Here is a 56,339-nt window from a genome sequence, read left to right on the forward strand (position 1 = left end):
GTGGGTGGGGTTTTCCAGGGGGCAGACCGTCGTGATCCAAACAGGTCTTGCTCTGTCCATATTGCGCAGCCATCTGGTAGGTGGTGGTACAACTGGGATGGTGGTCCTCGGTTTGGCAACTGGTCGACCAACAGGGAGGAGCGTCGGTTCGACTCTTGGCACACGTTCCGAGTTTAATTTTTAGTAACCAGCCGCCCTCGTTGGGCGGTTGGTCTTTTGGTATATCTGATTCATCATAGTCGACCTGGTTTGAATCGTACATGGCAATGGAAATCAAATCAGGATGGCATTGGTTGTGCAGCTTTAGGTCGGTGCGTGCGGCCGATTTATTGTTGTGGATGTTTTCTGGTGCTGCTAGTGTTGCCGTGGCCTGGCTTATGGCGAATTTTTTCTGGTGGTTTGCCTTCTTCTTTATGGGGGTCGGGCAATCATTGGCGCCGAGCGCTTTGCCCTCTCTGGTCGAGGAGGTTGCCCGGATTCAACGCAATCGATTGTTTGGTACTGCCGAATCCTCGATGCCGGGAACCCCAGGTGCCCCGACTGTCGTTGTGGTGCAAGCTGAGTGGTCGGTGTTGGGTACCTACGTTCGGCCAGGCGGGATGGGTTTTGCCGTGCTTTCGTCGGCTGGTGATCCAGAGTCCAAAGTAGTACGGGTTGGAGATAAATTGCCTACTGGTCATCAGGTGCTGGAGGTGGCGCCAGACGCTGTGACTTTGACCTTGAATGGCCAAAAAAGCGTGATCTCCTTGAGAGCGGAATCCGGGGAACGCAAGGACTCCCAGGCTGTTGTCCCTGATCTCAGCAACGGGGGCGATGCCCCAGTCATATCGACCAAAGGTCTTCCATGAATGTTTGCAAGCTTTTGGTGGCTTGTGGTTTTTCGCTGTGCGTATTCGCGGCAAACGCCAATGAAGATCCCGTCACGCTCAATCTCGCCAACGCTGACATCGCGGGCGTTTTGAAGCTGGCTTCCGAGATAACCGGCAAGACGTTTGTCATTGACTCCAAGGTCAAAGGCAATCTGAACATGGTGTCTGCGGCGCCCATGCCTCGGTCCCTGGTGTACCCGACACTGATTGCAGCATTGAGACTGCAGGGCTTTGCAGCAGTGGATGACGGCAAGGTGGTGCGAATCCTTCCTGAGGCAGACGCCCGGCAGCAGTCGGTGGGACTGGGGGTGAACGGCAGCCCTGGCGATGTCATCACCACTCGGATGTTTCAGTTGCGGTACGAGGCTGCTCAGGCGGTCGGTGCGGCGATCAAGCCGTTGCTGCACAGCGCCGCTACCGTGGTCGCCTCTGCTGCAAACAACACGCTGGTGGTGACCGATTACGCGCAGAACCTGAAGCGACTGGAGGTGGTGCTGGGAGCCATCGACGTGCCGGGCATGGGACTTCCGGTGATGGTGCCCCTGAGCTACGCCACAGCCACCGATCTCGCGCCCATCATTCAGAACCTGATGGCAGACGGGCCGGTCCAGCAAGCAGCAAACGCCGGATCAACTGCGACCAGTGGTGCTTCGGCTGGCAGTCCGGTTGCCCTGACGGGCGACGGGTTTGCCGTGTACGCAGAGCCGCACAGCAACAGTCTGTTGATCCGCAGCAGCTCGCCCGGCAAGCTCCTGCGGGCGCAGCAGCTCATCAAGCAGGTCGACCGTCCCGAGGCTGGGGGCAACATCGAGGTGATCTACCTGCGGAACGCGGTGGCCAGTGAAGTGGCCCAAATGTTGCGCGCCATCCTCTCGGCCGACCCGTCCACTGCGAAGGCCGCGGGTTCTCCGTCCGCAGAAGGGGGAAGCAGCTCGTCGCTCAACCCCAACCGACAGTCTGGCCTGGTGGCCGGTGGTGGTTCGAACAACAGTGCTCAGTCGGCCACGGGCAGCGCCGCCGGGGCTGGTGGCGGCTGGCAAACGGCGGGCGGATTGGTGCAGGGAAGTTACGTGCAGGCAGACGTGGCCAACAACGCCATCCTGATCAGTGCGCCGAACATCGTGATCGAGCGGCTGCGCAAGGTCATCAAGCAGATGGACCTGCGCCGCACGCAGGTTTATGTGGAGGCCCTGATTGCCGAGGTGAGCAGCGACACTGCCGCTCAGTTCGGCTTCCAGTGGCAGGCACTGGGCGGTCTGGACAAAGGGGTCGACGGCACCCGCGTGGTGGGCGGCACCAATTTCGTCGGAGCGAACACTGGCATCCTGGGCATGAGCAAGAACCCCCTGGGAAGCGGGGCGGGCCTGAGTCTGGGAGTTGCCAACGGCACCATCACGCTGCCCAACGGGGACATCATCACCAATCTGCTGGCACTCGCCACATTTCTGGAGACCACCAACAGCGGCAACATCCTGTCCACACCCAACCTGATGACGCTGGACAACCAGGAGGCCCAGATCATGATCGGGCAGGACGTCCCGATCGTGACCGGCAGTTATTCGTCGACCGCCTCGACGGCCACGGCCACCCCCTTCCAGACCTTCGAACGGCGCAAGGTGGGGTTGTCCCTGCGCATCCTGCCCCAGGTGTCAGAGGGTGGCATGGTTCGAATGAAGATCGTTCAGGAAGCCTCTTCCGTGGTGCCCAGTTCACTCAGCAGCGCCTCGGGTCCTGTCATCAACACCCGCACCATTGAGACGGCGGTGCAGGTGCAGGACGGGGGCCTCATTGTGCTGGGCGGCCTGTTGCAGGACAGTCTGAGCGACGTGGAAAACAAGGTGCCTGGTTTGGGCGATATTCCGTTGCTCGGCGGGCTGTTCCGCCACACCAGCAAGGCGCGCACCAAGACCAATCTGCTGGTGTTCATCCGCCCCAAGACCTTGCGCTCGGCCGACGCTGACACCGCACTGTCCATGGATCGGTATGCCTACATCCGGGGCCTGCAGAAGGAGACCAACGAAGCGATCAAGCAGGAAGCCGGCCCCCTGCTGAGCCCGATGGGCCTGAAAACCAGCACCTCGCTCAGCATGGTGCCCGCGCAGGCGGCACCGACGCCAGAGCCCACCGCGCCAATGTCTGCGCCAAGGTAGCCCATGGTGGCTCTGAAAACATTGGCCCCGGGCCGGATTCCCTACCTGTTTGCCCGTCGCCACGGCGTGCTGTTGCATGCCGCCGCCGGCGATCCGGTGTTGTGGGTGTGCCAGGCCACGCCGGTGGCGGCGTTGGCCGAGGTGCGCCGCGCCGTGGGGGCGCAGGTGCCCATCAAGGTGGTGCCCGACGACGAGTTCTCGCAGGCGCTCACCACGATCTATTCGGACGGCTCGGACAGCGCCGCGTCCATCGTGGACACCGCCGGCCAGGAGGTGGATCTGGACCAGCTGGTCAACGACCTGCCGCCGGTGGAAGACCTGCTGGCCAGTGACGGCGATGCGCCGGTGATCCGGTTGATCAACGCGCTGATTGCCCAGGCCGTGCGCGAGGGGGCGTCGGACATCCACATCGAGCCCGAAGAAAGCCGCACCGTGGTGCGCATGCGCCGCGACGGCGAGCTGGTGGAGGTGCTGGCGCCGCACCGGGCGCTGCACGCGGCCATGTCCTCACGCATCAAGATCCTGGCGCAACTGGACATTGCCGAAAAGCGCCTGCCGCAGGACGGGCGCATCGCCATCCGGCTGGCGGGCAAGACGGTGGACGTGCGCGTGTCCACGGTGCCCACCTCGCATGGCGAGCGTGTGGTGATGCGCCTGCTGGACAAAGACCCCAAGCGCATGGACCTGGCGGTGCTGGGGATGGCGCCGGACACGCTGGCCAGCTTTGACGCCGCCATCCACGCACCGCACGGCATCGTGCTGGTGACAGGTCCTACGGGCTCAGGCAAGACCACCACGCTCTATGGCGCGCTGATGCGCATGAACTCCCGCAACCGCAACATCATGACGGTGGAAGATCCGGTGGAGTACGACCTGGCGGGCGTTGGCCAGGTGCAGATCCACTCGCGCATCGACATGACCTTTGCCCGCGCCTTGCGCGCGCTGCTGCGGCAGGACCCGGACGTGGTGATGATCGGCGAGATCCGCGACCTGGAAACCGCACAGATCGCCATCCAGGCCAGCCTGACCGGCCACCTGGTGCTGGCCACCGTGCACACCAACGACTCGGTCAGCGCCATCACCCGCCTGGTGGACATGGGGGTGGAGCCGTTTCTGCTGGCGTCCAGCCTGATCGGGGTGCTGGCCCAGCGTCTGGTGCGACAGCTGTGTCCGCACTGCAAGGAACCCGACCCGGTGTATGCGGACGATGCCGACACGCAGGGCCGCCCCTTCCGGCCACGCGGCTGCTCGGCATGCCGCGGCACCGGCTACGCGGGTCGGTTGGGCATTTACGAGTGGCTGTCCGTGGACGACCGGCTGCGCCGGCTGGTGCACGACGGCGCGGGCGAGCACGTGCTGCGCGACACCGCACGCGAGCACAGTGGCCTGCGCCTGTTGCAGGAAGACGGCCAGCGCTGGGTGCGCTCGGGCGTGACCTCGGTGGACGAGTTGATGCGCGTGGCGGGCGACCGTTGAAGTCCTTCCGCTACCAGGCCATCGACGCTACCGGTGCCCGGGTGGAAGGCAGCCAGGAGGCCGACAGCGCCGCCCAGTTGCGCACCAGCCTGCGCGACAAGGGCTTGCTGCCGGTGTCGGTGGACGAGGCCAGCGCCCACGCCCCCGGGGCGGGCGGGCGCCGCAGCCGCATCCCGCCCAGGGCCTTGTTTCTGCTGACGCAGCAGTGGGCCTCGCTGCTGCGCGCGGGCCTGAATGTGGACGCCTCGCTGGTCACGCTGGCCGGCCAGGTGGACAAGCCCGCGCACGGACTCATCATCAACGCGGTGCGCAACGAGGTCCGCGCCGGCCACAGCCTGGCCAGCGCCCTGGCCATGCACCCGCGCAGCTTTCCGCCGCTGTACATCGCCCTCATCAAGGCAGGCGAAACGGCGGGCGAGCTCAGCGAGGTCATGTCGCGCCTGGCCGACTACCTGGCCGAGAGCCAGTCGCTGCGCAGCAAGACGCTGGAGGCCATGATCTATCCGCTGGTCATGCTGGTGGTGGCCCTGGCGGTGGTGGGCGTGCTGCTGGCCTATGTGGTGCCCCAGGTGGTGACGGTGTTCGAGAACCAGCGCCAGACGCTGCCGCTGCTCACCCGCGCCCTGCTGGCCGTGAGCGGCGCCGTGCGCGAAGGCGGGGGCTACGCCCTGGGTGTGGCGCTGCTGGGTGGCCTGTGGTGGCGCAACGCCATGCAGAAATACGGCTTTCGCCGGGCGGTGGACGTGCGGCTGCTGCGCTTTCCCGTGGTGGGCAAGCTGCTGCGCTCCGCCGACACCGCGCGGTTCGCCAGCACCTTGGCCATTCTGGTGCGCAGCGGCGTGCCGCTGCTGTTGGCGCTGGAAGCTGGCAAGGGTCTGCTGGAGCGCCTGCCGCTCAAGGAGATCGTGGCCCACGCGCTTCAAGAAGTGAACGCTGGCAAGAGCCTGAGCCGCTCCCTCAAACACAAGGATGGTTTCCCGCCCTTGCTGATCAACCTCATCGCCAGCGGCGAACAAAGCGGCCAACTGGCCGAGATGCTGGCGCAAGCCGCGCGGCTGGAACAGCTGTCGCTGGAGCACGACGTGGCCATCCTGATCCGGTTGCTGGAGCCGCTGATGATCCTGGTCATGGGCGGCATGGTGCTGATGATTGTGCTGGCCATCCTGCAACCCATCTTCAACATCAACCAGGTGCTGATGTGAAGCGCCCCCTGCGTCGCTTCGCGCCTTCCCCCTCTCTCGCTTCGCGGGAGGGGGACGCCATCTGCGGCCCGGCTAAGCCGGTTCCGCGATGGCACTGGGCTGTCCCGTCCATGAACCAGCGAGGTTTCACGCTGATCGAACTCCTGGTGGTGATGGTCATCCTGGGGGTGATGCTGGCCATGGCGATGCCCGACACCCGCAGCGCGGCGGCGGTGCAGCGGCAGGTGTCCACGGAGAAGTTCGTGGCCACCCTGGAAGCCGCCATGTTCGCCAGCGTGATCGGCGGCCAGCACCTGCGCCTGGTGTCTGACGGGCGCCGCTACCACTTTGAGAAGCGCCACGCCGATGGCACTTGGCTGCGCCCCCACGACGCCGCCGCGCTGCGGGCGGGTCAACTGGCCGACGATGTCCGCATCGAGCAGACCTGGCTGGACAACAAAGCACTGCAGCCGCCGCTGCGCATCGAGTTCATCGGCGCCACGCCGCCGCTGCTGCGCATTCGGTTGCGCGACGGGCAGCGGCTGGTCCGGCTCGACACCACCGCTTCCGGTGGCGTCGTTCAAACGGTGGAGCCCGGGGGCTGATGCGACACCAAAGCTTGAACCGTGCCGGGTCACGTCGTGGCAACCAAGGCGTGCGGGGCATCAGCCTGCTGGAGGTGCTGGTCGCCTTGTTGGTGCTCAGCATCGGCCTCATCGCGGCCGTGCGGTCCACGGGCCTGACGGCGGCCAATGCGCTGCGCCTGCGCACGCAAATGTGCGCCGACTGGGTGGGGCAGAACCGGCTCGAAATGCACCACGCCCGCGCCGACTGGCTGGAGGCGGGCATGCAGCCCGCGCAGACCGAACGCCAGTGCGGGCAGGATTTCGTCGTCTCGGAAGAGGTGAGCGACACCCCCAGCCCGCTGGCCCGCAAGGTGGACGTGCATGTGTCCCTGAAAGACGATCCGACGGCGAAGGTGGTGGTGCAGGGCTATCTGACCCGCAGGGTTCGCCAACCCTGGGAGGCGCCCCTTTGAACGCGCCTCGCCACACCCGCGGCATGACGCTGCTGGAAGTCATGGTCGCCATGGCCTTGCTGGCCGTGCTGGGCGTCATGGCCAGCAAAGGCCTGACGCAGGTCATCCGGGCCCGTGACGTGGTGTACGACGAACAGGCGCGCTGGCGCAGCATCGCCATGGCCTGGGCGCGGGTGGGCGAAGACGTCACCACCGGCGCGGACGGCCTGCCCACAGACGTGGCCGAGGTCCGCTGGCAGGGTCAGGGGGCCACGGTCCAGTGGGCCATCTGGGGGGCGGCGGGCAGCGTGCTGCCCGTCCAGTACAGCGTGCGCAACGACACCCTGCTGCGCACGCAGGGGGCCGATCTGTCCCGCCCGCGCGAGACCTTGCCCGGCACCGATCGGGCGGCCGTCAACGCACCGGACCTGGAGACGCCGCTGCTCGACGGCGTGCGGGCCATGAGCCTGTCGTTCCTGGACGGCCAGGGCACATGGCACGACCGCTGGCCGCAAGAAGGCGTGGCCTATGCCCGGCCGCATGCCTTGCGCGTGGCCCTGGCGCTGGACGACGGGCGCGATGTCACACGGATCTTCGCCCTGCCATGAGCCGTCGCATCCAGGCCCCCAACCGCCATCAGCGAGGCGTTGCCCTGCTGATGGCCCTGCTGATCGTGGCCGTGGTCACCGTGCTGGCGTCGGCCATCCTCTGGCGTGTCGATATCTGGGTCACGCAAGTGAACGTATTGCGCGACGCGCGCCAGTCGCACCGGCTGGTGATGGGCGGCGTGGATTGGGCGCGCTCGGTGCTTTACGAGCGGCAGCGCCAACGTGTCGGCAAAGACTACCTGGGCGAAGCCTGGGCCACGCGGGTGCCGCCCATCCCGGTGGCAGGCGGTGAAATCAGCGGCCAGATGTTTGACGAACAGGCCAAGTTCAACATGGCCTGGCTGTTGGCGGGCGACCCCTACGCCTGGGGGCAGTACGAGCGCCTGCTGCGGGCGCTGGAGCTGTCCCCCGCTCTGGCCGGTTCTTTGAGATCGGCGCTGTCGGGCAAGGTGAACGAACGCGTGCGCTACATGGGCTTGGCCAGCCTGGAAGGCATTCTCGGCTACACCCCGGAAGTGATCGAAAAACTGGACAAATACATCACGCTGTTGCCCAGGACCGATTCCAAGCTGAACGTGAACACCGCGCCGCTTGAATTGATTTACGCCTTCGTGCCGGGCCTGAGTTTCGAGCAGGCCAAAGCCATCGTTGATCGGCGTGCCGCGAAGCCCTTTGATTTCACCCCCGACTTCTACACCCTGCTCAGTGGTGAGGTCAGGGACACATTCCGCACCGACGCCATTTCGGTGCGCAGCGATTTTTTCAAGGTGGAAGTGCACACTACCTTTGAGCAGGGGCGGGCGTCCGCGGTCGCCCTGTTGAGACGAAAACCCGGGGCCTGGCCCGATGTTGTTTGGATGAAGCGCCCATGAGTCGAACTCTGTATCTCCATACCGATACGGGCTGGCCGCACCAGCACCTGGACTGCCCCTGGAGCCTGGTCGAGGGCCCGCACCTCGTCAGCTCTGGGCGCGACGTGCCCAAGCGGTGGCCCCAGGCCACCGAGCACGTCACCATCCTCTCCCCGGAGCAACTGGTCTACCACTCGGTGAAACTGCCGCCCGGGGTGAACTGGAAAGACGCCAACGCGGTGGCCATGGCGCTGGAAGACCGGTTGGTGGACGACCTGGGCCGCTTGGTCGTGATTCCTCTGCGTCAGCAGGGCGATGGCGTGGTCTGCTGCACTGTGCAGCGCCTGCGGCTGGAGCAATTGCTGGCCAGCATGCAGGAGCTGGGCCGGCCCTTGACGCGCGTGGAGTCGCTGGCGGAAAAACTCTCCGCCGCTCCGGACGCGTGGCGGATTTTCCAGAACGACGACGGCCCGCTGTGGTTGCACGATGGCATCGCGGCGCTGGAGCTGGACACGCCCGCCGTCGGTGAACTCCCCGTGGCGCTGGTCTTGCGCCGGGCGCAGGCGCTTGATCAGTCTCCGGCACGGGTGGTGTTGCACGGCGTGACCCCCACGCTGTTCGAGGGGCTGGAGGCAGAGTGGGGCATTCCCGTGCAGCGCGCGGCGGCGCTGGACTGGCGCAGTACCTTGGCGCAGCCCAGCCCCAACCTGCTGGTGGGCGACTGGATGCCGCGGCGCCAGCTCATGTCCGAACCTGCCTTCAAGAAGGCGCTGCTCGTGATCGCGGCCTGCGGGTTCCTCCTGGCGCTGATGGGCGTGGCCAGCCTGGGCAAGGCGTGGTGGTCCATCCACCAGGTCAAGGCCGAGCAACTGGCGTTCTGGCAGGAGGTGAGCGGCAGCGCCGACGACACCGACCAACCCGCCCGCCAGCTGCAACGGCTGTGGCAGGCCGCGCGCGCGCGCGTGGGCGAATCGCAACCGAACGAGTTGGTGCCGGTGCTGGCTGCACTGTCGCAGCAACTTCCTCAGGCCCAGCTGACGAGCCTGGACTACGAGCAAGGCCGCCTGATCGTGGTCTGGAGCGGCACCGCCCAGGATGCCCGCGCGCTGGAAGCCGGCATGCAGCAGCGTGGCTACACGGCGGTCACGCAATCGAGCAACAACGGCGTCGTCACCACGGCGCTGGTGGCTGAGGAACAACCATGAACCTCCACGCTCACATCTGTTCGCTGCCCCCCGAGTGGGCGCATCCCTCCCTTGAGGCGGCTTGGCGGGAGGTCTGGCCATGAAGCAATTTCAATCCTGGTGGAAAGGCCTGTCCCGGCGGGACCAGCGCCTGTTGGCGGTCTGGTTGGCCGGCATGGCCGTGGCGGCGCTGGTCTGGTGCGGGTCTGCGCTGGTGGCGGCCCAGGAACGGGCCCAGGCCCAGCTGGCGGCCGAACGGCAAGTGCTGGGCCGCATGCATGTTCAGGCCGAAGAGCTGCAGCGGCTCAAGCAGCTTCCCCGGGCGGGTGGCAACGTCAAAGGGGTGTACATGATCGAGGTATCCGATTCCCTGTCCAAGCATGGCTTGCCCACTCAAATCATCCAGTCGCTGGACACTGCGGATCAGGTCGGTCTGCAAGGCCTGGTGCCCTTCGACCATTGGGTGGAGTGGGTCGCAGCGGTGCAGAAAGACATGCGTCTGGTGGTGCAAAAAGCCAAGGTCACCCGGGCTGATCTGCCGGGCATGGTCGAGATCCAGGCCACGCTGGAACAGGAAAAGGACTGAACGGTGAAGCGCAGCCATCAAATCATCCTCACCGGCCTGCTGACCCTGGTGTTCATCGTGTGGCAGGCCCCGGCCAGCCTCATCGGCGCGGTGTTGCGGCAGGCCAGCCACGACGCATGGGACCTGGCTGACGCCGAAGGCACACTGTGGAACGGGCGCGGGGTGGTCACCGGCCGGCGCGACAAAGACCCGCGCCAGGTCTCCCTGCCCCCGCTGGGCTGGAAATTCGGTGGTTTTCAGAACGGCGGCCTGCTGTTCCAGATGCAGGCCCATGGGCAGCCGGTGGGCGATGTGCAGATCGGCTGGAACGGGTGGAAAGCCCAACTTCGTGGACTGACCGTGGAGGCCAGGGACCTCACGCCGCTGTTGCCCGGTATCTTGAACAAAGGCGAATGGCAAGGCCTGTTGAGCTTCCAGCAGATTTCAGCGCAGGGCGACCGGCATGCCATGCGGATATCCCAGATCGATATGGAATGGCTCAACGCCGCCACCAGCCTGATGCCCCAAGGGGCGCTGGGCTCCTTCGCGCTGAAGGGCCACAGCGAGGCGGCCGGGGTGAGTTTCTCGATCACCAGCCAGGACGGCCCGCTGACGCTCGCCGGCCAGGGCAGCCACTCGGCACAACAGGGGTTTCAATTCACCGGCGAGCTGACCGACAAAGCCGGGCTGGCCAGCCAGTTCCCGGGTTTTCTTGGCGACTACCTGCAACCCACCGGAGCGCCCAACCACTACACCCTGCGCATTTCCCAACTGAATCTTTGAACGAGGACTTTTCACATGCCACGCATCCGCAAAAACAGCGGCTTCACGCTGATCGAAATTCTGGTCGTCATCACCATCCTGGGCATTCTTGGCGCGCTGGTGATTCCCAAGATCATGGACCGCCCCAACGATGCGCGGGTGGCGGCCAGCAAGCAGCAGGTGGCCGACATCGTGCAGGCCCTGAACCTGTACAAGCTCGATTCCGGGGCTTACCCCAGCTCTGGCCAGGGCTTGGTGGCTCTGGCCCAAAAGCCCAGCAGCGGCAAGATCCCGAGCAACTGGCGCCCCTACATGGACAAGATCCCCAAGGACGCCTGGGGCAACGAACTGCAGTACCGCGCCCCGGGCCTGCACGGCGACATCGACGTGTTCAGCCTGGGAGCCGACGGCGAAGCCGGGGGCGAGGGTTACAACGCGGACATCGGCAACTGGATGAATTGACCGGCCTCGCGCCACGGCGAGGCCCGGCGCTCAGCACTCCACGATGTTGACCGCCAGCCCGCCGCGTGAGGTTTCCTTGTATTTGGTCTTCATGTCGGCGCCGGTCTCACGCATGGTCTTGATGACCTTGTCCAGGCTGACGTGGTGCACGCCGTCGCCGCGCATCGCCATGCGGGCGGCGTTGATGGCCTTGACCGAGGCGATGGCGTTGCGCTCGATGCAAGGAATCTGCACCAGGCCGCCCACCGGATCGCAGGTCAGGCCCAGGTGGTGTTCCATGCCAATCTCGGCCGCGTTCTCGACCTGTTCGGGCGTGCCGCCCAGCACCGCGCACAGGGCACCCGCCGCCATGGAGCAGGCCACGCCCACCTCGCCCTGGCAGCCCACCTCGGCACCGCTGATGCTGGCGTTCTCCTTGTAGAGGATGCCGATGGCCGCGGCGGTGAGCAGGAAGTCGACCACGCCCTCGTCGGTGGAACTGGGCACGAAGCGCCGGTAGTAGTGCAGCACGGCGGGCACGATGCCGGCCGCGCCGTTGGTGGGCGCTGTGACCACGCGGCCACCGGCGGCGTTTTCTTCGTTCACCGCCAGCGCGTAGAGGTTGACCCAGTCGAGCACGGCCAGCGGGTCGGTCAGGGCCTTTTCGGGGTGTTGTGTGAGGTCGCGGTAGAGCTGCGGTGCGCGTCGGCGGACCTTGAAGCCACCGGGCAGCACGCCGTCGGTGCGGCAGCCGCGCTCCACGCAGGCCTGCATCGCCACCCAGATGCGCAGCAGCCCGTCGCGCACCTCGTCGTCGCTGCGCCAGTGGCGCTCGTTGGCGCGCATCACGCCGGCGATGGACAGGCCTTGTTCGCGACACCGCACCAGCAGCTCGTCGCCGGAGCAAAACGGGATGGGCAACTGGGTCGCGTCGGGCGCGATCACCTTCTGCTTGCTGCCGTCGGCGGCCACTTCGTCGGTGACGATGAAGCCGCCACCCACCGAGTAGTAGGTGCGCTCGGTGAGCAGCGTGCCGGCGGCGTCCCAGGCGCTCAGGCGCATGCCGTTGGCGTGGAAGGGCAGGGTCTGGTTGCGGAAGAAGGAGAGGTCTTCGCGGTCGTTCCAGGCCACGGTGTGCTGCTCCAGCAAGCGGATGCTTCCAGATGAGCGGATGCCATCGATGGTCGATTCCACCGACTCGATCGGCACCGACTCGGGCTCGTGCCCGCACAGACCGAGCAGCACGGCCTTGTCGCTGCCATGGCCCTTGCCGGTGGCGCCCAGCGAACCGTACAGCCCGCAGTGCACGCGCGCCACCTGCGTGAGCAGGCCGTGGGTCTGCAAACCGGCAACGAACAGCCGCGCAGCCCGCATGGGCCCCACAGTGTGCGAGCTGCTGGGGCCGATGCCGATCTTGAACAGATCAAAAGCCGAAATGGCCATGGTGTCTCCTTGTATTGGTTGTAGGGGCCGGTATCTGTCTTTCATGGCGCCGGAGCGCCACCCGCAACACCTGAAGCGGTGCAGCCCAGGGCACCGCCGGGCCGGCTTTGCCGGACGGCCAGTGCCGCCCCCTTGAGGGGGTGACGCGAAGCGGCGCGGGGGTGCTTCACTTCAAGCCGTGGCGGATCGCAGCACAGCGCGCGGCGCCAGTCCCGCTTGCCACTGTGACACGTGCCCGGTCAGCTGGTGCGCCGTGATGGCAGAGAGCGTCCAGCCCAGGTGGCCGTGGCCGGTGTTGTAGAACACGTTGGGCCGGCGGCCAGCACCCACGCGCGGCAGCATGCTGGGCATCATGGGCCGCAGGCCGGCCCAGGGCTCCACGCGGCGCGTGCTCACGCCCGGGAAGCACTGGTTCACCCAGTCCACCAGCGGGCGGATGCGGTCGGCGCGGATGTCGAGGTTCATGCCGTTGAACTCGGCTGTGCCGGCCACGCGGAAGCGGTCGGCGCCCAGGCGGCTGGTGACGAGCTTGGTTTCGTCGTCGAGCAGGCTGACCTGCGGTGCGGCGGCCTGGCTCTGCTCGTCGTTGAGCATCACGGTGATGGAGTAGCCCTTGACCGGGTAGACGTTGAGGCGGTCGCCCAGCTGCGCGCCCAAGGCGCGGCTGTGCACGCCGGCGCAAACGACGACCGCGTCGCCGCTCACCACTTCGCCGCTGGAGAGCGTCACTTGCGCAGACGCGCCATCGCTCTGCACGCGCGTCACGGTGTGGCCGGTCAGCAGCTTCACGCCCAGGCGCTCGCAGGCGAGAGACAGGCCGTGGGTGAACTTGTGGATGTCGCCGGTGCTGTCGCTCTCGGTGTAGTAGCCGCCAAAGTACTCGCCGGCCAGCGTGGGTTCGATGGCGCGCATCTCGTCGGGCGTGACGGCGCGGCGCGGCAGGCCGCCTTCGGCCAGCAGCTTGGACACTTCACCCGCGTGCTCGAAGCCGGCGCGGTCGCGGTAGATGTGCAGGATGCCTTGTTGTTTCAGGTCGAAATCGATGTGTTCCCGCTCGGCCCAGCCGAACAGGTGCTCGCGCGCGGCAATCGCCAGGCGCGCGGTGGCGATGGTGTTGTCGCGGTACTTGGGGATGGACGCCACGAACTCGGCGAACCAGCTGAGCTTGTGCCATGAGGGCTTGGGGTTCACCAGCAGCGGCGCGTCGGCCTTGAGCATCCACTTCAGGCCCTTGATGAGGGTGGACGGGTGGGTCCAGGTTTCGGCGTTGGAGGCCGAGAGTTGTCCGCCGTTGGCATGGCTGGTTTCCATGCCCGCGTAGCGGTGTTTTTCGATCAGGGTGACGCGGTGACCCTGACGGGCGAGGGCGTAAGCGCTGGTGACGCCGGTGATGCCGCCGCCGATGACGATGAGGTGTTGCTGTGCCATGGGAATCTCTTGGAAAGCCGTCAAACAATGAAGGGCACGACCCGCACACCGTGTGCGGGCCATGACCCCCTCTGTTTGTGACCTGAGAGATTCACCCACCGTGGTGGCGGGCTTGCTCCTGCGGTGGGCCGGGACGACGAATCCCGGCCACTCTTCAGAGTTGTGCGCCGTGATGGGCGCGGTGCGTCGATCGGTCCTTTTGCCTGAGAGTTTCCGGGGCGGTTGCTCCTTCGGCGCCGGTTCCCGTTGCAGGGCCGGTCTCTCCCGATCAACGGAAGAAGGCGCTTATTGTGCCTGCAGACCGATGGATTTGACGATGGCGCGGAACTGTTGTGTGCCGTCGGTATAGGCCTTGTCGGCTTCGGCGAGCGTCTGTGGTTTGGGCAGCAGCTGGCTGTTGGCTTCGAGCGCGGCGTGCACGGCCGGATCGCCCAGCGTGCCGGTGATGGCCTTGTGCAACGCGGTGACCACTGGCTCCGGGGTGTCCTTCTTCACGAAGTAACCGGTCCAGATCTTGAAGGTGAAGTCCTTGAGCTGCTTGCTTTCGCTGACGGCGGGGTACTGCTTCACGCTCTCCAGCCGCTCGCTGTTGAGCATGGCCAGCACCTTGACGCGGCCCGTCTTGTGCATCTCGTCGTACTTCTTGCCGTAGGGCGCGAGGAAGAAATCGACCTGGCCGGCCATCAGGTCCTGCTCGGCGGGGGCTGCGCCCTTGTAGGACACATGGATCATCGGAATGCCGGTGACCTTGGACAGGTGCTCGCCGAGCAGGTGGTAGAACGAACCCGGGCCGACGCTGGCAAAGGTCAGCGGCTTGCCGTCCTTGGCGGCCTTGCGGGCGTGGTCCACGAATTCGTCCACGGAGTTGACCGGCAGGTCTTTCTTGGCCAGGAAGGCGATCTGCGCGGTGGCGATCATCTGCACCAGGCGGAAGTCTTCGCTCTTGAACTTGATCGATGAAATCGCCAGCGGTGCCAGGATCAGTTCATTGGGCGAACCCTGGAACACGGTGTAGCCGTCCGAGGGACCGTTGAGCACCTTCTGCGCTGCGATGGAGCCGCTGGCGCCGCCCAGGTTTTCGATCACCACCGGCTGGCCGAGCTGCTTGCCCAGGGTGATGTTGACCGAGCGCGCGATCACGTCCGACAGGCCGCCGGCCGGGTAGGGGACCATCAGCGTCACCGGTTTGGCGGGGAAGGTCTGGGCGATGGCCGTGCCGGTCAGTCCGAGGGTGGCCAGTGCGGCGCCGGCGATGAGCATCTGGATGCGGATGCGTGCGTTCATGGTGTTGTCTCCTGTCGTGGTTCTCAAGGGGTGGGGGAAAGCAGGTCCTGCACCAGCGCGATCCAGTAGGTCGCGCCGGGGGCGATGTTGAGGTCGTTGAAGTCGTAGGCCGGGTTGTGCACCATGCAGGCGCCGAGCTCGCCGTCGGCGCCGTTGCCGATGAACAGGTAGCTGCCGGGCACCCGTTCGAGCATGAAAGCGAAGTCTTCGCTGCCGGTCAGCATGGGACCCTGCGGGTTGATCTGCTGCGCCGGGAAATGCTTTTGCGCGACGGCGAGCGCGCGAGCGGTCTGCTGCGCATCGTTGACCAGCACCGCGTAACCCGGGCGCCAGTCCAGCTCGGCGCGCACACCGTGGCTCTGTGCCTGAAACTGCACCAGCTCGCGGATGCGCTGTTCCATGCTCCGGCGCACCTGCGGGTCCAGCGCGCGCACGCTGATCTCCAGCCGTGCCTCGGCGGGGATCACGTTGTTGGCTTCGCCAGCGTGCACTGCGCCCACGGTGACCACGGCCGGCTGCATCGGGTCCACATGGCGCGAGACCACGGTCTGCAGCGCCATGATCAGCGAGGCAGCTGCGACCACCACGTCGGTCGCCTTGTGCGGCATGGCGCCGTGCCCGCCCTGACCGTGCAGCGTGACGGTGGCGTAGTCCGACGAAGCCATGGTTGGCCCGCTGCGGAACACCAGCTGGCCCTGCGGCATGCCCGGCATGTTGTGCATGGCGAAAATCGCATCGCAGGGGAAGCGCTCAAACAGGCCGTCTTCCATCATCTTCAGTGCGCCGCCGCCGCCTTCTTCAGCCGGCTGGAAGATCAGGTTCAGCGTGCCGTCGAAATCCCCCTGTGTGGCCAGGTGCTGCGCCGCCGCCAGCAGCATGGCGATGTGGCCGTCGTGGCCGCAGGCGTGCATGACGCCGTGGGTGCAGCTGGCCCATGCCGCGCCGGTGGCCTCGGCGATGGGCAAGGCGTCCATGTCGGCGCGCAGGCCGATGCGGCGCTGCGACGTGCCGCGTTGCAGTTGACCGACCACGCCGGTGCCGCCCAGGCCTGTGGTGACGGCATAGCCCCAAGCGCCCAACTGGGCCGCCACCAGCGCCGCGGTGCGGCGCTCGTTGAAGGCCAGCTCCGGGTGCTGGTGGATGTCGCGGCGCAGGCGGGTGAATGCCTGTACCGCTGTGTCACTGAGTCGTTCCATGCAAATCACTCCTGAAACATGAACTTTGTTGCATGTTAGGAAAGGCCTGAATTAAAGTCCAATGCATTGATGAGCAACAACCCATGACTTTGAATGGAGGTTCGGGATGACCCTCGTGCAACTGAGGCACTTTGTGGTGCTGGCCGAGCTGGGGACCTTCGTGCAGGCGTCCAAGGCCCTGTACCTCACGCAACCCGCGCTCACGCGCAGCATCCAGGCGCTGGAAGACGAGCTGGGCGGGCGCCTGTTCGACCGCCTGGGGCGGCGCATTGCGCTCACGCCGTTCGGGCACGAGGTGCTGCAACGCGCCCGGCGGCTGGTGAGCGATGCGGAAGCGCTCAAACAAACCGGAAAAGGCCTGCATGCGGGCCTGATCGGCACCCTGCGCGTGGGCCTGAGCTCGGCGCCAGGCGCCTTGTTGTCGACGCCGCTGATGCTGCACATGGCCGAACAACACCCCAAGCTGCAGCTGCAGATTTCACGCGGCAACACGGGGGTGCTGATCGATGCGCTGCGGGAGCAGTTGCTGGACGCCGCGGTGGTGGACGTGCGCTCGGTGCGGCCCTCGGCCGACCTGCAGATCGCGATGACCTTTGAGCTGGGGGCGGGTTTTCTGGTGCGGCCCGACCACCCGCTGGTCCAGCGGGGTTGGGCGGTCACCCTTGACGACGTGCTGGCCTACCCGGTGGCGTCCACGCCGCTGAGCGACGAAGTGGCGCGGCTGCTGATCGGGCGCTATGGCCCGCAAGCGAACCCGGACGACTTGGTGACCTTGCGCTGCGACGAGACCTTGAGCATCGTCGAGGTGGCGCGGCGCAGCCACGCCATCGTGCTCACGGCGGACGTCGCGGCGCAAGGGCTGGTGCGGCTGGACATGACGCCACAGCTGGACGCCACGGCGCGCTTCGGTCTGGTCACGCTGGCACAGCGCGAGGAGGCGCCCGCCCTGCGCATCCTGCGCGAGCAGTTGCCGACGTGGGTGGCGGGTTTCGGGACGCCAGCCGAGGCATGAAAAAAGGCGCCACCGGCGCCCTTGTTAATTCCAGCCCGTTCGTTCAGGCGAGTTCGCTGATGGGCACACAACTGCAGAACAGGTTGCGGTCGCCGTAGACGTTGTCGATGCGGCCCACGGGCGGCCAGTACTTGGCGTGTGCGCGGGTCGAGGTGCTGGCGGCGCCCACGTCGCGTGCGTAGGGGTGTGGCCATTCGGCCTTCATCAGGTTGTCGGCCGTGTGCGGCGCGTTCTTCAGCGGGTTGTCGTCTTGCGGCCATTCGCCTTTTTCGACGCGGCGGACTTCCTCGCGGATGGCGATCATCGCGTCGATGAAACGGTCCAGCTCTTCCAGCGTCTCGCTCTCGGTGGGCTCGACCATCAGCGTGTTGGCGACCGGGAAGCTCAGCGTGGGCGCGTGGAAGCCGTAGTCCATCAGGCGCTTGGCCACGTCCTCGGCCATCACGCCGCTGGTTTCTTTCAGGCCACGCAGGTCCAGGATGCACTCGTGCGCCACATGGCCGTTGGCCGACGCGTAGAGCGTGGGGTAGTGCGGCGCCAGGCGCTTGCTGATGTAGTTGGCGGCGAGGATGGCGGCCTCGGTCGCATGCTTGAGGCCATCGGCGCCCATCATGCGGATGTACATCCAGCTGATGGGCAGCACGGCGGCGTTGCCGAGGGGGGCCGCGCTCACGGCGCCGACGCGGAACGGGTCCTCCGTCTCTGGCGTACCGCACACACCGGCTGGCTCGGCGCCCGCGCGGTGACCGGGCAGGAAGGGCACGAGGTCGGCCACCACGCAGACCGGGCCGACGCCCGGGCCGCCGCCGCCGTGCGGGATGCAGAAGGTCTTGTGCAGGTTCAGGTGGCTCACGTCGCCGCCGAACTCGCCGGGGGCTGCCACACCGACCAAGGCGTTCATGTTGGCGCCGTCCACGTACACACGGCCGCCATGGCTGTGCACCAGGGCGCAGAGTTCCTTGACCGTGGTCTCGAACACGCCGTGCGTGGACGGGTAGGTGATCATCACGCAGGCCAGGTTGGCGCTGTGTTTTTCGCACTGGGCCTGCAGGTCGGCCATGTCCACGTTGCCGCTTTCGTCGCACTTGGTCACCACCACCTGCAGGCCCGCCATCTGGGCGCTGGCGGGGTTGGTGCCGTGGGCTGAAGAGGGGATCAGGCAGATGTTGCGATGGGCTTCACCGCGCGAGTCGTGGAAGGCCTTGATGGCCAGCAGGCCGGCGTATTCGCCTTGCGAACCAGCGTTGGGCTGCAGGCTGATGCCGGCGTAGCCCGTGGCCTGGCACAGCCAGGCCCGCAACTGTTCGTCCAATTCCTTGTAGCCCTGCAACTGGTCGGCCGGAGCAAAGGGGTGCACGTTGGCGAACTCGGGCCAGGTGATGGGGATCATCTCGCTGGTCGCGTTGAGTTTCATCGTGCAGCTGCCCAGCGGGATCATGCTGCGGTCCAGCGCGAGGTCTTTGTCGGACAGCGCGCGCAGGTAACGCAGCATGCCGGTCTCAGAGTGGTGGCTGTTGAACACCGGGTGCGTGAGGTAAGCGCTGGTGCGGCGCAGCTCGACGGGGATCAGCGGCTCGATGCCCTTCTCGAAGGCGTCGAAAGTCGGCAGCGCCTGACCGTCCTTGGCGAACACCGACCACAGCAGGGCGATGTCCTCGCGCGTGGTGGTTTCGTCGAGCGACATGCTCACGTACTGGCCCCACGACAGCTTCAGGTTGGCGCCCTGGGCCACCGCCTTGGCCACGATGGCCTGGGCTTGGGCCGCGTCGGCGGCCTTCACGGTCAGCGTGTCGAAGGCGGACGCGCTGGTCAGCGTGTGGCCCAGCTGCTGCAAGCCTTGCGCCAGCACCGCGGTGTAGGCGGCCACGCGCTGCGCGATGCGCTTCAGGCCCTGCGGGCCGTGGTACACGGCGTACATGCTGGCCACGACGGCCGGCAGCACCTGCGCCGTGCAGATGTTGGAGGTGGCCTTCTCGCGGCGGATGTGCTGCTCGCGCGTCTGCAGCGCGAGGCGGTAGGCTGGGTTGCCGTGGGTGTCCACGCTCACGCCGACCAGGCGGCCGGGCAGTGAGCGCTTGAATTCGTCGCGGCAGGCCATGTAGGCGGCGTGCGGGCCACCCGCGCCCATGGGCATGCCGAAGCGTTGGGTGGTGCCGACCACGATGTCGGCGTCGAACTCGCCCGGTGGCACCAGCAGCGTCAGCGCCAGCAGGTCGGCCGCGACGATGAAGGCGGCGTGTTTGCCATGCACCATCTGCACCTCGGCGCGCAGGTCATCAATGCGGCCGCTGGTGGACGGGTACTGCGCGAGCACGGCGAAGTAGTCGTCACCCGCCAGGGCATCGGCCCATTCCTGCGCCGAGTTCGCGAGCTTCACGCTCAGGCCCAGCGGCTTGGCGCGGGTCTGCACCACTTCGATGGTCTGCGGGTGCGCGTCGCCGGCCACCACGATCACGTTGCCCTTGGCCTTGACCGAACGTTTGGCCAGGGTCATGGCTTCGGCGGCGGCGGTGGCTTCGTCGAGCATCGAGGCGTTGGCGATGGCCATGCCGGTCAGGTCCGTCACCATGGTCTGAAAGTTGACCAGCGCCTCCATGCGGCCCTGCGAAATCTCGGCCTGGTAGGGCGTGTAAGCGGTGTACCAGGCGGGGTTTTCCAGCACGTTGCGCAGGATCACGCCGGGCGTGTGGGTGCCGTAATAGCCCTGGCCGATGAAGCTCTTGAACACCTGGTTCTTCGCCGCAATGGCCTTCAGCTCGGCCAGCGCGGCGGCCTCGGTGATCGCGGGCGGCAGGTCCATGCCGGTGCTGCGAGCGATGCTGCGCGGCACGATGCCGTCGATCAGCGCGCGGCGCGAAGCCTCACCGATGACGGACAGCATCAGCGTTTCGTCGGCTTCGCTGATGCCGATGTGGCGGGCGATGAACTCCGAGGCGTTTTCGAGTTCATCCAGGGGTTTGACGGACGGCATCAGCATGGGAATACCTTGTTGCAAGGGGAAGTCAGAAGTTCAAGACGGTGAATCGCACCCGCAGCCAGCGAGGTGACTCGATTCGAGGTTGTTGTCTTGCCCCTTCCCCCTCTGGGGGAAGGCTGGGATGGGGGCTCGTGTCGAAACGAGCGAACGTGGCAAACAGGCATCTTGGCGCCACCAGCCCCCACCCCAACCCTCCCCCAGAGGGGGAGGGAGCCCAAACGTCAAGCGGAGAAAGCGGTGTAAGCGGTTTCGTCGAGCAGGGCGTCGATCTGCGAGGCGTCCGACAGCTTGACCTTGAAGAACCAGCCAGCGCCCAGCGGGTCGCTGTTGGCCAGTGAAGGGTCGTTGCGCAGGGCCTCATTCACTTCGGTGACTTCGCCGCTGATGGGCATGTACACGTCGGCCGCGGCCTTGACGGACTCGACCACACCGGCCACGTCCTTTTGTGCGAAGGTCTTGCCCACTTCGGGCAGGTCCACGAACACCACGTCGCCCAGCGCGTCCTGCGCGTGGTGGGTGATGCCGACGGTGGCGATGTCGCCGTCAACGGTGATCCATTCGTGGTCTTCGGTGTACTTGGTGGTCATGGGGGCTCCGGTGAAGAAAGTTGGAAAGGGCTGATTCAGCCGCGGAAGTATCTATTGGGAACGAAGGGCATGGGCGCGATTTCCATCGGCACGGCCTTGCCGCGCACGAGGGCGTTGATGCGGGTGCCGATGGCGGCGAATTCGGAGGCGACGTAACCGATGGCGACCGGTTTGTCGGCCGTGGGGCCGAGCAGGCCGCTGGTGACTTCGCCGATTTTCTGGCCGTCCAGGCTTTGCAGTTCGACGTGCTCCCTCACTGGCACACGCTCCAGCGCGATCAGGCCGACGCGCTTGCGCGTCAGGGCTTCGGTGCTGTCGAGCTGGCCCAGCACGCGCTCGGCACCCGGGAACCCGCCGGCGCGTTCGCCACCGGTGCGGCGCACTTTCTGCATCGCCCAGTTCAGCGCGGCTTCCACCGGCGTGGTGGTGGTGTCGATGTCGTTGCCGTACAAGCACAGACCGGCTTCGAGGCGCAGCGAGTTGCGCGCGCCCAGGCCAACGGGTTTGACTTCGGGCAACGCGAGCAGGGCGCGGGCAAAGGCTTCGGCGCTGGCAGCGGGCAGGGAGATTTCGCAGCCGTCTTCGCCGGTGTAGCCGCTGCGGGTGACGAACAGGTCGGCTCCGTTCCAAGTGAACGCGGCACCGGTCATGAACACCAGCTTTTCCACGCCGGGCAGCAGGCGCTGCAGCGCAGTCACGGCCTGCGGGCCCTGCAGGGCGAGCAGGGCGCGGTCGAACTGCGGGGTGACGGTGCAGCGGCCACCGATGCGCGCCTGAATGTGCGCCAGGTCGCCGTGTTTGCAGGCGCCGTTGACGATGACAAAAATGTCAGAGCCCCGGTTCACAAACATCAGGTCGTCGATGATGCCGCCCTCGTCGGTGAGCAACAGGCCGTAGCGCTGCTTGTTCAGACCCAGACCGATCACGTCCACCGGCATCAATGATTCAAATGCAGCAGCGGCATCGGGGCCAGAGAGCGTGAGCTGGCCCATGTGCGACACGTCGAACAGGCCGGCGGCATTGCGCGTGTGGTGGTGCTCGGCCTTCAGGCCAGCTGGGTACTGCACGGGCATGCTGTAGCCGGCAAAGGGCACCATGCGCGCACCGAGTTCAAGGTGCAAGGCGTTGAGCGGGGTCTGGAGCAGGGCGGTGGTGTCGGACACGGGCGGACTCTCGTGGTCATGTGGGGCAGAACCCGCGACACCGGGGTGGCGGGGACAACACGGTTCATCCGTGTGCTGCCCCACTGTCCGCTTTACCTGAGAGATTCACGCGGGCGATGCCACGTTTGCTCCTTCGGTGGGCCGCCAGACCCGTGTGGGCAGCGGCCTCTCTCCAGTGGGGGACACCGACCCTGCGGGCGGTGGTTGCCAGTCCTTTTGCCTGAGCGTTCAGGACCGGTGAACCGGTCGCCTGCGCCTTCGGCGGCTTCACGGGGAAGCGCTCTCCTGACTGGCAGGAGTTTACCGGAAACGCGGTGTAAGGCGCTCATCTGAGTGCCTGCGCCCTGCGGCTGCAGTGCGAGTTTTGCTTGGGAACGGCCCCGGTGCGGCGCTCACGCCGTGCATCAGGCCATGTCCAGCAGCAGATCGGCCGGCAGCAGCTTGGCGAGGCGCTCGCTGATCCCGTCGGCGCGCTGGCTGCCTGCCAAGCGTTCCACGTCCACGATCATCGCCCGCCCTACGGTCAGCATGGCGCCAGCGTCGCGGGCCTCTCGCAGCGCCTCTCGGTAATGCAGGGCCAGCGTTTTGTCGCGCGGCGCAAAGAGGCGCTCGCTCAGGTCAAAGAGGAACATGCGTGCAGTGGCCAGTGATCGGGTGCCGGCAAACGGGTCGCCATGGGCCACGGCCGGGGCCGCTCGGGGCACTGGCGCCGGAGCGTGCGCGCCCTTGCGCTCAATGAACCCATGGCTCAGCAAGCGGTCCAGCAGCGCACGCCCATCGCCGCCGAACAGGGTGGCAAGGGATGCTTCAGTGGTTTGCCCGTCCGCCAACAGCAGAATGGCCCGCTCGCGCTGGCCCAGCGAGCGGTGGCCAACGCGCAGTTCCTGGCGGCCTTTTTCGGTTTTGATCAGCATTCGCTACTCCAACAACGTGGATGGATGCTGCCGGGCCACCATGTCGGAGGCGTTACACGCCGGATGTTCCGGGATGGACGGTCTTTTGGGCCGCTTGGGCGGTACAGGGTCAGCCCACCAGCCGCTGCGGGCCGGCGCGCCGACCGCGCGCTCGCCAGCGGAGCCACAGTGTGCGCAGCACCAGCACGAACGCCAGCAGCATCATCGGGTGCGCGGGCGTGGAGTAGCGCGGGATGTTGTGGGTCAGGAAGGCATAGAACACCAGCAACCCGACGGGCAGCACGGTCACCGCCACCCACTGCGCGTGGCGGCGCAGCAGCCCGTAGAAAAACACGCCGAACAGACTCACGCCGGCCAGCAAATTGAGCACCTCCCCGATGGCGTCTTGCGTTTCCAGAGACACCCACGGTACCTCCACCTTCTTGAAACTCCAGAAGCCGTGCCAGAAGAAGGGCAGGGTCATGACCACGTGCCGCCAGGGCCGCTCCTTGAGCAACTGGAAGGCCTCGGCCTTCAGCTCGTCGCCCACGGCCTGGTCGGGGTTGGGGTGACCCTGGTCGCGCAGCTGGAACACGCGCTGGTTGTACTGGGCGGCAGCGTGGTAGTGGAAGCTGATCGCCTCTTCAGGTTGGCCCGCATAGGCCGCGCGCCGGTCTGACTCCCAGAAGGTGGAGAGGTAGCGGTTGTGGCGCTGCCAGCGACCACCGCGCTCGAAATCACCGGGCGCAGCGGCCAGCTGGGTGCCAGCCACGGCTTTTTTGTACAGAGACGGGCTGTGGTCGTAGATCAGGCCCAGCACCTCGTCGTTGCTCATGTTGTTGAGGTGGGCGCGGCCCCAGAGGATCAGCCCGCCGCGCTCGGTGATGCGCATGTTGCCGAACTGCGCCTGGTTGCGCAGCAGCCAGGGCGAGAGCGTGAGCAGGAAGGTGGTGCTCATGGCCAGGCCCCAGACCATCACGCGGGTGAAAGCGAAGCGGTCGGGCCGGCGCGCCACCAGCAGCGCGAGCATCAGCAAGGGCACCGCTGCCGCCCCGATGTAGACGAAAGATGCCTTGCCCAGCGCCAGCAGCCCCATCAACACGCCCGAGCCCAGGAACCATGCCATCGACTGCTTTTGCACCGAGCGCAAGAGCCCAAAGGTGGCCCAGATCATGAGTGTGGCGGTGGAGAGCTCGGTGTAGAGCGTGTCGATGTAGGTGCCACCGTGGAAAAAGATCTGGAAAGCCAGCCCTGCGGCAACGACCCCGATCAGGTTGTTGCCGCCCACGCGCAGGGCGAGCATCCAGATGCCCACCAGCCCCGCGTACACCCAGAACAGGTTGCTCAACTTGGCCGTGCGGGCGAATTCGCCCGAACGGAAGTCCGCGAACGGCCGGTTCACCGCCTCGGGCACCGCGAGCTTGAGGTGCAGCCCCACCAGCAAAGGGTCCAGCGGTTCGCGGAAATTGGTGGGCCTGAGGCGTTCGCCGGTGTCGAGGGAAAAGGTGTTGTGCTTGAAGACGTTGACCGCCATCAACAGGTTCTGGATGCCGTCGCCGAGGATCGGGTCGTCCGATATTCGGTCGGCTGCGCGGTAGGTGAGGGCCAGGCACACCACCATTGGCACGATCCATCCACGGGCGACGATCTGGCGCAGCCGGGCGTGATGTTGGGGCCTCTCGCGTTTCAGGCGGTCCAGTGCGACGTCCAGCAGCAGCCACAAAAGCCCCGCAACCAGGCCGGCGAGAAGGGCCGCCGGCAGCTGCTGGGCCATGCGCGGCTTGATCACCGACCGGGGCAGTTGAAAGAGGAAATGGGGGTCGTGGCCGGTGCCATGCAGGCGGATCACATCGGGGTCGACGCCGTCGATGACCATGTCCTGCATGCCGAACATGGCGGCCTGGAACGTCGAACCGACGAGGCTGAGCTGGCCCCAGCGGCTGCTCATTTCGATCGCGCCGATCTCCACCGTGCCAGGCCCGGTGATCGGGTCCATGCGGATCTGGGTGAATTGGCGCAGGCTGTTGATCTCGATGGTGTGCCGCTGCCAGATCCCTGCCTTGGTGTAACGGGTGGCGTTCTGGCGCTCGCTGAAGACCGCGTCGGGGCCGGCGTAATAGAACTGGAACGGTCCGGCGCGTTCGGTCCGCATGTCGAACGACACCTGGAGGTCGCGGTTCAGCCGAGACAAGGACAAGGCCACGATGGTGGCCAGCAGGACCACGACCGCGGCCCGAAGAAGAATGTGCGCCGGTGTGCGGCTGCGCAGCAGCGTTTGAAGCGCCAGAAACATGCAAAACCACCTGATCTCGTGGAAAGGGCGCCGGGGTTTCCTGACCCTGGACACCGTCAATTTTGGGGGGTTTTGTACTGCTTCTCCGTCGCGGGTTCGGAGAAACAATAACTTTCGGATGATAGGGTTCGACACTTAAGAAGCTTTTAGGAGCGTGAACAAATTGCCCCTCGCCTGGGGGACATGTTGCGCTGCGGAAACACTCAGCCGGACGGGCTGAGGGATGGCGTGCAGGGCACCCTTCAGAAGAAGAGGCCTTGCGCCTCGTTCCAGCCGATCTGGCGTTGTGCCCGGTGCTGCACGGCTTCGATGCGGCGCGCGTTGGGCTCGTCGGTGGACGCGATCCAGGCCAGCGCTTCTTCGCGGCTGCGGCCGAACCGCTGGTGGCGCTGCGCCAAGCGCTCCAGCCGCAGGTCGGGCGCCACCTGCAGGTACCAGACCTCGTCGAGCAGGCCGGCCACCGGTTGCCAGGGGCCATCGTCCAGCAGCAGGTAGTTGCCTTCGGTGACGATCAGTGGCGTGGTTGGGAACACGGGCAGTGCGCCGGCCACGGGCTCCTCGATCTCACGCCGGAAGTCGGGCGCGTAGACCACCTCGCCCGCCACCGGTTCGCGCAAGCGCCGCAGCAGCGAGGCGTAGCCTGCGGCGTCAAAGGTGTCGGGTGCGCCCTTGCGCGAGGCGCGCCCCAGGCGCTCCAGCTCGGCCTGCGCCAGGTGAAAACCATCCATGGGCACCGCTTGAGCGCGATGGCCCACGGCCTGCACCATCAGGCTGGCGAGGGTGGACTTGCCGGCGCCGGGTGGGCCGACGACACCCAGCAGGCGCCGGGGGCCGCTCGCCAGCGCTCGCAGGTGCTTGATCAGGTCGGGGTGAAGGGCGGGCGCGGTCATGGCCGATGAATGTATCGCAGGCTGGGGTGAAACACCCCCCGCGCCGCATGACACAGCCGAGCCCAGGGGCACCGCCGGGCCGGCTTTGCTGGACGGCCAGTGCCGTCCCCCTCCCGCCGAAGGCGAGAGAGGGGGGGGGACGCGAAGCGGCGCGGGGGTGCTTCACTTCGGGACATGCAACCGTTCGCGGGTTTGCTGAAGGTGTTCGCGCAGCGTGTACCAGCGGTCGGCATAGCGGTCGGGAAGTTCCATGGTCGAGACCTCCTGCTCCAGGTGGTCGAGCCGACGCACAAACGGGTGCAGGACTGCGGGTTCACCCGGCGCGGCGCGCAGGATCTCTTCTTCGAGGAACTTGAGCTCGCCGTAGAAGTGCTGCAGCGCGGCGTCCACCCGCCAGTCGATGTAGCGGGGAGCCCGAAACAGCAAGGCCGCGCCCAGCAAACCCATGGGCAGCAACGCGTAGAGCACCAACTCGGCCCACTGCGCGGTGCCGTAGGGCAACTGGGTTTCCAGCCACGGGCGGCCGCCCCTGAAATGCCATGCAGCGGTGGGTGAGACCGGAAAGTCGCTGCCCACTGCGGACGGGTACAGGCCCTGCCCTTCGAGAAAGCCGGTCATCACGTGCAGCTCGCCCGCCACGTCCAGCAGCGCGCGCTGCAGGGCGGGGTGCAGGTCGGGTCGCACCAGCAGGTGGGTGAGGGTCACGACCGTGGGCAGGTCGGCGGCGGGCAGGTTGCTGCGCAACTCGATGGAGCCCTGCGGCATGATCACCGCGCGCAGCCTGTGCTCACGTGTGGCGAGCAGACCGGCGCGTTCCACGCCGAGCATGTGCACGCCGTCCATCCGCGCCAGGGTGGCGGCGGTCTGCGAGTCGCCGGTGGCGACATGAACCACCGCATCGACACGGCCTTCGCTGAGGGCGCTGATCGCCGCGTCGCCCACGTCGGTGGTGAAGCTCACTTCGTCTGGCCGGATGCCCACGTGCCGCAGCAGCAGTTCGGCCGCGAGGCGGCTGGACGAGCCGGGCGCCGCGCTGGCGATGCGCTGGCCTTTGAGCTGCGACAGGCTGTGGATGCCCTCGCGGGCGAACAGCCAGACGATCTCATGGCCGATCACCGCCAGCGCCTGCACCTCGCCCCCTTGCGGCGCGTAGAGGCCTTGGGCGAAGCTCACGTCCAGACCCGCACCACCGTGGGCCAGGCGCTCCAGTGGCGCCTGCGGTCGGTCGTGGGTGACGATGTCCACCGCAATGCCCAGGTGCTCCAGCCGGGCGGCGTAGGCCCTGGCCAGCGCGAGGTAGCTGCTTTGCCCCGGCCCGGCGCCGATGACCACGCGCGCAGGGGGCAGCGGTTTCCAGACCCACAGCGTCACCGCGAGCAGGGCGAACACCGCCAGCAGCACCGGCAGGTAGATCAGCCACCAGCGGCGGCGGTAGAGCAGCAGGAGTTTCATCGCCCCCGGTACCCCCGGATGTGGCCGCGAACGAAGTCGACGTGCTGGCGCAGGATGTACCAGCGCTGGGCGAGTTCTGGGGGCAGCTTCACCGATGCAATGGCGTCTTCGATGTGGCGCAGGCGTGCGTTGATGCGGCTGAGTTCGATGCCGCCGACGTTGAGGGTGCTGGACGCCAGGTCGTTCTCGATGAACTTGAGCTCACCGTACCAGCGCGACACCCGGCTTTCCAGGCGCCAGCGCACCCAGGCCGGGACCAGGCGGAACAGCAGGGCGGTGACCAGGGCCAGCGGCAGGCCGATGACAAGCAGCCGCTGCAGCACCTGTGCCCACCAGAAAGGCAACACAGCCTCCAGGCCGCTCAGCCCGCGCGCCAGCACCATGCGGGCCTCGGGGGCGGTGGGGAAGTCGCTGAAACGCAGCGCCGGGTACTCGCCAGCGCGGTGGAAGGCGCCGGCCTCGCGGTGCACCTCCAGCGCGACGGCGGTCGCCATGCGCTTGAGTGCGGGGTCCAGGTCCTGGCGCACCAGCAGGTGCGTTGGTGTGGTCAACGCCGGCGTGTCGGTCGGCGGTTGGTGGGTGCCGAGGGCGTCTTGCGGCAGCAGGCGGTTTTCCAGGTAGTTGTTGCGCTCGGCGATGGCCACCGTGCGCTGGAGGGTGGCGAGCTGCACGCCGGGCGCGGTGAGCAGCGCGGCGACGCCCGGCGCGCTGGGCGCCGCCACCATGAACACCGCGTCCACCGTCTGTTTTTGCAGGGCGTCGCGCGCGGCCAGGCCGCTGAGGTCTGACAGGGACACCGTCTCGGGCGACACGCGCACTTGCTCCAGCAGGCGGCGAAGCATGGCGCGGTGGCCACTGCCCTCGGGTCCAGCCGCGACCCGCAGACCGGTCAGCTGCATCAGCGAGGTCAATGGCGCATCCCGGCTGAACAGCCACAACACTTCGATGTCCACGCTGGCCAGCGTCTGCACCGCAGCCATGTCTTTGGGGTCACCGGACGAGGACGACCAGCCAAAGCCGCCCTGGACGAACGCCAGATCGGCCAGGGGTGGGCTTGACTGCAGGCGCTTGAGGTTGTCGGCCGAACCCGGGGACTCCAGAACGGTCAGTTCGATGCCACGCCGCGAGAACGCCTCCGCGTAGCGCGCGGCGTGGCGCTGGTAGGCACCGTCGGCCTGTCCGGTGCTGATGGTCAGGCGCGCGGGCGGCATCGGGTAGAGCCACCACCAGGCCATGACGCCCAACGCCACCGCCACCAATGCCAGCGGCAAGCGGATCAAGATCCAGCGATGTCGGTAGAGCGAGGCAGAGGTCATGGGTTTGTGCTGACAACCTCACCAGCATAGGGGGTTTGTGTTTTTTTGCAATGCGCGAACAGAACCCATGTTGTGGGCCGCCGCCTCGGGTGAAGGCCGAAAAAAAGCCGCCCGAAGGCGGCTTTTGTGACCCAAGACCGGTTTCACATGCCCGCGTAATTGGGTCCGCCACCGCCCTCGGGCGTGACCCAGACGATGTTCTGCGTCGGGTCCTTGATGTCGCAGGTCTTGCAGTGCACGCAGTTCTGCGCGTTGATCACCAACTGATCGGCCCCGTCCTTGTTCACGAACTCGTACACGCCGGCCGGGCAGTAACGGCTCTCGGGGCCAGCGTACTTCGCCAGGTTGATCTGCACGGGCACGCTCGCGTCCTTCAGCGTCAGGTGGGCGGGTTGCTGCTCTTCGTGGTTGGTGTTGCTGACGAACACGCTGCTCAAGCGGTCGAAGGTGATCACGCCGTCGGGCTTGGGGTAGGTGATCTTCGGCATCTCGGCGGCCGGGCGCAGCTTGGTGTGGTCCTTCACCGTGTTGTGCAGCGTCCAGGGCGGGTTGCTCACCCCCACCTTGGGCAGGAACCAGTGTTCGACGCCGGTCATGAGCTTGCCCACGAGCGGGCTCTTCTTGAACCAGTTCTTGAAGTTGCGATAGGTCCAGAGTTCCTCGTGCAGCCAGCTCTTCTTGAAGCCATCGGGGAAGGCGCTCAGCTCGTCGCTGCTGCGGCCGGCGGCCACCGCCTCGAAGGCGGCCTCGGCGCACAACATGCCGCTCTTGATGGCCGCGTGGCTGCCCTTGATGCGCGCGGCGTTCAGGAAACCCGCATTGCAGCCGACCAGCGCCCCACCCGGGAACACCAGCTTGGGCAAGGCTTGCGGCGTGCCGTTGTTCAGGGCGCGGGCGCCGTAGCCCAGGCGCTTGCCGCCTTCGATGTGGGCCTTGATGCTGGGGTGGGTCTTCCAGCGCTGCATCTCTTCGAACGGGCTCATCCAGGGGTTCTGGTAGTCCAGACCCACGACCAGACCCAGCGTGACCTTGTTGCCTTCGAGGTGGTAGAGGAAGCCGCCACCGAAGGTGTCGTCGTTCATGGGCCAGCCAGCGGTGTGCACCACCTGGCCCGGCTTGGCTTTGTCGGCCGGCACTTCCCAGAGTTCCTTGATGCCGATGGCGAAGGTTTGCGCGTCGGTGCCTTCGTCCAGCTTGAACTTGGCGATGAGTTGCTTGCCCAGGTGGCCGCGTGCGCCTTCGGCGAACACGGTGTATTTGGCGTGCAGCTCCATGCCGATCTGGAAGCTCTCCATTGGCTCGCCGTCTTTGCCCACGCCCTGGTTGCCGGTGGCGACACCTTTGACCGATCCGTCGGCGTTGTAGAGCACCTCGGCAGCGCTGAAGCCGGGGAAGATTTCCACGCCCAGGGCTTCGGCCTGTTCACCGAGCCACTTGGTCACAGCACCCAGGCTGATGACGTAACAGCCGTGGTTGTCGAAGTTGCGCGGCATCAGCCAGTCGGGCGTGCGGGTGGCACCGGTCTCCGAGAGCACCAGCAGGTCGTCGCCCGTCACGGGCTGGTTCAGCGGGGCACCGAGTTCCTTCCAGTTGGGGAAGAGTTCGGTGAGGGCCTTGGGGTCCATGACCGCACCCGAGAGGATGTGGGCGCCAGGCTCGGAGCCCTTCTCCAGCACGCAGACGTTGATCTCGCTGCCTTTCTCGGCGGCGAGCTGCTTCAGGCGGATGGCGGTGGACAGGCCGGCGGGGCCTCCGCCGACGATCACCACGTCGTATTCCATCGCTTCGCGTGGACCGTAGGTGCTCAAGATTTCTTCGGGGCTCATGGTGGGCTGGCTTCCTCTTGTGTGGGGTGGTCCGCCCGGGGGCGGGCCTGTCGTGGGCGTGACGGATTCTAGTGGCCGATGGCGCACAATGTTTGTCACCTGCGCCGCCCCCGGTGGCGTCCCCATCGTCTTTTGAGGAGGTTCTCTAAATGGCATACAGCCTTGACCTTTCGGGTCGTGTGGCCCTGATCACCGGTGCGTCGGGCGGCCTGGGCGAGCAATTTGCCAAGACCCTGGCCCAGGCGGGTGCGGCCGTCGTGCTGGCCAGCCGCCGAACCGACCGCCTGATGGCGCTGCGTGCCCACATCGAAGCCGATGGCGGCGACGCGCACGTGGTGGCCATGGACGTGACCGATCTTGCGTCGATCAAGGCGGCGGTGGCACATGCCGAGACCGAGGTCGGCGTGATCGACATCCTGGTCAACAACTCGGGCGTGAGCACGACCCAGCGCCTGCAGGATGTGACCGAAGAAGACTACGACTTCGTCTTCGACACCAACACCAAAGGCGCCTTCTTCGTGGCCCAGGAAGTGGCCAAGCGCATGCTGGCGCGGGCCAAAGGTGCGGCACCGGGCACCTATGTAGGAGGGCGCATCATCAACATCGCGTCCATGGCCGGGCTCAAGGTGTTGCCGCAGATCGGCGTGTATTGCATGAGCAAGGCCGCCGTGGTGCAGATGACCAAGGCCATGGCGGTGGAGTGGGGCAAGTACGGCATCAACGTCAACGCCATCTGCCCGGGCTACATCGACACCGAAATCAACCACCACCACTGGCAGACCGAGCAGGGCCAGAAACTCATCAACATGCTGCCGCGCAAGCGCGTGGGGCAGCCGGCCGACCTGGACGCGATCCTGGTCATGTTGGCCAGCAATGAGAGCCACTTCGTGAACGGCGCGGTCATTGCAGCGGATGACGGCTTCGGCGTCTGAACATGGCCCACCCCTGCGCCGCGCTGCGCGCGTCACCCCCTCAAGGGGGCAACACCTGCGGCCTGGCAGAGCCAGTTCCGCGGTGTTCCCGGAGATGTGTTTTCTCTCGCTGCCGTGTTGACCACTGAGGCGGCGTCCGAAACCAAAGGACTGCCACCCGGCATGGCCGTGGGCATCGCGGCCGGACTGGGTGCGGGGGCGTTCTGGGGCACGACCTTTGTCGCGCCGCTGGTGGCGCCAGGATTCTCGTCGGAGGACTACACAGCCGGGCGCTTCATCGCCTGCGGTCTGTTTTCACTGGTGTGGATGCTGTGGCAGACGCTGCTGAGCTCACCGACAGCCCGTGCCGGCTTGTGGCCCGATGCGGCGCAGTCGGGGGCGGCGCTCGGGCTCAGCGTGCTGGGCTACACCGGTTACTACCTGCTGTTGGTCTACGGCATCGCGGACGCCGGGGCGGCGTTGCCGGCGCTGATCATTGGCACGCTGCCGGTCTGGATGATGCTGCTGGGCAAGCCCGACCACCTGCGCTGGGCGGCGCTGCTGCCCGGGCTGGTGCTGACCGCGGCGGGCATGGCGCTGATGATGGACGCCACCTCGGATGCGGTGGGTGAGACGGGGGCGGGCCATCTGTGGCGCGGCGTGTTGCTCGCGGTCGGCGCCATGCTCAGCTGGCTGGCTTTCGGCATGCTCAATGCCCGCTGGATCCGCCGCCACCCCGAGGTCAAGTCCACCGCCTGGGCCAACTGGCTGGGGCTCGCGGCGGGTCTGGGCGGGCTGCTGCTCTGGCTGGGCTGGGGCACCGCTTGGCATGAACTGGTGTCGCGGCCGGGCCTCGGCGCTTTTGTCTTCGTCTGCGCCTTCACCGGCATCGGTTCGGCTTGGATCGCGTCGGTGATGTGGAACGTGGCGAGCCGCCGCCTGAGCACCAGCCTGGCGGGCCAGCTTGTGGTGAGCGAAACCGTCTTTGCCTTGATTTACGCTTTTGTGTGGAGCGGCGACTGGCCGGCAACCGCTCAGCTGCTGGCTTGTGTGCTGTTCGTGGCCGGCATCCTGGCTTCGATTCGCGCCCACCGATGAAAAGCCCCACGCTCCGCCGCTTCGCGGGTCGCTGCCCCCAAGGGGCGCGTTTTTTCTTGGGGCGGCCCGGCGAAAAAACTGAAGGAACCCTGATGAAACTCGAACTGCCTGACGACAAAACACTGGTGCATTCCATCGTGGTGCCCATCCGCTGGGGCGACATGGACGCGATGGGCCATGTCAACAACACGATCTATTTCCGCTACATGGAGATCGCGCGCCTGGACTGGTTCTTCGGCATGGGGCTGCCGGCCGATCCAAAAGGCGAAGGGCCGGTGATCGTCAACGCCTTCTGCAACTTCATCCGGCAGTTGGAGTTCCCGGGCGATGTGCTGGTGCGCACCTATGCGGGGACGATGGGCAAGACCTCGTTCGACACCTTCCACGAGATGTCGCGCGTCGACGACCCGGAGACGGTGTACGCCAATGGCGGCGCGACCATTGTCTGGGTGGATTTCCCCAGGCAGAAATCGGTGCCCATGTCCGATCAGGCTCGGGCGCTGATCGAGACGGCCGGCGGGCCGCCCAGGCTCACCAAAGGCTGAGCAGGCGATCGGCGCCGGGCCGCCCCAAGCCGGAGCAACCCCCATGGGGGGCAGCGACCCGCGCAGCGGCGGAGCATGGGGGCCCTTCCCTCACTTCTGTTTCGGCACCCGACCCATCAGGTAGAACTCGGGATTCGGCATCATCCCGGTGACGTTGGCGACGCGGTTGGAGAGGCCGAAGAAGGCGGTGATGGCGGCAATGTCCCAGGCGTCTTCGTCGTCGAAACCGTGGGCGTGCAGGGTCTCGAAGTCGGCATCGTCGATGTCGTTTGAAGCCAGGCAGACCTTCATCGCGAAGTCGAGCATCGCGCGCTGGCGCGGCGTGATATCGGCCTTGCGGTGGTTCACCGCCACCTGGTCGGCCACCAGCGGCTTTTTCTCATAGATGCGCAGGATCGCGCCATGCGCGACCACGCAGTACAGGCAGTGGTTGGCCGCGCTGGTGGTGGTGACGATCATTTCGCGGTCGCCTTTGCTCAGGCCCGAGTGGCGGCCCACGGCCTCCGGTGTCATGAGCGCGTCGTGGTACGCGAAGAAGGCACGCCACTCGGCCGGGCGGCGCGCCAGCCCAAGGAACACATTGGGCACGAAGCCTGCTTTCTCCTGCACCTCGAGGATCTTGGCCTTGAGATCGTCGGGCAGGGTGTTCAGATCGGGCAGGGGGTAGCGGGGCGTGTGGCTCATGGGGGTCTCCGTTCAGTTTCGTGGAATCTCGCCAGCTTATCCTCGGCCCTTGGACCAATCTGACACATGGAGCACAGCATGCAGGACGAGCAATATCACAAGGGCCTGGCCACCCGCCGCGAGGTGATGGGTGACCCGTTCGTGGACCGCGCGCTGGCCGGCGCCACACCGTTTACCCAGCCCATTCAGGACCACATTTCGCGCGCTGCCTGGGGCGACGTGTGGCAGCGCCCCGGCCTGGACCGCAAGACCCGCAGCCTGGTCACCGTGGCCATGCTCACCGCGCTGGGCAAACAGCACGAACTCAAGGGCCATGTGCGCGGTGCACTCAACAACGGCGCCACCGTCGAGGAAATCCAGGAGGTGCTGCTGCACGCGGCCATCTACTGCGGCATCCCGACCTCGGTCGAGGCGTTTCGCACCGCTGCTGAAGTGGTGGAACCTCCGGCTATCTGATTCTTCTTTTTCATCCATGGAGCTCACCATGACCACGTTCCGCCGTTCCTTTTTGACCCGCTCTCTCCGCGCTGCGCTGGCCCTCGGCGCTGTCGCCAGCATCGGCCTGGCGCAGGCACAGACCACCACCAAACTCATGGTGGGCTTCCCCGCCGGTGGCGGCACCGACGCCATCGCCCGCATCCTGGCCGAGCGCCTGCAGGCCGAGTTGGGCGCGCCGGTGGTGGTGGAGAACAAGGCCGGGGCCGGTGGTCAGTTGGCGGCGCAAGCGCTGAAGGCCGCAGCGCCCGATGGCCACACGCTGTTTCTCAGCCACGACCACAGCATCACCATCCTGCCCATGGTCACCAAGAACCCGGGCTACGAGTCGGCCAAGGACTTCGTTCCGGTGGCGGGCTTCGCGACCTTCGTCAACGCGGTCGCGGTCTCGGGCGGCACGCCGGTCCAGGGCTACAAGGCCTACATCGACTGGGTGCGCCAGCAGGGCGGCAGCAAGGCCACGGTGGGCATTCCCGCGCCGGGCTCGGTGCCGCAATTTCTGGTGCAGGAAATCGCCAAGAAGAACGGTCTGGACCTGGTCGCCGCACCGTACCGGGGCAGCGCACCCATGATGGCCGACATGCTGGGCAACCAGATCGCGGCCGGTGTGGCCTCCATCCCCGACTTCATCGAGAACCACAAGGCTGGCAAGCTGCGCGTGGTGGCCGTGATGGGCACGCAGCGCCAGGCCGCCATGCCCGAGGTGCCGACCTTTGCCGAACTCGGTTTGGCGGGGTTTGAAGAAGTCCCGTATTACGGCATCTTCGCGCCCGCTGGCACACCCAAGGCTGCCATCGACAAACTGGGCGCCGCCGTGCAGAAGGCGATCGCCATGCCCGAGGTGAAGGACAAACTCACCGCCATGGGTCTAACCGTGGGCTACATGTCGTCCGAGCAGCTGGCCGCACGCGAGCGCGCCTACGCCAAGGTCTGGGCCAAGATCATCAAGGACAGCGGCTTTCAGCCGCAGTGAATGTGAAGGGCCGGGATGTCGCCCGACGCCCCCTACCCAGATAGGGCAAGGGGGCTGCAGTCGGGTGAGTGGTTGAAGCCTGGGTGATGGGTGCACCTGCGTGCGTGAAGGAGTGCTCGCTTTTGCCGGTTCTGTGGGTCTTCTCGGTAGAAACCCTTTGATCCGCATGGATAGGATCGAAGGCTTCACGAAATTCTCATCACCATGCTTAACAAAAATCAGTGGCGCTGCCTGTTGGCTGTCGGTATGTCGGTGCTTGCCAGCGCCGCTGTCCATGCAGGAGAGGTGGAGGTGCTGCATTACTGGACCTCGGGCGGCGAGGCCCAGTCGGTCCAGGAACTCAAGGCCATGATGACCGCGCGGGGCCATTCCTGGAAAGACTTTACCGTCGCGGGCGGCGCGGGTGGGAATGCCATGGCGTCCCTGAAGCAGCGTGTGCTGGATGGCAATGCCCCGGCCGCGGCCCTGATCAAGGGGCCAGCGATTCAGGAATGGGCCGAACTGAATGCGCTGACCAACCTGGACGCCATGGCGCTGTTTGACAAATGGGACGATTTCCTGCCCAAGGTGGTCGCCGACCAGATGAAGTACAAGGGCCACTATGTGGCGGTGCCGGTCAACGTGCACCGCGTCAACTGGTTGTGGGCCAACTCCGCCGTGTTGAAGAAAGCGGGCGTCACGGTCATGCCCACGAACTGGGACGAGTTCTTTGTCGCTGCCGACAAAATCCGTGCGGCCGGCTTCGTTCCCTTGGCCCATGGTGGTCAGGACTGGCAGGACTTCACGGTGTTCGAGACCGTGGCGTTGGGCGTCGGCGGGCCTGAGTTCTACGACAAGGCGCTGCTCAAACTGGACAAGGCGGCCATCGGCAGCGATGCGATGAAAAAGACGCTGGAGACCTTTCGCCGCCTCAAGACCTATGTCGATGCCAAGGCCCCTGGCCGCGACTGGAACGTCACAACCGACATGGTGATCAAAGGCAAGGCCGGGTTCCAGTTCATGGGGGATTGGGCCAAGGGCGAGTTCCTGGCCGCCAAACAGATGCCAGGCAAAGACTTCATCTGCATGCCCGCGCCCGGCACCGCCAATGCCTACACCTACAACGTCGATTCCTTCGCCATGTTCCAGCTCAAGAGCTGGGAGGCGCAAAAGGCCCAGGGTTATCTGGCCTATGTGCTGATGGGCAAAGACTTCCAGGAGCGGTTCAACCTGCGCAAGGGCTCCATCCCGGTGCATCTGAACCTGAACATGGACAAGTTTGACGAATGTGCCAAACGCTCCAACGTGGACTTCGCGGCGACGGCCAAGGCGGGCACCTTGCTGCCTTCCGTGGCACACGGCATGGCGCTGTCGACCGCACAGCAAACGGCCATGCGGGCGGCCGTGAACGAGTTCTGGAACACGGACTCGATGTCTGTCGGTCAGGCCATCGGTCGACTGCAGACGCTCAATGCGGCCGTTGCACCCAAGCTGGCCCACGTCGCCGAGAAGAAATAACCCGAACCGAACGCGGCGGGTCGCCCGCCGCCCTCTCGGGTCAGCCCGCCACCAGGCGGTGCACCAGGTCTGGCGTGCTGTGCGCCTGGTACTTGCGCATCAGGCGCGCGCGGTGGATCTCCACCGTGCGGTGGCTGATGCCCAGCGCCTTGCCGATCTCCTTGCTGGTCAGGCCGTCCATCAAAAAGGCGGCCACCTCGCGCTCGCGCCCGGTCAGATCGGCCTTGACGGTGCGGCGTGAGCTCAGGTCCTCAAAACTCCAGATGCCGGCCTCGTGCGGCGCTTCGCGGCGCAGGGCCCGGCCGGTCACGTGGCACCAGAAGGTTTCGCCCTTGAGGCGGCCGTCCATGCGTTTCATGATGCGGTCGTCAGCGTAGGTGCCGCTGCGCCCGAGGATCGGTGCGATGCGCGCGCCGGTGCGTTCGTACTCGTCGGCGCTGGGGTAGAGCACCTGAAAACTCTGGCCCACGAGCTGTTCACGCGTGGTGCCAAACATCTCGCACAGCGCCTGGTTGCAGTCCACCATCGTGCGCTGCCGCGACAGCGCCAGCCCGATGGGTGCCAGGTCGAAGGCGAGGCGGTAGTCGATGCCATTGGCGTTGTTCATGGGGTCGGTGTTCGGGTTAGCCATTAGGTCAAACTACGTATTCAATTACGTAGTATCGTAGCGCCCATCCCTGTTCAACCACTGGAGCAACCGACGTGAACAAGATTTACCCGAGCGCAGCCGAAGCCCTGAAGGGCGTGGTCGCTGACGGCCAGCTCATCGCCGTGGGCGGTTTTGGCCTCTGCGGCATTCCCGAAGCGCTGATCGACGCGCTGCGCGATTCCGGCGTGAAAAACCTAACCGCTATTTCCAACAACGCGGGCGTGGACGACTTCGGTCTTGGCAAGCTGCTGCAGACGCGCCAGATCAAGAAAATGATCTCGTCCTACGTGGGTGAAAACAAGGAGTTCGAGCGCCAGTACCTGGCCGGCGAGCTCGAGCTCGAATTCACGCCCCAGGGCACGCTGGCCGAGAAGCTGCGCGCTGGTGGTGCCGGCATCCCGGCATTCTTCACCAAGACGGGTGTCGGCACCCTGGTGGCCGAAGGCAAGGAACTGCGCGAGTTCGGCGGTGAAACCTACGTGATGGAACATGCGCTGTTCCCCGAGGTGGCGCTGGTGAAGGCCGACGTGGCCGACATGTCCGGCAACCTGCGTTTCAACATGACAGCGCGCAATTTCAACCCCGCCGCCGCCACCGCCGGCAAGATCTGCATCGTGGAGGTGGAGCGCATCGTGGCCACCGGCGAGATCGCCCCGGACGACGTGCACCTGCCTGGCATCTACGTGCACCGCATCGTGCTCAACGCCAACCCGGAAAAGCGCATCGAAAAGCGCACCATCCGCGACCGCAAATAAACAGGAGATCACCATGCCTTGGACCCAAGACCAGATGGCCGCGCGTGCGGCGCAGGAACTGCAGGACGGCTTTTACGTGAACCTCGGCATCGGCATCCCGACGCTGGTGGCCAACCATGTGCCCGACCACGTGGAGGTGTGGCTGCAGAGCGAAAACGGCATGCTGGGCATCGGCCCGTTTCCCTATGAAGACGAGGTGGACCCGGACCTGATCAACGCCGGCAAGCAGACGGTGACCACCATGAAGGGCTCGGCCATCTTCGGCAGCGACCAGTCGTTCGCCATGATCCGCGGCGGCAAGATCAACCTGTCCATCCTGGGCGCCATGCAGGTGACGGCCGAGGGCGACCTGGCCAACTGGATGATCCCCGGCAAGATGGTCAAGGGCATGGGCGGCGCCATGGACCTGGTGGCCGGCGTGAAGCGCGTGATCGTGCTGATGGAACACGTGGCCAAGAAGAAAGACGGCACCGAAGACCTGAAGATCCTGCCGAAGTGCACGCTGCCGCTGACCGGCAAGGGCGTGGTCAACCGCATCATCACCGACCTGGCCGTGATGGACGTGACACCCGAGGGCCTGAAAGTGGTGGAACTGGCGCCCGATGTGACGCTGGAGCTGCTGCAGTCCAAGACGGGTGTGACGCTGATCTGACCCTTTGGGGACGGGCGGTTGACCGCCCGACTGACGACAAAAAGCCTGGTTCGCCAGGCTTTTTGTCGTTTCAGAACCCACACTTTGGGCGGGTTGTCCGACGAATGGTTTGTATCAAAGTGTTTACTTTTTATCGCATGCTTATGTATACTAAAGTTGATGTTTGTAAGTTGGTAACGTTTTTTTACAGGAGCATGAAATGCGCGTTTTGAGCAACGAAGAGATGGGCAATGTCGCAGGCGGTTGGTTCTTTTCATGCCGGAGCTACAAGCCGCGCTCTTACTGCAATCCGAAACCCATTTGTCAGCCCAAGCCCGTCTGCCAACCCAAGCCCGTGTGTGAGCCTAAGCCCCCTGTGGAAGAGCTGCCTCAGGTGGACTGAGCGCCGGCCCGACCGCTTCGGTCACGACAAAAAATGGCACCTTGGGTGCCATTTTTGTTTGTGGGGGTCGATGAGAGGGCTTAAAGCCCGGCGCGACCGCTCGCCAATCCCAGCTGCGTCCGGGCGGTGAGCTGGTCCACCTGAGCGCTGACGCGCTGCCGGCGGGCGTCGGCGAGCGCCGACTGTGCGTTGAGCAACTCGAGGATGGACCCCACGCCGGCCCGGTAGCGGCCTTGGGCCACCTTGTACGTGTTGTTGGCGGAGACCAGCAGGCGTTCGCTGGCCAACAGGCTCTGCCGGCTGGTCAGCAGGGCCTGATGGGCCTGCCAGAGCTGGCTGTCCACCTCGCGGCGAGCGGTCTCCAGCCCGGCTTCGCGGGCGGATTTTTGTGCAAGCACCTGCGCTTGCTGTGCGTTGGATTCACGACCGTTGAACAGCGGCATGTTGGCCACGATGGCGGCATTGGCGGTGGGGATGTTGCCGTTGCCGGCCGCTCCCCAATTGCGCGACGTGCCGCCGTTGGCGCTGACGGTGAGGCTGCCCTTGCCCTGGGCCTGAATCGCTTCCAGCCGGGCCTGCAAGGCATCAATCTGGGCCTGCGCCGCGCGCAACCGGGGGTGCTGGGCGCGGGCCTCGCTTCGCAATGCGGCCAGATCGGGAGTCTCCGGACCCGGACGCGCCCACACCGTCCATTCGGCCAGCTGCAGGGGTTGCTCGATGTCGGCACCCAGCGCCAGCGCCAGGTGGCCACGCGCGTTTTCCCAGTTGCTCTGGGCGCGCACGCGCTCCAGCGTGGCTTGCGCGAGCGCGGTCTGGGCCTGAAGGCGGTCGATCTGGTTGCCCACCTGGGCGTCGTAACGCGCCTGCGCCGCCGCCGACGTTCGCGAGGCGGTGGCTTCCGCTTCGGTGGCCGCCTCCAGCGAGGCGGTGGCCACCACCGCTTCGCCGTACAGGCGCAGCAGCTCGCGAACCGATTCGAGCAGGGCATTGCCCTGGCTGGCCATGGCCGCGGACAGGGCCAAGCGGGCCTCTCGCAGGCTGGCGCTGCGCTGGCCGAAGTCGAACAGCGCCCACGACAGGCCCAGCGAGGCGCCGATGGTGCGGCCCGAGTTGCCGGTGGCGTTGAAGTTGCGGGCCGCGCTGTAGTCCACGCTGGCGTTCCAGCTGGGGCGCAGGGCCACTTCGCCCAGCTCCACCCCCGCCGCTTGCTCGGCCACGTCGGCCAACGCCTGGCGCAGGGCAGGGCTCTTGCACAGCGTGCGCGCCAGCGCGTCGCCGAGGGTCAGGCGTTCCCAGGGCGGCTCAGCGGTGGCCGCGCAATCGCGGTGGCCTGGCTGCCAGCGCTCGGCCCCGTGTGCCCAATGGCGAGTGGGCGCTGCTTCTTCAACGCCGAACACGGGCGGCTGCGCCAGCAGGGTGCTCAGGCGCAGGTGTGGGTCGCCCACCTGGGCTTTCACCACGCCAGCGCTGAGCAAGGCGAGTACCAGCGCCAGCGGACGCCACCGGGACGAAACGGGCGTCATGGTCGGCGAGCCCTCTCAGCGACGTGTTCGAAGTAGCCTTGCGGCGTGCCGTCGAAGACCACCCGGCCCGCCTGCATCTCCACCACCCGCTGCGCCGAACGCAGGGTTTCGGGGCGGTGCGCGATCACGATGCGTGAGACCGGCAGGGCGGCGATGGCTGCGTTCACCCGCGCCTCGGACTCGATGTCGAGGTGGCTGGTGGCTTCGTCGAGGATCAGCACCTTCGGTCGTTTGTACAAGGCCCGCGCCAGCAGCAGGCGCTGTTTCTGGCCGCCCGAAAGCACCGTGCCCATGTCGCCTACCAGCGTCTGGTAGCCCATGGGCATGGTCTCGATGTCGTCATGCAGTGCGGCCATGTCGGCGCACTCGACCACCCACTCGAGGTCGGGCTGGGCGTCGAAGAAACAGATGTTGTCGCTGATCGAACCGGCGAACAAGGTGTCGTCCTGCATCACGGTGGCCACGCCCTGGCGCCAGCGTTCGATGCCGATCTGCGCCAGCGGCACGCCGTCGGCGCGAATCTGGCCCTCGATCGGCGCGTAGGTGCCCAGCAGCAGGTTGATCAGGGTGGTTTTGCCGCAGCCGGACCGGCCGGTGATGGCGACCACCTCGCCGGCCGCGATGTCGAGCGAGAGCCCGTCGATCACCCAGGGCGCCTGGTCGGCATAGCGGTAGCGCAAGCCTTCGAGCCGGAGCGCGGGGCTCGGGCCGGCGTCGTTGCCGGCTTGCGCCGCCGCCAGATCGCGCGCACCGAGGCGCTGGGCTTGCGGCATGGCGGGCGTGAGCACCAGGTCGGCCAGGCGTTCGGCGTGCAGGCGCAGCATCTTGAGGTCGATGGCCTTGTCGATGAGCGCGGTGATCCGGCTGTCGAACTGGGCGCGGTAGGCCAGGAACGCCATCAACATGCCGACGGTGAGCTCGGTGGCGATGATCTGGCGCGCGCCGAGCCAGATGATGAGCACCATGAACCCACCGCTGAGCAGGCCGCGCAGCAGGCCGTAGAGGATCTGCAGCTTCTGCACCTTGAGGCGGGCGTTGGTGGCACTGACCATGAGGGTCTGCCAGGCGCTCTGGCGCTGGATTTGCCGGCCAAACAGCTGGATCGCGCGCATGCCGCGGATCGTCTCCAGGAAGTGGCTGGACTGGTTGGCGTCGCGCACCAGGGTCTCTTCCGATGCCGCGTACAGCGGTCGGTACCAGAGCAGGCGCATGGCCAGGTACACCGTCACCGCGATCAGCGACACCCAGGCGAGCGCGGGGCTGTAGATGAACATCAGCACCAGGGTGAGGATCACGAGCAGGCCGTCGAACAAGGACTCCACAAAGGCGGAGGTCAGGGTGCGCTGGATCTCGTCCACCGAGCCGGTGCGCGAGACGATGTCGCCCAGGTGGCGGTTTTGGAAGTACGACAGCGGCAGGCGCGTCATGTGGGCAAACACATTGGCTTTCCACTGCAGGCCGATCGAGGTGTTGATCACCATCAGCACCCACGAACGCAGCAGCGACGTGGCCTGCTGCACCAGCATCAGCAGGCCGAAGCCCAGCGCCAGCGTGGTCAGCAGCTGGGTGTCGCGCGAGACCACCACGTGGTCCAGCACCCACTGCATGAACAGCGGCGAGACCAGGCCAAACACCTCCAGCGCCAGCGAAAGCAGCAACACCTGCGCGAGCGAAGGCCAGAAACCGGCGACCTGGCCGATCAGCTGGGTCAGCCTGACGCGGGTCTTTTCTTCTCGCGGCGCGAACCCCGGGTTGGGCCAGACCTCCAGCGCCACGCCGGTGAAGTGGCGCGAGGTGTCTTCCAGGCTCATGCGGCGTTCACCGAACGCCGGGTCGTGGATCACCACGTGGCCGTTGCCCACCGACTTGAGCACCACGAAGTGGTTGAGGTCCCAGTGCAGGATCGCGGGCAGGCGCAGCTGTGCCAGCTCGTCGAGTTCGAGGCGCAGGCCGCGCGTGCCCAGCTGTTCGCGTTGGGCGATGTCGGTGAGCGTGGCCAGCGTGACACCGGTCAGCGAGATCGCGTGGCGCGTGCGCAGGGCGGCGAGGTCGGTGACCACGCCATGGCGGTTGAGCACCATGGCCAGGCAGGCCAGTCCGCACTCGGCGGCCTCGGTCTGCAGGATCACGGGCAGTGTGCGACCCAGGCCAAAAGAGAGTCGGTCGGTCCAGGTCACAGGCATCTCCGGTCGTGGCGGCTCATGGCGTGGCGCGTTGGGTCACGCTGAAAAGGGGTTCGAGCATCCACTCATAGAGCTTGCGGCGTTCCTGCAGGATGTCGGCTTCAAGCTGCATGCCCGCCTGCAAGGGGCGCTTTTGCCCGTTGGCGTCGATGCTGCTGGCCTTCAGCTTTACCTGGATGGCGAACACCGGCTCACCCGGTGCCAGGCCGGTGGCGGGCAGGCCGGTGAGTTCGGCGGTGCTGACCGCCGAGGTGGAGACGGTTTCAACCACGCCCTCGTGTTGCCCGAACTTCTGGTAGGGGAAGGCCTGGTAGCGCAGCAGCACCGCATCGCCCGCCTGCACAAAGCCGATGCTGCTGCTGGGCGCATACAGCCGGGCCTGCAGCTCGCCCGACGCCGGCACCAGCGTGACCATGGCCTGGTTGCTGTCGACCGTCTGGCCCACCTCGGCCACCACCAGGGTCGCGCGGCCGGCCTCCGGCGCCGTGATCAGCACACGCCGGCGCGACTCGACCTCGGTGAGTTGCTGGTCGGTGCTGGACACCTCGCGCTCCAGCTGGGCCACGAGGTTGGCGTGGCGCAGGCGGGTCGCCAACAGCTCCTGTTGCACCAGGCTGGCTTCGCGTTGCACGCCAAGCGCCTCGCGCTCCAGGCCGCGCAGGCGCGAGCGTTGTTCGGTGAGGTCGATCTCTTTCTGAATCAGTTCTTCGCGCGCAATGAAGTCCTGGTCGGCCAGGCTCTGGTATCGCTTGCGCGTGTCTTCGGCGATCTGCAGGCGCGTTTTCTGCTGCTCAATCTGGCCGGCGATGGCGGTGGATTCGCCGCGCAGGGTGTCGGCCCGGCGCTGCAGGTTGGCCAGTTCGTCGGCCTGCACTTGTTGCGAGCGCTGGATTTCCTGTTCCAGCGAGCCTTTGCGCTCGCCCACCTGCAGGGCAATGTCGGCCTGCAGTTCCCGCGCGCCGTCGCCCTGGCGGTCGCTGCTGAGCACGTAGAGCAGCGCACCCTTTTTGACGAGCTGGCCATCGCTCACGCGTTTCTCCAGCACCACGCCCGCCTGCGGCGTGTACACACGGATCAGGCCACCAGCGGGCATGAGCTGCCCGCTCACAGTGACGCGGCGCGTGTGGCTTCCGAGCATCAGGAAGGCGATGACCGCCAACGCCAGCAAGGCCGCCACCAGGCTCATCCACAGCGTCGAGAGTTTCGGTGTGAGGACGATCTCGCCCAACAACTGGGTGCGCTGGGAGGCCAGGGCTTCGGCTCTGAACAGGCGCTCGGAGGGCGGTGGGGAGGAGGGCATCGCGTCGAGCGTCCGGGTTGGGGTTTTGTAACGTGTTGATACATTTTTAGTAAGTCCAAAGTGTATCGACATTCACCACGGCGCCCGGGCGGAAAACCGGCGGTTCCGTGCCTTGGCACACGCCAACGGGGCCGGGTGACGCGGCGAGCACGCGCAGGAGCACGGCCGGTCCGGCCCTGTCATGATCCACCGCCTGCCCTTCATTCAAACCTCGCCCGGAGCCCCGCTTGACCGCTGCCCATCGCGTCTACGCTGCTTTTTTTCTCTACGCGTTCAGCCTGGGCGGATTGTTTCCCCGCATGGGCGAGATCCAACGCGGCATGGGGGTGGGCGAGGGCGCGTTGGGGCTGGCGCTGATGGGCACGGCCTGCGGCACCATGGTGTCGCTGACCTGGGGGCACTCGCTGATCGAGCGCGTGGGCTACCGGCGCTGCCTGCTCTGGCTGCTGCCCATCGCGTCGGTCTGGTACGCGCTGGCGGCCTGGGCCGCCGCACCCTGGATGCTGTTTGCCTGCCTGGTGCCGGCGGGGATGTGTGTGGGCGCCATTGAAATTGTGGTGAACGTGGAGGCCGATCGGGTGGAGCACCGCCTCGGGCGCCGCCTCATGAACCGTTCGCACGGTTTCTGGAGTTTTGGCTTCTTCGGTGCGGGTGTGGTCGGCGCCCTGAGCGCCCGCTGGGGCGTGAGCCCGCAGGTGCAACTCATGGTGACCGTCCTGGTCGTGGTCGTGGCCACGAGGTGGGTGCTGGGTGGTTTCGAGCCCAGTCCTGCAAGACCCCAGCCGCCCGGTGCCGCGCATGCGCCCCGTTTCGCCCGGCCCACGCTGGCCATCATGTCGCTGGTGGGCCTGTGTTTTTCGGCGATGGTGATGGAGGGTGCGGGCATCGACTGGTCGTCCATCTACATGCGCGACGTGTTCGGCTCGGCGCCCTTTGTGGCCGGGCTGGCGGTGGCCACGGGCGCGTTTGCGCAGGCCATGGCGCGTTTTTCGGCCGACCATTTCGTGGACCGGCACTCGCCCCGCACGGTGGCCCGGGTGCTGCTGCTCACGCTGGGTGTGGGGGTGGTGCTGGTGTTTGCGGCATGGCACTCTGCGGTGTCGCTGCTGGGTTTCGCACTCATGGGTGTGGGCACCAGCGCCATCTTCCCGCTCGCCATGTCAGCCGCCGCGCAGCGCCACGACCGGCCGGCGGCCGTCAATGTCGCGGCCCTGTCGCAGACCGCCTTCGTGGCCTTCCTGCTGGCGCCGCCCATGCTGGGCTTCATCGCCGAGCATTGGGGCATCCGCTACGCCTTCGGGTTGGGCCTCCCGCTGGTGGTGGTGAGCTGGTGGTCGCTGGCCTCGCTGCCTGCAGACAGGGCCGTGGACCGGCCGACATGAAAAAGGCCCCGAGGGGCCTTTTGAAATCTGGAGCGGGTGAAGGGAATCGAACCCTCGTCAGTTGCTTGGGAAGCAACAGCTCTGCCATTGAGCTACACCCGCAGAGGGCCGCCAGTGTAAGCGATGGCGGACCGGAACCCCCGAAGATCAGGCGATGAATACGCGGTGGGCCAGCCAGTACAGGCCGGCGGCCAGTGCCATGGACACGGGCAGTGTCAGCACCCAGGCGATCAGGATGCTGCCCACGGTCTTGCTCTGCAGGCCGCTGCGGTTGGCCACCATGGTGCCGGCCACACCGGACGACAGCACGTGGGTTGTGGACACAGGGAGTGAAAACACGTTGGCCAGACCGATGGCCATGGCCGCCGTCACCTGCGCGCTCATGCCTTGGGAATAGGTCATGCCCTGTTTGCCGATCTTTTCCCCCACAGTCTTCACCACGCGTTTCCAGCCGATCATGGTGCCGATGCCCAGCGCCAGGGCCACGGCGATCACCACCCAGAAAGGGGCGTATTCGGTGGATGCGGTCAGGTCTTTGCGAAGACGGGCGAGATCGCGCTTTTCCACGGAGGGCAGGTAGGCCAGGCGGGACACCTTGCGGGCGGTGTCGTCCAGGCACAGGATGTAACGGCGGATGTCGACGCGCTCCTGGGGCGCCAGCGAGGCGTAGTTCGTCACGCCGGCCAGGCCGCGCTGCAGGGCGGCAATGGTGATTTCGGTCTGGTGCGGGTCGCAGCTGAACTTGGCGGGCAGCTCGGTGCCATTGGACTTGCCCAGCGCCAGGTAGGACGACAGGGTGGCGTCGTTGCGCTGGTAAAAATCGCTGAGGTACATGGCCGCATCGCGCGTGCGGTCGATCTCGTACTTGCTGCTGCTCAGATCGAGCACGAAATACGAGGGCACGATACCGATCAACACCAGCATGATCAGACCGATGCCCTTCTGACCGTCGTTGGAGCCGTGCACGAAGCTCACCCCCAGCGCCGAGAGCACCAGCACCATGCGGCTCCAGAACGGCGGGTGCTTCTTGCCCACGTCTTCCATCCGCTTCTCAGGCGTCTTGTGCATGGCCGAGCGTGGCTTCCACCATTTCAGGACCACCAGGATCAGGCCTGCCACCATGAACCCGGCAACGGGCGACAAGACCAACGAGACCGCGATGTCGATCGCCTTCTGCCAGTTCACGCCCTGCGAGAGTTCGATGTCGGTGATCAGCGCGTTGGCCATGCCCACGCCCAGGATGGACCCGATGAGCGTGTGCGAGCTGGAGGCGGGGATGCCAAGGAACCAGGTGCCCAGGTTCCAGGCGATGGCCGCCGTCAAGAGCGAAAAGACCATGGCCAGACCCCGCCCGGAGTCCACGTCGATCAGCAGCTCGACGGGCAGCAGGTGCACGATGGCGTAGGCCACGCCCACACCACCGAGCAGCACGCCAAGAAAGTTGAACACGCCCGACGAAAACACCGCCACCGAGGGCGGCATGGCCCGGGTGTAGATCACGGTGGCCACCGCGTTGGCGGTGTCGTGGAAGCCGTTGATGAATTCAAAGGCGAGAACGAACAACAGGGCCAACAGCAAGCTGATGAGGAGCCAGGGTTCGATGCTTCCGAGCATGGAGATCATGGGGGTGTGTGCAGACAAGCAAAGAGGCTGCCATTTGTGGCAGCCTCTTTACATTGGTGTGAAGAATTGATGACAGCTCGGATTTTCGCTCATTCCGTGAAGCCAGCCCGCACCCGACCGGCGAACGCTGCTCGCCAGGCCTGATACGGCTTTGCCTTCAAACGTATAACTGCGTTGCTTCGCCTTGCCGTGCTTTCGCACTGTCTGCGGCTTCGCGCCTTGTTCTACGCTTGAATGCAAAGCCGTATGAATGACCTCGATGGTCAGACCCGGATCATTTGAGGATGTCGCCCAGGCAGAGGTACTTGATCTCGACGTAGTCGTCCATGCCGTGGTGTGAGCCTTCGCGGCCCAGGCCCGACTGCTTCACGCCGCCAAACGGCACGTGTTCGGTGGCCAGGATGCCGACGTTGATGCCGACCATGCCGTACTCCAGCGCTTCGGCCACGCGGTAGATGCGGCCAATGTCTCGGCTGTAGAAATAGCTGGCCAGGCCGAACTCGGTGTTGTTGGCTGCGTCGATGGCTTCCTGCTCGGTCTTGAATTTGAACACCGGCGCGAAGGGGCCGAAGGTTTCTTCCTTGGCACAGAGCATGTCGGCGGTCGCGTCGGCCACCACGGTGGGTTCGAAGAACTGGCCGCTGCCCATGTCGTTCAGGCGCTGACCGCCGGCCAGGATGCGGCCGCCCTTGGCCTTGGCGTCGTCCACATGGCGCTGCACTTTCTCCAACGCGGCTTCTTCGATCAGCGGACCCTGGTTCACGCCGTCTTCAAAACCGTTGCCGACCTTGGCGGTTTTCACCTTGGCGGCGAATTTGGCGACGAAGGCGTCGTACACGCCTTCCTGCACGTAGAAGCGGTTGGTGCAGACGCACGTCTGACCGGCGTTGCGGTACTTGCTGGCGAAGGCGCCTTCGACAGCGGAGTCGATGTCGGCATCGTCGAACACGATGAAGGGCGCATTGCCGCCGAGTTCGAGCGACAACTTCTTCACCGTGGGCGCGCTCTGCGCCATCAGGATGCGGCCCACTTCGGTGGAACCGGTGAAGCTGATGTGGCGCACCACGTCGCTGGCGCAGATGACCTTGCCCACGGCGATGGAGTTGGACGCATCGGCGGTGATCAGATTGAACACGCCGGCCGGGATGCCGGCGCGGATGGCCAGCTCGGCCGCGGCCAGCGCGGTCAGCGGCGTGAGTTCGGCAGGCTTAATGATGACGGGGCAGCCGGCGGCCAGCGCGGGCGCCACCTTGCGGGTGATCATGGCGAGCGGGAAGTTCCAGGGCGTGATGGCCGCGCAGACACCGATGGGCTGCTTGAGCACCATCAGGCGGCGGTTGTTGTCGAACTGCGGCAGGGTCTCGCCGTTCACGCGCTTGGACTCTTCGGCGAACCACTCGACGAAGCTCGCGCCATAGGCCACTTCGCCCTTGGCTTCGGCCAACGGCTTGCCCTGTTCGGCGGTCATGATGCGGCCCAGGTCGTCCTGGTTGGCCATCAGCAGGTCGTACCACTTGCGCAGGATGATGCTGCGCTCTTTGGCGGTCTTGCCCTTCCAGCCGGCCCAGGCCGCGTTGGCGGCGGCAATGGCTCTTTCGGCATCGGCCGGGCCGAGGTTGGCCACATCGGCGAGCTTCAGGCCGGTGGCCGGGTCGAGCACGTCAAAACGGCTGGCGCCTTTGACCCACTCGCCGTTGATCAGCGCGTCGGTTTTGAGCAAGGTCGGGTCGTTCAGCAGAGCAAGGGGGGAGGTCTTCATGTCCATGGGATGTCTCTCGTTGAAAGCGGGGGGAAAAGATTTTATTTAATTTATTAAACAATTGCGACCAAGGGGCGTCGTCGCCCCCCTGGGCAGCAGGGAAATTCGTCGAGATTCACTTCAGCAGATCGGCCAGCTTTTTCTCGATCTGTGCCCCGTTGGACACCCAGTAGACCGGGCTGAAGGCCAGGGCTCGGCGCAGGTTGCCGGGGGCCGAGGGCAGGTCGCTGGGCGCCATCGACAGGTCGATCAGGTGCTTGTTGTCGGGCACGCGCTTGCGGCCGGTGTCGTAAGCGAGGATCGCGTTGTAGTTGGTCGGGCCGTAGGTGATCTCGCGCGAGAAGGCCAGCTGCGCCGGGTCGGAGGTCGCGAAGTTCACGAAGGCTTGGGCCTGGTCCACGCGGGGCGAACCCTTGATGATCGCCCAATAGTCCAGGTCGTAGATGGCGTCGTTCCAGGCGATGGTCAGGCCGCTGGCCCCTTCGGCAACCGCCGCCGAGATGCGACCGTTGTAGGCCGTGCTCATGACCCACTCGCCGCTGGCCAACATCTTGGGCGGCTGCGAGCCGGATTCCCACCAGACGATGTGAGGCTTGAGCTGCTGCAGCTTGTTGAGCGCGCGCTGCAAGCCGGCCTCGGTGGCCAGCAGTGCATAGACGTCGCGGCGGTGCACGCCATCGGCCATCAGCGCAAATTCGAGGTTGTAACGAGCACCCTTGCGCATGCCGCGCTTGCCCGGGATTTTCTGCACGTTCCAGAAGTCGGCCCAACTGGTCGGGGTGGTCTTCAGATTCGCACTGTTGTAGGCCAGCACCGTCGACCAGACAAAGGCGCCGACACCGCAGGGCTGCACGCTCCCGGGCATGAGCATCGACGCGTTCTTGATCTGTGCCTTGTTGAAGGGCTCAAACAGCCCCTCTTTGCAACCCATGGTCAGTTCGGATGATTCCACCTCGACCACGTCCCAGGTGGGCTTTTTGGCCTGCACCATCTTGCGCACCGCGCCCAGGTCGCCGTCGTACTCCACGCCCTGGGCGGGAATGTTCGACTCACGGGAAAAGGGCTTGAGGAACGCCACTTCCTGCGCCTTGCCGTTGGCGCCACCGAAGTTCGCCACCACCAGCGGAAGCGGCGTCTGTGCCATGGCCATGGCGGGGAGTGCGATGACCAGCAGGGTCAGGTGTGAGCTTGGCATGGTGATGGTGTGGGGTTCAGCGCATTTCGATTTCCACGAACACGACTTCGTGTCCGGTGGGGTTGATGACGTTGTGCTCCACGCCCACGTTTCGGGTGTACGACTGGCCCAGCGTCAGCGGTGCCGTGCGGTTGCCTTCGGGCGTTTCCAGCAGCAGCTCGCCGCCGGTCATCGGCACGACCACGTAGTCGTGTGCGTGGCGGTGCCAGCCCGTCTCCGCCCCCGGCGCGAAACGCCACTCGGTGACGATCACGCGTTCATTGAAAATCTGCACGGTGGGGACGGCTTGGGGACGGTTCATGGGGGGCATTCCTCGGGGTTCAGCGGTAGGCCACGCCGGGCAACACGCACAGCATTTCGAAGAGCAGGTTGGCGCCCAGCAGGGCGGTATTGCCACTGGTGTCGTAGGCCGGGGACACTTCAACCAAATCGCAACCCACCAGATTCAGTCCGCGACAGCCGCGGATGATCTCCAATGCCTGCGGCACATTGAGGCCACCGATCTCTGGCGTGCCGGTGCCGCCCGCGTAAGCCGGGTCGATGCCATCGATGTCGAAGCTGAGGTAGGTGGGCGTGTCCGGGCCGATCTTGGCGCGGATCTGCGCCATCAGCGGCGCCAGGCTGGTCCACCAGACCTCGTGCGCGGGCACCACGGTGAAGCCTTGCTGGCGCGGCCAGTCAAAGTCTTCGGCCGAATAGCCGCTGCCACGCAGGCCGATCTGCCAGACCTTGTCGCCGATCAGCAGGCCTTCTTCCACCGCGCGGCGGAAGGGCGTTCCGTGCGCAATGGCCTCACCGAACATGTCGGGGTTCACGTCGGCGTGGGCGTCCACATGGATCATCGCCACCGGGCCGTGTTGGGCCTTCATCGCGCGCAGGATGGGCAGGGCGATGGTGTGGTCGCCACCGAGCGTGAGCGGGATGCAGCCGGCCGCGATGATCGGGCGGTAGTGCTGCTCGATGAGGTCCACCGACTTCAGCAGGTTGTAGGTGTTGATCGCCACATCGCCGAGGTCGGCGACCTGCAGGGCATCGAAGGGCGCAGCGCCCGTGGCCATGTTGTAGGGGCGGATCAGGCAAGACTCTGCGCGGATCTGGCGCGGGCCGAAACGCGCGCCGGGCCGGTGGCTGGTGCCGGTGTCCAGCGGCACGCCGATGAAGCCGGCGTTGAGGCCTTCGGCGCTGCTGGCCACGGGCAGCCGCATCATGCTGGCGAGGCCGCCGAAGCGCGGCATGGCATTGCCGCCGAGGGGCTGGTTGAAAGCAGATTCGCTCATGGCGTTCTCAGGTTCGGGGGCGGCTGAGCTGGAAGTCCAGATGGGCCTTCACCGTTGGCCATTCGCAGGCCAGGATGCTGTAGACGCAGGTGTCGCGCAGCGTGCCTTGGGCGTCGGGGTGTTTGTTGATCTGGTGCGATCGCAGCACGCCGTCCAGTTTGGCGCCCAGGCGTTCGATGCCGCGCCGGCTCTGGTGGTTGAAGAAGTGCGTGCGGAACTCCACCGCGATGCAGTCCAGCGCCTCGAAGGCGTGCGTCAGCAGCAGGCGTTTGCATTCGGTGTTGAGCGGGCTGCGCTGCACGGCGCTGCGGTACCAGGTGGAGCCGATCTCGACCCGGCGGTTGGCGGCGTCGATGTTCATGTAAGTGGTCATGCCCACCGCTTTGCCGCTCGCATCGAGCACAGCGAAGGGCAACATGCTGCCCGCCCGCTGCAGGCCCAGGCGCCGCTGGATCTCGGCGGCCATGCCCTCGGGCGTGGGGATGGCGGTGTACCAGAGATTCCAGAGCTCGCCGTCGCGCACGGCCTCGACCAGATCGTCGTGATGTTCGGCGTGCAGTGGTACCAGGCGGGTGTGCTGGTCGGTCAGGGTGGTGTCGGTGGTGAAGTGCATGGGCCGGATTCGGTTGGGGGGCGGGCTGATCGGTCAGTAAGGGCCTTGGCACTTGGCGGATGCTGGTGTTCGGCAGCATCGAAACGCCCATGTTCCAGCATGGCCAGTGAGGCCCGGCGGACCAGATCCCGGTTCACTTGCGGCGACCGCGCAGCCACTCCAGCGTGAGCATCAACGCGGTCGTGAACAGGATCAGCAGCGTGGCGACGGCGGCGATGGTGGGTGAGATGTTTTCGCGGATGCCGGTGAACATCTGGCGCGGCAGCGTGACCTGCTCGGGGCCGGCGAGGAACAGCGTCACGACCACTTCGTCAAACGAGGTGGCGAAGGCGAACAGCGCGCCCGAAATCACGCCCGGTGCGATGACCGGCAAGGTCACGCGAAAGAAAGTCTCCAGCGGGCTCGCGCCCAGGCTCAGGCTGGCCTTGACCAGGTTCTGGTTGAAGCTCTGGAGTGTGGCCATCACGGTGGTCACCACGAAGGGCGCGCCGAGTGCGGCGTGCACCAGGATCAGGCCGAGGTAGGAGTCGTTCAGGCCCCAGCGCGCGAAGTACAGGTAGGTGCTCACGGCGACCACCACGATGGGCACCACCATGGGCGCGATCAGCAGGCCGGTGATGAAGCTCTTGCCGAAGAACTTGGTGTGGGCCAGGCCCATCGCCGCCAGCGTGCCGAGTGCCGTGGCGAGCAGTGTGGCCAGCGGGGCGACGATGAAGCTGTTCTTCGCGGCGCGCGACCAGTCGTCGGACGCGAACATCTCGCGGTACCACTTCAGCGACCAGCCTTCGATGGGATAGGCGAGGAACGAGGAGTCGCTGAACGACAGCGGGATGATCACCACCACCGGAAGCAGCAGGAAGGCCAGCACGGCCACGCTGCCGAAGCGCAGGGCGAACCAGCCCAGCTTGTCGAGCAGGGTGTAGTAGGCAGGGAAGTCGGGCAGTTTGAACATCTTCATCCCAAGCTCAACTCGGATTTGGAAACCTTGCGGTACACGGCGTAGAGGATCAGCGTCGTGGTCAGCAGCACGCCGCCGAGCGCGCAGGCCATGCCCCAGTTCACTTCCACGTTGGTGTACTGCGCCACGTAGTAGCTCAGCATCTGGTCGCTCGGGCCGCCGAGCAGGGCGGGCGTCACGTAGTAGCCGATGCTGGTGATGAAGACCAGCAGGCCGCCCGCGGCCACGCCGGGGTAGGTCTGCGGCAGGTAGACGCGCACGAAAGCGGCAAACGGTGCGCTGCCCAGCGAGATGGCGGCGCGCAGGTAGTTGGGTGGCACCGACTTCATGACGCTGTACAGCGGCAGGATGGCGAACGGCAGCAGGATGTGGACCATCGCGATGATCACGCCCACGCGGTTGAACAGCAGCGGAATCGGCGTGTCGGTGACGCCCAGCCACATGAAGAAACGGTTGACCAGGCCGTTGTTCTGCAACAGCACGATCCAGGCGGCGATGCGCACCAGCACCGAGGTCCAGAACGGCAGCAAGACCAGGATCAGCATCACATTGGCCTTGCGCTCGGAGAGCGTGGAGAGCCAGAAGGCCAGCGGGTAGGCCAGCAGCAGACAGAAGAAAGTGACGACCGCGCTCATCTGGAAGGTGCGGCCGAGGATGTCGCTGAAGGCGGCTTCGCCTTCGCCCACCTGGACGATGTCACCCTGCGGCGTGCGCTTCAGGTCGACCGCCGTCAGCAGGTAGTCGGGTGTCCAGCGCGAGCTGTTTTTGGCGATGGCCTGCCAGTAGGGCAGCTCTTCCCAGCGCGCGTCTTGTTCGATCAGCAGGGCTTTGGCCGCGTCGGGGCCGAGGTTCTCGCCTTTGAGCTCTTCGGACTGCAGGGCCCGGTAGGTGCCCATGACCAGCGAGCGGGCACCGGCCACCTCGCTGTTGAGGCGCCGCGCCAGCACACCGGCTTGCGCGGTTTCTTCAATGGCCGACAGGTCGGCCAGCACCGCGGCATAAGCCTCGGCGGGGGGCGGGCTGTTGCGATCCCAGTCGCTCAGCGCCTGCCCCGTTCGGGGCAGCACGTCGGCCACTTCGGGGTTCTCAACCGCCCGCACCAGCAAGGACGCCAGTGGAACCAGAAAAAACACCAGCAGGAATGCCAGCAGGGGCACGGTCAACGCAAACGCGCGCGTCTTGCGGCGCCGTTCGGCGCGGCCCAGTTGGGCTGCCAGATCAAGGGTTCCACCGGCCATCATCATTGCGCTGCCCAGGCCGAGAAGCGCTTCTCCAGGGCTTCACCCTGGTCGGCCCAGAAGCCGATGCCGAACTGCAGCGCGTCCTTGCTGTTGGCGGCGGACGTGGGCAGCAGGCCCAGCACCTTGGCGTCGAGCTTGGCCAGCGCCTTGTTGTTGGTCGGGCCGTAGCTGATGTTCTTGGCGTACTCGGCCTGCGCATCCGGCGAGCTGGCCATGGCGATGAACTTCAGGGCGGCGTCCTTGTTGGGCGTGCCCTTGGGCATGACCCAGTAGTCCAGGTCGTAGATGCCACCGGTCCAGGTGATCTTGAGGTTCTTGCCTTCGCGTTGGGCGGCGTCAATGCGGCCGTTGTAGGCGGTGGTCATGGCCACGTCGCCGGCGACCAGGAACTGCGGCGGCTGCGCGCCGGCTTCCCACCACTGGATGTTGGGCTTGAGTTCGGTCAGCTTCTTGAACGCACGCTCGGCGCCGTCCTTGGTGGCCAGCACCTTGTAGACGTCGGCGGTCTTGACACCGTCGGCCATCAGGGCGAATTCGAGGTTGTAGCGGGCGCCCTTGCGCATGCCGCGCTTGCCGGGGAATTTCTTCACGTCCCAGAAATCGGCCCAGGTGGTGGGCGCGGTCTTGAGCTTGTCGCCGTCGTAGGCCATCACGGTGGACCACACAAAGGTGCCGACGCCGCATTCGTGCACGGCGGCTTTCTGGAAGTCGGCTTTGTTGCCGACCTTGGCCCAGTCCATCTTCTCGAACAGGCCTTCGTCACAGCCGCGGCTCAGGTCCGGGCTCTCGACTTCGACCACGTCCCAGGTGACTTTCTTGGCTTCGACCATGGCCTTGATCTTGGCCTGTTCGCCGTTGTATTCCACGGCGGTGATCTTGCCGCCACCGGCTTTTTCGTAGGCTTCGAAATAGGCCTTTTTCTGGGCGGCACCGTTGGCGCCACCGAAGTTGACGACGGTGAGCTGGCTCTGGGCCATCACCGGCAGGGCGACCATCATGGCCGCGGCCAGGAAAACAGGTTTCAGTTTCATCGGACTTATCTCCAGGGGTTGAGGAACGGGGAACAAGAAATCGGCCATGCACCGGGGTGAGGTCTCCACGGGGGCAGCCGTGGAACCGGCTTCGCCGGGCCACAAGCTGCGTCCCCCAGGGGGGAAGACACGAAGCGGCGCAGGGGGGTCATTTGTAAATGCGCAGGTGCTCGGATGGGATGTGCAGGTGGACCGTCTGGCCAGCGGCCATGTGGCCCAGGTGCTGCAGCGGCACTTTCACACTGAGTTCGGGCTGACCGGGCACCACACAGCGCAGGCGCAGGTGGTCACCGAAATAGATCACGTCCGTGACGGTGGCGAGCAGCCGGTTGTCGCTGCTGCTTTCAGCGCCGACCAGCGCGATGCGCTCGGGGCGCACGCTGCACTGCACCGTGTCGCCGACCTGGGCGTGGTTGACGTTGACACCATGCAGGTGCACGCCGTCGGCGAGCTGCACCTCGCAGGTCTCTCCGTGGTTGTGGATCACGCGCGCATCGAGCACCGAGTTGTCGCCCACGAAGCCCGCAACGAAGCGGTTGGCCGGCGTTTCATACAGGCGGTCCACCACGTCGATCTGCTGGATCACGCCTTCATTGAACACCGCCACACGGTCGGACATGGTGAGCGCTTCTGACTGGTCGTGCGTCACGTAGACGAAGGTCACGCCCAGGCGCCGGTGCAGCGCCTTGAGCTCGAGTTGCATGTGCTCGCGCAATTGCTTGTCGAGCGCACCCAGTGGCTCGTCCAT

At 66.0% G+C, this 56,339-nt stretch carries 51 protein-coding genes, 1 tRNA gene and 4 riboswitches (1 of these 56 running past the window's edge); of the genes, 22 read left to right on the top strand and 30 right to left on the bottom strand.

Annotated elements, in window-relative coordinates:
• Positions 1–262 (bottom strand): hypothetical protein (locus tag B0E41_RS27320; RefSeq protein ID WP_216350737.1); only part of this gene is annotated, 262 nt, incomplete at its 3' end.
• On the opposite strand from B0E41_RS27320, the gene B0E41_RS06405 reads away from it, so the two are divergent.
• The 12 genes from B0E41_RS06405 (at position 261) to gspG (ending at position 11,126) form a co-directional block, all read left to right on the top strand.
• Positions 261–848 (top strand): type II secretion system protein N, encoded by a 588-nt coding sequence (locus B0E41_RS06405; RefSeq protein ID WP_077330106.1) that lies wholly within the window; start codon positions 261–263, stop codon positions 846–848. The two genes, B0E41_RS27320 and B0E41_RS06405, sit on opposite strands and share 2 nt — an antisense overlap.
• Positions 845–3,019, top strand: coding sequence for a type II secretion system secretin GspD (gspD, locus tag B0E41_RS06410; RefSeq protein WP_077330108.1), 2,175 nt, complete (start codon positions 845–847; stop codon positions 3,017–3,019). Before B0E41_RS06405 ends, gspD begins: the two co-directional genes overlap by 4 nt.
• A 3-nt stretch (positions 3,020–3,022) precedes the next feature.
• Positions 3,023–4,495 carry a type II secretion system ATPase GspE gene (gspE, locus tag B0E41_RS06415; protein ID WP_077330110.1) on the top strand — a complete coding sequence of 491 codons (1,473 nt, stop codon included), beginning with the start codon at positions 3,023–3,025 and terminating at the stop codon, positions 4,493–4,495.
• Complete coding sequence (gspF, locus tag B0E41_RS06420; RefSeq protein ID WP_171984687.1) at positions 4,492–5,697, top strand: type II secretion system inner membrane protein GspF; 1,206 nt, start codon at positions 4,492–4,494, stop codon at positions 5,695–5,697. Before gspE ends, gspF begins: the two co-directional genes overlap by 4 nt.
• A 110-nt stretch (positions 5,698–5,807) precedes the next feature.
• Positions 5,808–6,281 (top strand): prepilin-type N-terminal cleavage/methylation domain-containing protein, encoded by a 474-nt coding sequence (locus B0E41_RS06425; RefSeq protein ID WP_077330114.1) that lies wholly within the window; start codon positions 5,808–5,810, stop codon positions 6,279–6,281.
• Positions 6,281–6,715: a type II secretion system minor pseudopilin GspI gene (gspI, locus tag B0E41_RS06430; protein ID WP_077330116.1), complete on the top strand. Its 435-nt coding sequence runs from the start codon at positions 6,281–6,283 to the stop codon at positions 6,713–6,715. The genes B0E41_RS06425 and gspI overlap by 1 nt, the downstream gene beginning before the upstream one ends.
• On the top strand, positions 6,712–7,302 hold the full coding sequence (locus tag B0E41_RS26500; protein WP_143433700.1) for a type II secretion system protein GspJ: 591 nt from the start codon (positions 6,712–6,714) through the stop codon (positions 7,300–7,302). Before gspI ends, B0E41_RS26500 begins: the two co-directional genes overlap by 4 nt.
• Positions 7,299–8,174, top strand: coding sequence for a type II secretion system minor pseudopilin GspK (gspK, locus tag B0E41_RS06445; protein ID WP_171984688.1), 876 nt, complete (start codon positions 7,299–7,301; stop codon positions 8,172–8,174). Before B0E41_RS26500 ends, gspK begins: the two co-directional genes overlap by 4 nt.
• Positions 8,171–9,358: a type II secretion system protein GspL gene (locus tag B0E41_RS06450; protein WP_077330122.1), complete on the top strand. Its 1,188-nt coding sequence runs from the start codon at positions 8,171–8,173 to the stop codon at positions 9,356–9,358. The genes gspK and B0E41_RS06450 overlap by 4 nt, the downstream gene beginning before the upstream one ends.
• A 79-nt stretch (positions 9,359–9,437) precedes the next feature.
• On the top strand, positions 9,438–9,923 hold the full coding sequence (locus tag B0E41_RS06455; protein ID WP_077330124.1) for a type II secretion system protein M: 486 nt from the start codon (positions 9,438–9,440) through the stop codon (positions 9,921–9,923).
• A 3-nt stretch (positions 9,924–9,926) separates the two neighbouring features.
• Positions 9,927–10,685 carry a type II secretion system protein N gene (gspN, locus tag B0E41_RS06460; RefSeq protein WP_077330126.1) on the top strand — a complete coding sequence of 253 codons (759 nt, stop codon included), beginning with the start codon at positions 9,927–9,929 and terminating at the stop codon, positions 10,683–10,685.
• A gap of 15 nt (positions 10,686–10,700) precedes the next feature.
• Entirely contained in the window at positions 10,701–11,126 is a 426-nt protein-coding gene (gspG, locus tag B0E41_RS06465; RefSeq protein WP_077330128.1) for a type II secretion system major pseudopilin GspG, read from the top strand.
• 30 nt (positions 11,127–11,156) lie between these two features.
• Here the strand turns inward: gspG and B0E41_RS06470 are convergent, their stop codons facing one another.
• The 4 genes from B0E41_RS06470 to B0E41_RS06485 form a co-directional block, all read right to left on the bottom strand.
• Entirely contained in the window at positions 11,157–12,548 is a 1,392-nt protein-coding gene (locus B0E41_RS06470; protein WP_077330130.1) for an L-serine ammonia-lyase, read from the bottom strand.
• Positions 12,549–12,719: 171 nt separating this feature from the next.
• The gene (locus tag B0E41_RS06475; RefSeq protein WP_077330132.1) at positions 12,720–13,976 is read right to left on the bottom strand and encodes a D-amino acid dehydrogenase; all 1,257 of its coding nucleotides are present in this window, start codon (positions 13,974–13,976) and stop codon (positions 12,720–12,722) included.
• A 61-nt stretch (positions 13,977–14,037) separates the two neighbouring features.
• Positions 14,038–14,144: riboswitch (glycine riboswitch) on the bottom strand.
• A 13-nt stretch (positions 14,145–14,157) separates the two neighbouring features.
• A riboswitch (glycine riboswitch) is annotated at positions 14,158–14,253 on the bottom strand.
• Between the two features lie 8 nt (positions 14,254–14,261).
• Positions 14,262–15,260 (bottom strand): tripartite tricarboxylate transporter substrate binding protein, encoded by a 999-nt coding sequence (locus B0E41_RS06480; RefSeq protein ID WP_077330134.1) that lies wholly within the window; start codon positions 15,258–15,260, stop codon positions 14,262–14,264.
• 23 nt (positions 15,261–15,283) lie between these two features.
• Positions 15,284–16,456: a M20 aminoacylase family protein gene (locus tag B0E41_RS06485; RefSeq protein ID WP_077330136.1), complete on the bottom strand. Its 1,173-nt coding sequence runs from the start codon at positions 16,454–16,456 to the stop codon at positions 15,284–15,286.
• A 106-nt stretch (positions 16,457–16,562) separates the two neighbouring features.
• Between B0E41_RS06485 and B0E41_RS06490 the strand changes: the two genes are divergently transcribed.
• Entirely contained in the window at positions 16,563–17,468 is a 906-nt protein-coding gene (locus tag B0E41_RS06490) for a LysR family transcriptional regulator (RefSeq protein ID WP_077330138.1), read from the top strand.
• 43 nt (positions 17,469–17,511) lie between these two features.
• On the opposite strand, the gene gcvP is transcribed toward B0E41_RS06490, so the two are convergent.
• From gcvP to B0E41_RS06535, 9 genes are all read right to left on the bottom strand, one after another.
• Positions 17,512–20,445 carry an aminomethyl-transferring glycine dehydrogenase gene (gene gcvP / locus B0E41_RS06495; RefSeq protein WP_077330140.1) on the bottom strand — a complete coding sequence of 978 codons (2,934 nt, stop codon included), beginning with the start codon at positions 20,443–20,445 and terminating at the stop codon, positions 17,512–17,514.
• A gap of 221 nt (positions 20,446–20,666) precedes the next feature.
• Positions 20,667–21,032, bottom strand: coding sequence for a glycine cleavage system protein GcvH (gene gcvH / locus B0E41_RS06500; RefSeq protein ID WP_077330142.1), 366 nt, complete (start codon positions 21,030–21,032; stop codon positions 20,667–20,669).
• 35 nt (positions 21,033–21,067) lie between these two features.
• Entirely contained in the window at positions 21,068–22,195 is a 1,128-nt protein-coding gene (gene gcvT / locus B0E41_RS06505) for a glycine cleavage system aminomethyltransferase GcvT (RefSeq protein ID WP_077330144.1), read from the bottom strand.
• A gap of 73 nt (positions 22,196–22,268) precedes the next feature.
• Positions 22,269–22,381: riboswitch (glycine riboswitch) on the bottom strand.
• A gap of 12 nt (positions 22,382–22,393) precedes the next feature.
• Positions 22,394–22,493, bottom strand: a riboswitch (glycine riboswitch).
• 106 nt (positions 22,494–22,599) lie between these two features.
• Positions 22,600–23,109 (bottom strand): hypothetical protein, encoded by a 510-nt coding sequence (locus B0E41_RS06510; protein ID WP_077330146.1) that lies wholly within the window; start codon positions 23,107–23,109, stop codon positions 22,600–22,602.
• Positions 23,110–23,218: 109 nt separating this feature from the next.
• Positions 23,219–25,381 (bottom strand): hypothetical protein, encoded by a 2,163-nt coding sequence (locus B0E41_RS06515; protein ID WP_077330148.1) that lies wholly within the window; start codon positions 25,379–25,381, stop codon positions 23,219–23,221.
• A gap of 242 nt (positions 25,382–25,623) precedes the next feature.
• On the bottom strand, positions 25,624–26,271 hold the full coding sequence (locus B0E41_RS06520) for a nucleoside/nucleotide kinase family protein (protein WP_077330150.1): 648 nt from the start codon (positions 26,269–26,271) through the stop codon (positions 25,624–25,626).
• A 162-nt stretch (positions 26,272–26,433) separates the two neighbouring features.
• The gene (locus tag B0E41_RS06525; protein WP_077330152.1) at positions 26,434–27,723 is read right to left on the bottom strand and encodes an ABC transporter substrate-binding protein; all 1,290 of its coding nucleotides are present in this window, start codon (positions 27,721–27,723) and stop codon (positions 26,434–26,436) included.
• On the bottom strand, positions 27,720–29,039 hold the full coding sequence (locus tag B0E41_RS06530) for a TAXI family TRAP transporter solute-binding subunit (RefSeq protein ID WP_077330154.1): 1,320 nt from the start codon (positions 29,037–29,039) through the stop codon (positions 27,720–27,722). Before B0E41_RS06530 ends, B0E41_RS06525 begins: the two co-directional genes overlap by 4 nt.
• Before the next feature lie 143 nt (positions 29,040–29,182).
• Complete coding sequence (locus tag B0E41_RS06535; protein WP_077330156.1) at positions 29,183–30,865, bottom strand: electron transfer flavoprotein-ubiquinone oxidoreductase; 1,683 nt, start codon at positions 30,863–30,865, stop codon at positions 29,183–29,185.
• A gap of 149 nt (positions 30,866–31,014) precedes the next feature.
• On the opposite strand from B0E41_RS06535, the gene B0E41_RS06540 reads away from it, so the two are divergent.
• The 3 genes from B0E41_RS06540 (at position 31,015) to B0E41_RS06550 (ending at position 33,419) form a co-directional block, all read left to right on the top strand.
• Positions 31,015–31,797: an SDR family oxidoreductase gene (locus B0E41_RS06540; protein ID WP_077330158.1), complete on the top strand. Its 783-nt coding sequence runs from the start codon at positions 31,015–31,017 to the stop codon at positions 31,795–31,797.
• Positions 31,798–31,911: 114 nt separating this feature from the next.
• Complete coding sequence (locus tag B0E41_RS06545) at positions 31,912–32,874, top strand: DMT family transporter (RefSeq protein ID WP_363350432.1); 963 nt, start codon at positions 31,912–31,914, stop codon at positions 32,872–32,874.
• 92 nt (positions 32,875–32,966) lie between these two features.
• The gene (locus B0E41_RS06550; protein WP_077330160.1) at positions 32,967–33,419 is read left to right on the top strand and encodes a thioesterase family protein; all 453 of its coding nucleotides are present in this window, start codon (positions 32,967–32,969) and stop codon (positions 33,417–33,419) included.
• Between the two features lie 90 nt (positions 33,420–33,509).
• Here the strand turns inward: B0E41_RS06550 and B0E41_RS06555 are convergent, their stop codons facing one another.
• Positions 33,510–34,103: a peroxidase-related enzyme gene (locus B0E41_RS06555; protein ID WP_077330162.1), complete on the bottom strand. Its 594-nt coding sequence runs from the start codon at positions 34,101–34,103 to the stop codon at positions 33,510–33,512.
• A gap of 78 nt (positions 34,104–34,181) precedes the next feature.
• Here B0E41_RS06555 and pcaC point away from each other — a divergent pair, with 78 nt between their 5' ends.
• The 3 genes from pcaC (at position 34,182) to B0E41_RS06570 (ending at position 37,068) form a co-directional block, all read left to right on the top strand.
• On the top strand, positions 34,182–34,559 hold the full coding sequence (pcaC, locus tag B0E41_RS06560; protein ID WP_143433701.1) for a 4-carboxymuconolactone decarboxylase: 378 nt from the start codon (positions 34,182–34,184) through the stop codon (positions 34,557–34,559).
• Positions 34,560–34,587: 28 nt separating this feature from the next.
• Complete coding sequence (locus tag B0E41_RS06565; RefSeq protein ID WP_077330205.1) at positions 34,588–35,571, top strand: Bug family tripartite tricarboxylate transporter substrate binding protein; 984 nt, start codon at positions 34,588–34,590, stop codon at positions 35,569–35,571.
• A gap of 246 nt (positions 35,572–35,817) precedes the next feature.
• Positions 35,818–37,068, top strand: coding sequence for an ABC transporter substrate-binding protein (locus tag B0E41_RS06570; RefSeq protein ID WP_143433705.1), 1,251 nt, complete (start codon positions 35,818–35,820; stop codon positions 37,066–37,068).
• Positions 37,069–37,108: 40 nt separating this feature from the next.
• Here B0E41_RS06570 and B0E41_RS06575 read toward each other — a convergent pair whose 3' ends face one another.
• Entirely contained in the window at positions 37,109–37,675 is a 567-nt protein-coding gene (locus tag B0E41_RS06575) for a LuxR C-terminal-related transcriptional regulator (protein ID WP_077330168.1), read from the bottom strand.
• Between the two features lie 95 nt (positions 37,676–37,770).
• Here B0E41_RS06575 and B0E41_RS06580 point away from each other — a divergent pair, with 95 nt between their 5' ends.
• On the top strand, positions 37,771–38,472 hold the full coding sequence (locus B0E41_RS06580; protein ID WP_077330170.1) for a CoA transferase subunit A: 702 nt from the start codon (positions 37,771–37,773) through the stop codon (positions 38,470–38,472).
• Positions 38,473–38,485: 13 nt separating this feature from the next.
• Positions 38,486–39,124: a CoA transferase subunit B gene (locus B0E41_RS06585; RefSeq protein WP_077330172.1), complete on the top strand. Its 639-nt coding sequence runs from the start codon at positions 38,486–38,488 to the stop codon at positions 39,122–39,124.
• 462 nt (positions 39,125–39,586) lie between these two features.
• On the opposite strand, the gene B0E41_RS06590 is transcribed toward B0E41_RS06585, so the two are convergent.
• From B0E41_RS06590 to B0E41_RS06600, 3 genes are read right to left on the bottom strand one after another with little or no spacing between them, the layout of a single operon-like run.
• Positions 39,587–41,029, bottom strand: a complete 1,443-nt coding sequence (locus B0E41_RS06590; protein WP_077330174.1) for a TolC family protein — start codon at positions 41,027–41,029, stop codon at positions 39,587–39,589.
• The gene (locus tag B0E41_RS06595) at positions 41,026–43,206 is read right to left on the bottom strand and encodes a peptidase domain-containing ABC transporter (protein WP_077330207.1); all 2,181 of its coding nucleotides are present in this window, start codon (positions 43,204–43,206) and stop codon (positions 41,026–41,028) included. Before B0E41_RS06595 ends, B0E41_RS06590 begins: the two co-directional genes overlap by 4 nt.
• Before the next feature lie 22 nt (positions 43,207–43,228).
• Positions 43,229–44,512, bottom strand: coding sequence for an HlyD family efflux transporter periplasmic adaptor subunit (locus tag B0E41_RS06600; protein ID WP_171984689.1), 1,284 nt, complete (start codon positions 44,510–44,512; stop codon positions 43,229–43,231).
• 227 nt (positions 44,513–44,739) lie between these two features.
• Here B0E41_RS06600 and B0E41_RS06605 point away from each other — a divergent pair, with 227 nt between their 5' ends.
• A complete protein-coding gene (locus B0E41_RS06605) occupies positions 44,740–45,894 on the top strand; it encodes an MFS transporter (protein WP_253194653.1) in 1,155 nt (384 codons plus the stop codon).
• A 28-nt stretch (positions 45,895–45,922) separates the two neighbouring features.
• Here the strand turns inward: B0E41_RS06605 and B0E41_RS06610 are convergent.
• The 11 genes from B0E41_RS06610 to B0E41_RS06660 all read right to left on the bottom strand — a co-directional run.
• Positions 45,923–45,996 (bottom strand) — tRNA-Gly (locus tag B0E41_RS06610).
• 45 nt (positions 45,997–46,041) lie between these two features.
• Positions 46,042–47,517, bottom strand: coding sequence for an inorganic phosphate transporter (locus B0E41_RS06615; protein WP_077330179.1), 1,476 nt, complete (start codon positions 47,515–47,517; stop codon positions 46,042–46,044).
• A 274-nt stretch (positions 47,518–47,791) separates the two neighbouring features.
• A complete protein-coding gene (locus tag B0E41_RS06620; protein WP_077330181.1) occupies positions 47,792–49,282 on the bottom strand; it encodes an NAD-dependent succinate-semialdehyde dehydrogenase in 1,491 nt (496 codons plus the stop codon).
• A 109-nt stretch (positions 49,283–49,391) separates the two neighbouring features.
• Entirely contained in the window at positions 49,392–50,471 is a 1,080-nt protein-coding gene (locus tag B0E41_RS06625; protein WP_077330183.1) for an ABC transporter substrate-binding protein, read from the bottom strand.
• A gap of 16 nt (positions 50,472–50,487) precedes the next feature.
• Positions 50,488–50,772 (bottom strand): cupin domain-containing protein, encoded by a 285-nt coding sequence (locus B0E41_RS06630; protein WP_077330185.1) that lies wholly within the window; start codon positions 50,770–50,772, stop codon positions 50,488–50,490.
• A 19-nt stretch (positions 50,773–50,791) separates the two neighbouring features.
• Positions 50,792–51,748 (bottom strand): agmatinase, encoded by a 957-nt coding sequence (speB, locus tag B0E41_RS06635; protein ID WP_077330187.1) that lies wholly within the window; start codon positions 51,746–51,748, stop codon positions 50,792–50,794.
• A gap of 7 nt (positions 51,749–51,755) precedes the next feature.
• A complete protein-coding gene (locus tag B0E41_RS06640) occupies positions 51,756–52,361 on the bottom strand; it encodes a GNAT family protein (protein ID WP_077330189.1) in 606 nt (201 codons plus the stop codon).
• Between the two features lie 133 nt (positions 52,362–52,494).
• Positions 52,495–53,313, bottom strand: a complete 819-nt coding sequence (locus B0E41_RS06645) for an ABC transporter permease (RefSeq protein WP_077330213.1) — start codon at positions 53,311–53,313, stop codon at positions 52,495–52,497.
• Between the two features lie 2 nt (positions 53,314–53,315).
• Positions 53,316–54,563 carry an ABC transporter permease gene (locus B0E41_RS06650; protein WP_143433703.1) on the bottom strand — a complete coding sequence of 416 codons (1,248 nt, stop codon included), beginning with the start codon at positions 54,561–54,563 and terminating at the stop codon, positions 53,316–53,318.
• Complete coding sequence (locus B0E41_RS06655) at positions 54,560–55,591, bottom strand: ABC transporter substrate-binding protein (RefSeq protein WP_143433704.1); 1,032 nt, start codon at positions 55,589–55,591, stop codon at positions 54,560–54,562. The genes B0E41_RS06650 and B0E41_RS06655 overlap by 4 nt, the downstream gene beginning before the upstream one ends.
• Positions 55,592–55,739: 148 nt before the next feature.
• A protein-coding gene (locus B0E41_RS06660) for an ABC transporter ATP-binding protein (RefSeq protein ID WP_077330191.1) crosses the window boundary here: on the bottom strand, positions 55,740–56,339 show its 3' portion. Its footprint extends 483 nt past the window's final position; 600 of the gene's 1,083 nt are visible here — the last part of the coding sequence; the start codon falls outside the window, past its right edge; it ends in the stop codon at positions 55,740–55,742.

The sequence above is a fragment of the Hydrogenophaga sp. A37 genome (assembly GCF_002001205.1).
Classification (GTDB): domain Bacteria; phylum Pseudomonadota; class Gammaproteobacteria; order Burkholderiales; family Burkholderiaceae_C; genus Hydrogenophaga.

What these genes read in the sequence shown, in the direction of transcription:
- B0E41_RS06405 (WP_077330106.1), top strand. Translation starts at nt 261, where the DNA reads ATGGCAATGGAAATCAAATCAGGATGGCATTGGTTGTGCAGCTTTAGG.
- gspD (WP_077330108.1), top strand. Translation starts at nt 845, where the DNA reads ATGAATGTTTGCAAGCTTTTGGTGGCTTGTGGTTTTTCGCTGTGCGTA.
- gspE (WP_077330110.1), top strand. Translation starts at nt 3,023, where the DNA reads ATGGTGGCTCTGAAAACATTGGCCCCGGGCCGGATTCCCTACCTGTTT.
- B0E41_RS06425 (WP_077330114.1), top strand. Translation starts at nt 5,808, where the DNA reads ATGAACCAGCGAGGTTTCACGCTGATCGAACTCCTGGTGGTGATGGTC.
- gspI (WP_077330116.1), top strand. Translation starts at nt 6,281, where the DNA reads ATGCGACACCAAAGCTTGAACCGTGCCGGGTCACGTCGTGGCAACCAA.
- gspK (WP_171984688.1), top strand. Translation starts at nt 7,299, where the DNA reads ATGAGCCGTCGCATCCAGGCCCCCAACCGCCATCAGCGAGGCGTTGCC.
- B0E41_RS06450 (WP_077330122.1), top strand. Translation starts at nt 8,171, where the DNA reads ATGAGTCGAACTCTGTATCTCCATACCGATACGGGCTGGCCGCACCAG.
- B0E41_RS06455 (WP_077330124.1), top strand. Translation starts at nt 9,438, where the DNA reads ATGAAGCAATTTCAATCCTGGTGGAAAGGCCTGTCCCGGCGGGACCAG.
- gspG (WP_077330128.1), top strand. Translation starts at nt 10,701, where the DNA reads ATGCCACGCATCCGCAAAAACAGCGGCTTCACGCTGATCGAAATTCTG.
- B0E41_RS06470 (WP_077330130.1), bottom strand. Translation starts at nt 12,548, where the DNA reads ATGGCCATTTCGGCTTTTGATCTGTTCAAGATCGGCATCGGCCCCAGC.
- B0E41_RS06475 (WP_077330132.1), bottom strand. Translation starts at nt 13,976, where the DNA reads ATGGCACAGCAACACCTCATCGTCATCGGCGGCGGCATCACCGGCGTC.
- B0E41_RS06480 (WP_077330134.1), bottom strand. Translation starts at nt 15,260, where the DNA reads ATGAACGCACGCATCCGCATCCAGATGCTCATCGCCGGCGCCGCACTG.
- B0E41_RS06485 (WP_077330136.1), bottom strand. Translation starts at nt 16,456, where the DNA reads ATGGAACGACTCAGTGACACAGCGGTACAGGCATTCACCCGCCTGCGC.
- B0E41_RS06490 (WP_077330138.1), top strand. Translation starts at nt 16,563, where the DNA reads ATGACCCTCGTGCAACTGAGGCACTTTGTGGTGCTGGCCGAGCTGGGG.
- gcvP (WP_077330140.1), bottom strand. Translation starts at nt 20,445, where the DNA reads ATGCTGATGCCGTCCGTCAAACCCCTGGATGAACTCGAAAACGCCTCG.
- gcvH (WP_077330142.1), bottom strand. Translation starts at nt 21,032, where the DNA reads ATGACCACCAAGTACACCGAAGACCACGAATGGATCACCGTTGACGGC.
- B0E41_RS06510 (WP_077330146.1), bottom strand. Translation starts at nt 23,109, where the DNA reads ATGCTGATCAAAACCGAAAAAGGCCGCCAGGAACTGCGCGTTGGCCAC.
- B0E41_RS06515 (WP_077330148.1), bottom strand. Translation starts at nt 25,381, where the DNA reads ATGTTTCTGGCGCTTCAAACGCTGCTGCGCAGCCGCACACCGGCGCAC.
- B0E41_RS06520 (WP_077330150.1), bottom strand. Translation starts at nt 26,271, where the DNA reads ATGACCGCGCCCGCCCTTCACCCCGACCTGATCAAGCACCTGCGAGCG.
- B0E41_RS06525 (WP_077330152.1), bottom strand. Translation starts at nt 27,723, where the DNA reads ATGAAACTCCTGCTGCTCTACCGCCGCCGCTGGTGGCTGATCTACCTG.
- B0E41_RS06530 (WP_077330154.1), bottom strand. Translation starts at nt 29,039, where the DNA reads ATGACCTCTGCCTCGCTCTACCGACATCGCTGGATCTTGATCCGCTTG.
- B0E41_RS06535 (WP_077330156.1), bottom strand. Translation starts at nt 30,865, where the DNA reads ATGAGCCCCGAAGAAATCTTGAGCACCTACGGTCCACGCGAAGCGATG.
- B0E41_RS06540 (WP_077330158.1), top strand. Translation starts at nt 31,015, where the DNA reads ATGGCATACAGCCTTGACCTTTCGGGTCGTGTGGCCCTGATCACCGGT.
- B0E41_RS06550 (WP_077330160.1), top strand. Translation starts at nt 32,967, where the DNA reads ATGAAACTCGAACTGCCTGACGACAAAACACTGGTGCATTCCATCGTG.
- B0E41_RS06555 (WP_077330162.1), bottom strand. Translation starts at nt 34,103, where the DNA reads ATGAGCCACACGCCCCGCTACCCCCTGCCCGATCTGAACACCCTGCCC.
- pcaC (WP_143433701.1), top strand. Translation starts at nt 34,182, where the DNA reads ATGCAGGACGAGCAATATCACAAGGGCCTGGCCACCCGCCGCGAGGTG.
- B0E41_RS06565 (WP_077330205.1), top strand. Translation starts at nt 34,588, where the DNA reads ATGACCACGTTCCGCCGTTCCTTTTTGACCCGCTCTCTCCGCGCTGCG.
- B0E41_RS06570 (WP_143433705.1), top strand. Translation starts at nt 35,818, where the DNA reads ATGTCGGTGCTTGCCAGCGCCGCTGTCCATGCAGGAGAGGTGGAGGTG.
- B0E41_RS06575 (WP_077330168.1), bottom strand. Translation starts at nt 37,675, where the DNA reads ATGAACAACGCCAATGGCATCGACTACCGCCTCGCCTTCGACCTGGCA.
- B0E41_RS06585 (WP_077330172.1), top strand. Translation starts at nt 38,486, where the DNA reads ATGCCTTGGACCCAAGACCAGATGGCCGCGCGTGCGGCGCAGGAACTG.
- B0E41_RS06590 (WP_077330174.1), bottom strand. Translation starts at nt 41,029, where the DNA reads ATGACGCCCGTTTCGTCCCGGTGGCGTCCGCTGGCGCTGGTACTCGCC.
- B0E41_RS06600 (WP_171984689.1), bottom strand. Translation starts at nt 44,512, where the DNA reads ATGCCCTCCTCCCCACCGCCCTCCGAGCGCCTGTTCAGAGCCGAAGCC.
- B0E41_RS06615 (WP_077330179.1), bottom strand. Translation starts at nt 47,517, where the DNA reads ATGATCTCCATGCTCGGAAGCATCGAACCCTGGCTCCTCATCAGCTTG.
- B0E41_RS06620 (WP_077330181.1), bottom strand. Translation starts at nt 49,282, where the DNA reads ATGGACATGAAGACCTCCCCCCTTGCTCTGCTGAACGACCCGACCTTG.
- B0E41_RS06625 (WP_077330183.1), bottom strand. Translation starts at nt 50,471, where the DNA reads ATGCCAAGCTCACACCTGACCCTGCTGGTCATCGCACTCCCCGCCATG.
- B0E41_RS06630 (WP_077330185.1), bottom strand. Translation starts at nt 50,772, where the DNA reads ATGAACCGTCCCCAAGCCGTCCCCACCGTGCAGATTTTCAATGAACGC.
- speB (WP_077330187.1), bottom strand. Translation starts at nt 51,748, where the DNA reads ATGAGCGAATCTGCTTTCAACCAGCCCCTCGGCGGCAATGCCATGCCG.
- B0E41_RS06640 (WP_077330189.1), bottom strand. Translation starts at nt 52,361, where the DNA reads ATGCACTTCACCACCGACACCACCCTGACCGACCAGCACACCCGCCTG.
- B0E41_RS06645 (WP_077330213.1), bottom strand. Translation starts at nt 53,313, where the DNA reads ATGTTCAAACTGCCCGACTTCCCTGCCTACTACACCCTGCTCGACAAG.
- B0E41_RS06650 (WP_143433703.1), bottom strand. Translation starts at nt 54,563, where the DNA reads ATGATGATGGCCGGTGGAACCCTTGATCTGGCAGCCCAACTGGGCCGC.
- B0E41_RS06655 (WP_143433704.1), bottom strand. Translation starts at nt 55,591, where the DNA reads ATGAAACTGAAACCTGTTTTCCTGGCCGCGGCCATGATGGTCGCCCTG.